General features: G+C 65.1%; 55 protein-coding genes and 3 pseudogenes (1 of these 58 only partly in view). 33 read left to right on the top strand and 25 right to left on the bottom strand.

Annotated elements, in window-relative coordinates; all coding sequences use genetic code 11:
* Both GQ56_RS0102965 and GQ56_RS0102955 read right to left on the bottom strand, forming a co-directional pair.
* Positions 1-813, bottom strand: partial view of a peptidylprolyl isomerase gene (locus GQ56_RS0102965; RefSeq protein WP_031397222.1) — the 5' portion only. Its footprint begins 12 nt before the window's first position; only the first 813 of its 825 coding nucleotides appear in the window; the start codon lies at positions 811-813; its stop codon lies off the left edge, out of view.
* A gap of 518 nt (positions 814-1,331) precedes the next feature.
* Positions 1,332-2,633: a dicarboxylate/amino acid:cation symporter gene (locus GQ56_RS0102955; RefSeq protein ID WP_031397221.1), complete on the bottom strand. Its 1,302-nt coding sequence runs from the start codon at positions 2,631-2,633 to the stop codon at positions 1,332-1,334.
* 529 nt (positions 2,634-3,162) lie between these two features.
* On the opposite strand from GQ56_RS0102955, the gene GQ56_RS0102950 reads away from it, so the two are divergent.
* The 3 genes from GQ56_RS0102950 to GQ56_RS0102940 are packed head-to-tail and all read left to right on the top strand — an operon-like array spanning position 3,163 to position 5,635.
* Positions 3,163-4,308, top strand: a complete 1,146-nt coding sequence (locus GQ56_RS0102950; RefSeq protein ID WP_031397220.1) for a glycosyltransferase — start codon at positions 3,163-3,165, stop codon at positions 4,306-4,308.
* A 5-nt stretch (positions 4,309-4,313) separates the two neighbouring features.
* A complete protein-coding gene (locus tag GQ56_RS0102945; RefSeq protein WP_031397219.1) occupies positions 4,314-4,877 on the top strand; it encodes a hypothetical protein in 564 nt (187 codons plus the stop codon).
* A 23-nt stretch (positions 4,878-4,900) separates the two neighbouring features.
* Entirely contained in the window at positions 4,901-5,635 is a 735-nt protein-coding gene (locus tag GQ56_RS0102940) for a polysaccharide deacetylase family protein (RefSeq protein ID WP_031397218.1), read from the top strand.
* A gap of 183 nt (positions 5,636-5,818) precedes the next feature.
* Here GQ56_RS0102940 and GQ56_RS0102935 read toward each other — a convergent pair whose 3' ends face one another.
* Positions 5,819-6,703, bottom strand: coding sequence for an alpha/beta fold hydrolase (locus GQ56_RS0102935; protein ID WP_031397217.1), 885 nt, complete (start codon positions 6,701-6,703; stop codon positions 5,819-5,821).
* Positions 6,704-6,735: 32 nt separating this feature from the next.
* Complete coding sequence (locus GQ56_RS0102930; protein WP_031397216.1) at positions 6,736-7,791, bottom strand: sugar phosphate isomerase/epimerase family protein; 1,056 nt, start codon at positions 7,789-7,791, stop codon at positions 6,736-6,738.
* Between the two features lie 110 nt (positions 7,792-7,901).
* Here GQ56_RS0102930 and GQ56_RS0102925 point away from each other — a divergent pair, with 110 nt between their 5' ends.
* On the top strand, positions 7,902-8,507 hold the full coding sequence (locus GQ56_RS0102925; RefSeq protein ID WP_031397215.1) for a TetR/AcrR family transcriptional regulator: 606 nt from the start codon (positions 7,902-7,904) through the stop codon (positions 8,505-8,507).
* Between the two features lie 151 nt (positions 8,508-8,658).
* On the opposite strand, the gene GQ56_RS0102920 is transcribed toward GQ56_RS0102925, so the two are convergent.
* Complete coding sequence (locus GQ56_RS0102920; RefSeq protein WP_031397214.1) at positions 8,659-9,114, bottom strand: Lrp/AsnC family transcriptional regulator; 456 nt, start codon at positions 9,112-9,114, stop codon at positions 8,659-8,661.
* Between the two features lie 121 nt (positions 9,115-9,235).
* Between GQ56_RS0102920 and GQ56_RS0102915 the strand changes: the two genes are divergently transcribed.
* Positions 9,236-9,781: an RBBP9/YdeN family alpha/beta hydrolase gene (locus GQ56_RS0102915; protein WP_031397213.1), complete on the top strand. Its 546-nt coding sequence runs from the start codon at positions 9,236-9,238 to the stop codon at positions 9,779-9,781.
* A gap of 230 nt (positions 9,782-10,011) precedes the next feature.
* Here the strand turns inward: GQ56_RS0102915 and GQ56_RS0102910 are convergent, their stop codons facing one another.
* The gene (locus tag GQ56_RS0102910; RefSeq protein ID WP_043301049.1) at positions 10,012-11,400 is read right to left on the bottom strand and encodes a DHA2 family efflux MFS transporter permease subunit; all 1,389 of its coding nucleotides are present in this window, start codon (positions 11,398-11,400) and stop codon (positions 10,012-10,014) included.
* Positions 11,401-11,522: 122 nt separating this feature from the next.
* Between GQ56_RS0102910 and GQ56_RS0102905 the strand changes: the two genes are divergently transcribed.
* Entirely contained in the window at positions 11,523-12,482 is a 960-nt protein-coding gene (locus GQ56_RS0102905; RefSeq protein WP_063962840.1) for a LysR family transcriptional regulator, read from the top strand.
* Between the two features lie 96 nt (positions 12,483-12,578).
* Here the strand turns inward: GQ56_RS0102905 and uvrB are convergent, their stop codons facing one another.
* A complete protein-coding gene (gene uvrB, locus GQ56_RS0102900) occupies positions 12,579-14,558 on the bottom strand; it encodes an excinuclease ABC subunit UvrB (protein WP_031397210.1) in 1,980 nt (659 codons plus the stop codon).
* Between the two features lie 226 nt (positions 14,559-14,784).
* Positions 14,785-14,946: a hypothetical protein gene (locus tag GQ56_RS45490; RefSeq protein ID WP_160257498.1), complete on the bottom strand. Its 162-nt coding sequence runs from the start codon at positions 14,944-14,946 to the stop codon at positions 14,785-14,787.
* A gap of 212 nt (positions 14,947-15,158) precedes the next feature.
* Between GQ56_RS45490 and GQ56_RS0102895 the strand changes: the two genes are divergently transcribed.
* Complete coding sequence (locus GQ56_RS0102895) at positions 15,159-16,097, top strand: LysR family transcriptional regulator (RefSeq protein ID WP_031397209.1); 939 nt, start codon at positions 15,159-15,161, stop codon at positions 16,095-16,097.
* On the opposite strand, the gene GQ56_RS43825 is transcribed toward GQ56_RS0102895, so the two are convergent.
* Entirely contained in the window at positions 16,071-16,379 is a 309-nt protein-coding gene (locus tag GQ56_RS43825; protein ID WP_152601616.1) for a hypothetical protein, read from the bottom strand. The genes GQ56_RS0102895 and GQ56_RS43825 overlap by 27 nt on opposite strands.
* A 379-nt stretch (positions 16,380-16,758) precedes the next feature.
* Here GQ56_RS43825 and GQ56_RS0102890 point away from each other — a divergent pair, with 379 nt between their 5' ends.
* From GQ56_RS0102890 to GQ56_RS43820, 11 genes are all read left to right on the top strand, one after another.
* Positions 16,759-17,514: a ZIP family metal transporter gene (locus GQ56_RS0102890; protein ID WP_031397208.1), complete on the top strand. Its 756-nt coding sequence runs from the start codon at positions 16,759-16,761 to the stop codon at positions 17,512-17,514.
* A complete protein-coding gene (gshA, locus tag GQ56_RS0102885; RefSeq protein WP_031397207.1) occupies positions 17,507-19,114 on the top strand; it encodes a glutamate--cysteine ligase in 1,608 nt (535 codons plus the stop codon). Before GQ56_RS0102890 ends, gshA begins: the two co-directional genes overlap by 8 nt.
* Before the next feature lie 332 nt (positions 19,115-19,446).
* Positions 19,447-19,722: a formaldehyde-responsive transcriptional repressor FrmR gene (gene frmR / locus GQ56_RS0102880; protein ID WP_031397206.1), complete on the top strand. Its 276-nt coding sequence runs from the start codon at positions 19,447-19,449 to the stop codon at positions 19,720-19,722.
* 57 nt (positions 19,723-19,779) lie between these two features.
* A complete protein-coding gene (locus tag GQ56_RS0102875; protein ID WP_031397205.1) occupies positions 19,780-20,889 on the top strand; it encodes an S-(hydroxymethyl)glutathione dehydrogenase/class III alcohol dehydrogenase in 1,110 nt (369 codons plus the stop codon).
* 60 nt (positions 20,890-20,949) lie between these two features.
* Positions 20,950-21,528, top strand: coding sequence for an S-(hydroxymethyl)glutathione synthase (gene gfa / locus GQ56_RS0102870; RefSeq protein ID WP_031397204.1), 579 nt, complete (start codon positions 20,950-20,952; stop codon positions 21,526-21,528).
* 32 nt (positions 21,529-21,560) lie between these two features.
* Positions 21,561-22,871 (top strand): DUF3422 family protein, encoded by a 1,311-nt coding sequence (locus GQ56_RS0102865; protein WP_031397203.1) that lies wholly within the window; start codon positions 21,561-21,563, stop codon positions 22,869-22,871.
* Between the two features lie 69 nt (positions 22,872-22,940).
* On the top strand, positions 22,941-23,771 hold the full coding sequence (gene fghA / locus GQ56_RS0102860; protein ID WP_031397202.1) for an S-formylglutathione hydrolase: 831 nt from the start codon (positions 22,941-22,943) through the stop codon (positions 23,769-23,771).
* A gap of 18 nt (positions 23,772-23,789) precedes the next feature.
* Entirely contained in the window at positions 23,790-25,109 is a 1,320-nt protein-coding gene (locus GQ56_RS0102855) for an NAD(P)/FAD-dependent oxidoreductase (protein ID WP_052001000.1), read from the top strand.
* Positions 25,110-25,173: 64 nt separating this feature from the next.
* Positions 25,174-26,487, top strand: a complete 1,314-nt coding sequence (locus GQ56_RS0102850) for a replication-associated recombination protein A (RefSeq protein WP_031397200.1) — start codon at positions 25,174-25,176, stop codon at positions 26,485-26,487.
* A 61-nt stretch (positions 26,488-26,548) separates the two neighbouring features.
* Positions 26,549-29,239, top strand: a complete 2,691-nt coding sequence (locus GQ56_RS0102845) for an excinuclease ABC subunit UvrA (RefSeq protein WP_043301048.1) — start codon at positions 26,549-26,551, stop codon at positions 29,237-29,239.
* Positions 29,240-29,420: 181 nt separating this feature from the next.
* Positions 29,421-29,894 carry a hypothetical protein gene (locus GQ56_RS43820; RefSeq protein ID WP_152601615.1) on the top strand — a complete coding sequence of 158 codons (474 nt, stop codon included), beginning with the start codon at positions 29,421-29,423 and terminating at the stop codon, positions 29,892-29,894.
* On the opposite strand, the gene GQ56_RS0102830 is transcribed toward GQ56_RS43820, so the two are convergent.
* Positions 29,881-30,267 carry a VOC family protein gene (locus GQ56_RS0102830; RefSeq protein ID WP_031397198.1) on the bottom strand — a complete coding sequence of 129 codons (387 nt, stop codon included), beginning with the start codon at positions 30,265-30,267 and terminating at the stop codon, positions 29,881-29,883. The two genes, GQ56_RS43820 and GQ56_RS0102830, sit on opposite strands and share 14 nt — an antisense overlap.
* Before the next feature lie 242 nt (positions 30,268-30,509).
* Between GQ56_RS0102830 and GQ56_RS0102825 the strand changes: the two genes are divergently transcribed.
* Entirely contained in the window at positions 30,510-31,574 is a 1,065-nt protein-coding gene (locus GQ56_RS0102825) for a GlxA family transcriptional regulator (RefSeq protein ID WP_081894806.1), read from the top strand.
* 106 nt (positions 31,575-31,680) lie between these two features.
* Here GQ56_RS0102825 and GQ56_RS0102820 read toward each other — a convergent pair whose 3' ends face one another.
* The gene (locus tag GQ56_RS0102820) at positions 31,681-31,875 is read right to left on the bottom strand and encodes a hypothetical protein (protein WP_034196985.1); all 195 of its coding nucleotides are present in this window, start codon (positions 31,873-31,875) and stop codon (positions 31,681-31,683) included.
* A gap of 481 nt (positions 31,876-32,356) precedes the next feature.
* Here GQ56_RS0102820 and GQ56_RS0102815 point away from each other — a divergent pair, with 481 nt between their 5' ends.
* Positions 32,357-33,478 carry a DUF2827 domain-containing protein gene (locus GQ56_RS0102815; RefSeq protein WP_031397195.1) on the top strand — a complete coding sequence of 374 codons (1,122 nt, stop codon included), beginning with the start codon at positions 32,357-32,359 and terminating at the stop codon, positions 33,476-33,478.
* Between the two features lie 95 nt (positions 33,479-33,573).
* Here the strand turns inward: GQ56_RS0102815 and GQ56_RS0102810 are convergent.
* A pseudogene (locus tag GQ56_RS0102810) lies at positions 33,574-33,795 on the bottom strand (transposase); the annotation flags it as partial.
* Positions 33,796-33,921: 126 nt separating this feature from the next.
* On the opposite strand from GQ56_RS0102810, the pseudogene GQ56_RS47165 reads away from it, so the two are divergent.
* Positions 33,922-34,027: pseudogene (locus tag GQ56_RS47165) on the top strand (IS3 family transposase); the annotation flags it as partial.
* 196 nt (positions 34,028-34,223) lie between these two features.
* Here GQ56_RS47165 and GQ56_RS0102795 read toward each other — a convergent pair.
* Both GQ56_RS0102795 and GQ56_RS0102790 read right to left on the bottom strand, forming a co-directional pair.
* A complete protein-coding gene (locus GQ56_RS0102795; RefSeq protein WP_031397192.1) occupies positions 34,224-34,889 on the bottom strand; it encodes a DJ-1/PfpI family protein in 666 nt (221 codons plus the stop codon).
* Positions 34,890-35,189: 300 nt separating this feature from the next.
* Positions 35,190-37,325: a multicopper oxidase family protein gene (locus GQ56_RS0102790; RefSeq protein ID WP_081894805.1), complete on the bottom strand. Its 2,136-nt coding sequence runs from the start codon at positions 37,323-37,325 to the stop codon at positions 35,190-35,192.
* 226 nt (positions 37,326-37,551) lie between these two features.
* Between GQ56_RS0102790 and GQ56_RS40560 the strand changes: the two are divergent.
* From GQ56_RS40560 to GQ56_RS0102780, 3 genes and pseudogenes are all read left to right on the top strand, one after another.
* Positions 37,552-37,755 (top strand): annotated as a pseudogene (locus GQ56_RS40560) (IS6 family transposase); the annotation flags it as partial.
* Positions 37,756-37,924: 169 nt separating this feature from the next.
* Positions 37,925-38,149, top strand: coding sequence for a hypothetical protein (locus GQ56_RS45485; protein ID WP_031397190.1), 225 nt, complete (start codon positions 37,925-37,927; stop codon positions 38,147-38,149).
* On the top strand, positions 38,146-39,051 hold the full coding sequence (locus GQ56_RS0102780) for a phosphotransferase family protein (protein WP_161788540.1): 906 nt from the start codon (positions 38,146-38,148) through the stop codon (positions 39,049-39,051). The genes GQ56_RS45485 and GQ56_RS0102780 overlap by 4 nt, the downstream gene beginning before the upstream one ends.
* On the opposite strand, the gene GQ56_RS47160 is transcribed toward GQ56_RS0102780, so the two are convergent.
* On the bottom strand, positions 39,008-39,280 hold the full coding sequence (locus GQ56_RS47160) for a TniQ family protein (protein ID WP_081894803.1): 273 nt from the start codon (positions 39,278-39,280) through the stop codon (positions 39,008-39,010). The two genes, GQ56_RS0102780 and GQ56_RS47160, sit on opposite strands and share 44 nt — an antisense overlap.
* Positions 39,281-39,838: 558 nt before the next feature.
* On the opposite strand from GQ56_RS47160, the gene GQ56_RS0102775 reads away from it, so the two are divergent.
* Both GQ56_RS0102775 and GQ56_RS0102770 read left to right on the top strand, forming a co-directional pair.
* Positions 39,839-40,456 carry a LysE family translocator gene (locus GQ56_RS0102775; RefSeq protein ID WP_031397188.1) on the top strand — a complete coding sequence of 206 codons (618 nt, stop codon included), beginning with the start codon at positions 39,839-39,841 and terminating at the stop codon, positions 40,454-40,456.
* Positions 40,457-40,566: 110 nt separating this feature from the next.
* Positions 40,567-40,815: a hypothetical protein gene (locus GQ56_RS0102770; RefSeq protein WP_031397187.1), complete on the top strand. Its 249-nt coding sequence runs from the start codon at positions 40,567-40,569 to the stop codon at positions 40,813-40,815.
* Between the two features lie 66 nt (positions 40,816-40,881).
* Here the strand turns inward: GQ56_RS0102770 and GQ56_RS0102765 are convergent, their stop codons facing one another.
* From GQ56_RS0102765 to pobA, 7 genes are all read right to left on the bottom strand, one after another.
* A complete protein-coding gene (locus tag GQ56_RS0102765; protein WP_031397186.1) occupies positions 40,882-42,240 on the bottom strand; it encodes an MFS transporter in 1,359 nt (452 codons plus the stop codon).
* A gap of 164 nt (positions 42,241-42,404) precedes the next feature.
* On the bottom strand, positions 42,405-42,791 hold the full coding sequence (gene pcaC, locus GQ56_RS0102760) for a 4-carboxymuconolactone decarboxylase (protein WP_031397185.1): 387 nt from the start codon (positions 42,789-42,791) through the stop codon (positions 42,405-42,407).
* Between the two features lie 10 nt (positions 42,792-42,801).
* Positions 42,802-43,587, bottom strand: coding sequence for a 3-oxoadipate enol-lactonase (pcaD, locus tag GQ56_RS0102755; protein ID WP_031397184.1), 786 nt, complete (start codon positions 43,585-43,587; stop codon positions 42,802-42,804).
* The gene (locus GQ56_RS0102750; protein WP_031397183.1) at positions 43,587-44,960 is read right to left on the bottom strand and encodes a 3-carboxy-cis,cis-muconate cycloisomerase; all 1,374 of its coding nucleotides are present in this window, start codon (positions 44,958-44,960) and stop codon (positions 43,587-43,589) included. The genes pcaD and GQ56_RS0102750 overlap by 1 nt, the downstream gene beginning before the upstream one ends.
* A gap of 80 nt (positions 44,961-45,040) precedes the next feature.
* Positions 45,041-45,697: a CoA transferase subunit B gene (locus GQ56_RS0102745; protein WP_031397182.1), complete on the bottom strand. Its 657-nt coding sequence runs from the start codon at positions 45,695-45,697 to the stop codon at positions 45,041-45,043.
* Between the two features lie 14 nt (positions 45,698-45,711).
* Positions 45,712-46,428 (bottom strand): 3-oxoacid CoA-transferase subunit A, encoded by a 717-nt coding sequence (locus GQ56_RS0102740; protein ID WP_031397181.1) that lies wholly within the window; start codon positions 46,426-46,428, stop codon positions 45,712-45,714.
* A 142-nt stretch (positions 46,429-46,570) separates the two neighbouring features.
* The gene (pobA, locus tag GQ56_RS0102735) at positions 46,571-47,803 is read right to left on the bottom strand and encodes a 4-hydroxybenzoate 3-monooxygenase (protein WP_031397180.1); all 1,233 of its coding nucleotides are present in this window, start codon (positions 47,801-47,803) and stop codon (positions 46,571-46,573) included.
* Positions 47,804-47,919: 116 nt separating this feature from the next.
* Between pobA and GQ56_RS0102730 the strand changes: the two genes are divergently transcribed.
* The 3 genes from GQ56_RS0102730 to GQ56_RS0102720 all read left to right on the top strand — a co-directional run bounded on the left by GQ56_RS0102730 (position 47,920) and on the right by GQ56_RS0102720 (position 50,371).
* On the top strand, positions 47,920-48,846 hold the full coding sequence (locus GQ56_RS0102730; protein ID WP_031397179.1) for a LysR family transcriptional regulator: 927 nt from the start codon (positions 47,920-47,922) through the stop codon (positions 48,844-48,846).
* A gap of 89 nt (positions 48,847-48,935) precedes the next feature.
* The gene (folE, locus tag GQ56_RS0102725; protein ID WP_031397178.1) at positions 48,936-49,568 is read left to right on the top strand and encodes a GTP cyclohydrolase I FolE; all 633 of its coding nucleotides are present in this window, start codon (positions 48,936-48,938) and stop codon (positions 49,566-49,568) included.
* Positions 49,568-50,371, top strand: a complete 804-nt coding sequence (locus GQ56_RS0102720; protein ID WP_031397177.1) for an SDR family oxidoreductase — start codon at positions 49,568-49,570, stop codon at positions 50,369-50,371. The genes folE and GQ56_RS0102720 overlap by 1 nt, the downstream gene beginning before the upstream one ends.
* A gap of 44 nt (positions 50,372-50,415) precedes the next feature.
* Here the strand turns inward: GQ56_RS0102720 and epsC are convergent, their stop codons facing one another.
* Both epsC and GQ56_RS0102710 read right to left on the bottom strand, forming a co-directional pair.
* Positions 50,416-51,336: a serine O-acetyltransferase EpsC gene (gene epsC, locus GQ56_RS0102715; RefSeq protein ID WP_031397176.1), complete on the bottom strand. Its 921-nt coding sequence runs from the start codon at positions 51,334-51,336 to the stop codon at positions 50,416-50,418.
* Positions 51,337-51,473: 137 nt separating this feature from the next.
* A complete protein-coding gene (locus tag GQ56_RS0102710) occupies positions 51,474-51,707 on the bottom strand; it encodes a hypothetical protein (RefSeq protein ID WP_031397175.1) in 234 nt (77 codons plus the stop codon).
* Positions 51,708-51,984: 277 nt separating this feature from the next.
* Here GQ56_RS0102710 and GQ56_RS0102705 point away from each other — a divergent pair, with 277 nt between their 5' ends.
* The 3 genes from GQ56_RS0102705 (at position 51,985) to fnr (ending at position 54,266) form a co-directional block, all read left to right on the top strand.
* Positions 51,985-52,395, top strand: coding sequence for a DUF3005 domain-containing protein (locus tag GQ56_RS0102705; protein WP_031397174.1), 411 nt, complete (start codon positions 51,985-51,987; stop codon positions 52,393-52,395).
* 553 nt (positions 52,396-52,948) lie between these two features.
* On the top strand, positions 52,949-53,416 hold the full coding sequence (locus tag GQ56_RS0102695; RefSeq protein ID WP_031397172.1) for a universal stress protein: 468 nt from the start codon (positions 52,949-52,951) through the stop codon (positions 53,414-53,416).
* A 103-nt stretch (positions 53,417-53,519) separates the two neighbouring features.
* Positions 53,520-54,266, top strand: coding sequence for a fumarate/nitrate reduction transcriptional regulator Fnr (gene fnr / locus GQ56_RS0102690; RefSeq protein ID WP_031397171.1), 747 nt, complete (start codon positions 53,520-53,522; stop codon positions 54,264-54,266).
* Between the two features lie 48 nt (positions 54,267-54,314).
* Here fnr and GQ56_RS0102685 read toward each other — a convergent pair whose 3' ends face one another.
* Positions 54,315-55,208 carry a LysR family transcriptional regulator ArgP gene (locus tag GQ56_RS0102685; RefSeq protein ID WP_031397170.1) on the bottom strand — a complete coding sequence of 298 codons (894 nt, stop codon included), beginning with the start codon at positions 55,206-55,208 and terminating at the stop codon, positions 54,315-54,317.
* A gap of 108 nt (positions 55,209-55,316) precedes the next feature.
* Here GQ56_RS0102685 and GQ56_RS0102680 point away from each other — a divergent pair, with 108 nt between their 5' ends.
* Entirely contained in the window at positions 55,317-55,937 is a 621-nt protein-coding gene (locus tag GQ56_RS0102680; protein WP_031397169.1) for a LysE/ArgO family amino acid transporter, read from the top strand.
* Positions 55,938-55,995: the final 58 nt, after the last annotated feature.

The raw sequence follows: 55,995 nt of genomic DNA, 5'->3' as shown, positions 1-55,995 counted from the left end.
CTTCGCGCCCTTCATCAGGTTGCCGATCATCTGCGCACTCGCCTTCTCGATCGCGGCCGCCTGCAGTTGCTGCTGAAGCGCAGGCTTCGCGGTCGCGAAGCCCGGCACCTGCGTCGGCCGCTTCGCATCCAGCTTCACGATGGCCCGCACGCCGTCGACCGGAATCGAATCCTTCGTCGTCGCGCCGACCGCCAGCTTCTCGAGCGCCTGCGCGACCGGCAGCGGCAAGCCGGACGTCTTGCCCTCCACCGCCGGCGTGTTGAAGCTCACCCACGGCAGTTCGCCGCCCGCATCGCGGCTCGGCGCCAGGCTGTACTGGCGCGCGAGCCCGTCGAACGATTTGCCCGCCTTCAGTTCGCTCAGCACCGTCGCGGCCGTCAACGGATCATTGACGACGATCACGCGCGGCTTGTACTCGCTCTTGCCGAGCGCCGCGACGATTTCGTCGTAGCGCGCCTTGACCTGCTCGTCGGTCACCGGCTCGGGCTTCACGTTCTCGCGCAGGTAAAGCTGCACCTCGGCATTGGTTTTCGCCTGCTGCACCGCCGCCTTGACCTCGGGCTTGTCGCCATAGTCCGCCTTCTCGGCGGCCTGCTGCACCAGCACGCGCGTGATCAGCTGATTCTTGATCGCCTGGCGGACCTGCGGCGAATCCGGCTGCCCGGACGCGCGCAGCAACGTATCGACGTCGGCCTGCGTGATCGGCGTGCCGTTGACCGTTGCAACGGTCGCCGCCGTCTCGGCAAGGACGGGACCGCTCAATGCGCCGGCCAGCGCGGCGATCAGCAACAGGCGTTTCGGTGTCTTGTTCATCTTCGTCGTTTCGTCACTTCGGACTTGAAAAGCGCGGCAGCGAGGTGCCGCGCGGGTTCGCCGGCGCTGCGACGCGGCGGTGCGACCGTTCGGTCGGTCCGGTTCGTCGTCAAGGGCTGCCGGCGGCGTCTGCGGACGCCGTCGTCATTCTGCCCGGAACCGCGTTTCCGCGTCGGGACGTCGGGACGTCGTCGCGCGGCCCCGAGCGGCGACACACGCCGACGGCGGATGCGACGGTGCGCAAGCGAAGGCAGCGAAGGCACCGAAGGCACCGATGCGCCTGACGGAGAAGGAGGCGTCAGGCTGGCGCCTGGCGAGCGAGGCAATCGCCGCCGGTCCGGCGACGCAGGATTGAAACGCCACGCGGCCGTTCCGGTGAATCCGGACAAGTGTGGCGGAGAGATGGCGAAATCGTTGCGCCAAACGAAGCGCCGGCCTGGATCCTCGTCGAATCCAGGCCGGCGACCGTCAATAACCGTGAAACGGGCCACGCGCGGCGAGCGCCGCGCTGCCGCGCATCATGCCGATGCGGATGTCTCCGGCGCCTTCACGGGCATCGCGCGTCCGCCGTCCGGATCGTCGTCGCGCGGCGCGTCGAGCTGACCCTCCCACTTCGCGACCACGGCGGCCGCGATCGAGTTGCCGACGGCGTTAGTGGCCGAGCGCCCCATGTCGAGGAACATGTCGACGCCCATGATCAGCAGCAACCCGGCTTCGGGCATGTTGAACTGGTTGAGCGTCGCCGCGATCACGACCAGCGATGCGCGCGGCACGCCCGCCATCCCCTTCGACGTCACCATCAGCATCAGCAGCATCGTGATCTGCGTGCCCAGCGGCAGATGAATGCCGTACACCTGCGCGATGAACAGCACCGCGAACGTGCAGTACATCATCGAGCCGTCGAGGTTGAACGAATACCCGATCGGCAGCACGAAGCTCGAGATCTTGCGGTTCACGCCGAAGCGGTCGAGCGCGTCCAGCAGCTTCGGATACGCGGCCTCGGAGCTCGCCGTCGCGAACGACAGCAGGAACGGCTCGCGGATCAGCTTGATCAGCGTGAACGCGCGCTTGCCGAGGAACGTCACGCCCGCGAGCGTCAGCACGCCCCACAGCAGCGCCAGCGCCAGATAGAAGCTCGCCATGAACTTCGCGAACGTGAGCAGGATGCCGAGCCCTTCCGTCGTGATCGTCGACGCCAGCGCGGCGAACACCGCGACGGGCGCGAACCACATCACCGCGCTCGTCACCTTCAGCATCACCTGCGCGAGATCGTCGATCACGCCGGTCAGGCGCTTGCCCGCCTCGCCGAGCGCGGACAGCGCCGTGCCGAAGAAGATCGAGAACACGACGATCTGCAGGATTTCGTTGTTCGCCATCGCTTCGGCGATCGACTTCGGCACCAGGTGGACCACAAAGTCCTTCAGCGTGAAGGCGCCCGTCTTCAGGTTGAGGGCCGCATCGGAGGCCGGCAACGGCAGGCTCAGGTGGCTGCCCGGCTGCAGGATCGTCGCGGTCAGCAGACCGAGCAGCAACGACGTGAACGACGCGATGAAGAACCAGCCGAACGCCTTGACGCCGACCCGGCCCACGGCACTGCCGTCGCCCATCTGCGCAATGCCGACGGTCAGGGTCGCGAATACCAGCGGCGCGATGATCATCTTGATCAGGCGCAGGAACACGTCGGACAGCAACGACACGTAGCCGGCGACTTCCTTCGCCATTTTCGGATCGGGAAACGCGCTATGACAGGCGTAACCCACGGCGATACCAAGCATCATCGCGACAACGATGTACTTGGTGATGTTGTGCTTCTTTTTCATTAGTAATCCAAATCACAAAGCTTATGTTGCTAACGGCTGGCACATCATTCGCGCCCGGCTCCGAAGCGGAACCCACGTCTCCCTGGGTGCGACAAGTCCGCCTTCGGCGATCGCCAGGGCGGACAGGGGGGGCATTCTAACGCAAATGGCACTTCGGCTTTCAAATCTGAAAGTCAGCCGGGTTGATCTGCGTCCGGTTACCGTCGAAAAGGCCGGTTTTGTCGCGATCCGGCCCAAGCCTGCCCGGCCGGCGCCGGCCGACTCCGCCCCTTCCGGCGGCGTTGCGAGACCTAACGACACCGCAAGCGATCGCGACACATTCTCACAAAGATGCGCAGACCTCGACACTACGATACGTAATGTGTCTGTAATATTCGGAAATAATTCGCGTTGCCGCCCTCCGCGGGCGTCGATGCACGATCCCGAACCGGAAACCCGGCTCCGGGCAGGAAGCACGGCTCTCGAAAGCTCGACTCATTTATCTTAAGCAGTCCTGTCAAACAGGCGACCGGACAAAGGCGGCACCGCGATGAACATTCTGTATACGAACTTCCACGGCGACTACGGCGGCGGCCAGGACACCTACGTCCGCGATCTCGCCGTGGCGATGAGCCGGCATCACCGCGTGACCGTCGCGTCGCCGCAGGGTAGCCGTCTGTCGCGACTGCTGGCGGACAGCCCCGGCGTGACCATCTTCGACATGGAATTCAAGCCGCGCTGGAACCGGCTGTGCGTGGAAATCGTCCGGCTGCGCCAGCTGATCGTCGCGGAGCGCTTCGACGTCATCCATGTCAACGGGTCCGCCGACCATCGGCAGGTGATGCTGGCGCTGCTCGGGTGCCGGCGTCGGCCCGCGGTCGTGCTCACCAAGCACAACACCTATCGCGCCGACAGCTTCGGCAACCTGCTGCGCGCACGGCTGGCAACCGACCACACCATCGCGGTCAGCGACTACGTGGCGGACATGCTCGCGTTCCGGTCGCCGTACGGCAACGTCACGGTCATCAAGCACGGCGTGCGCCAGCCGGCCGCGGAACGACTGGCGAGCGACGAGATTCGCCGCCGCAAGACGGCCCTGTTCGGGCCGTCCGGCGCGGATGCGATCGTCCTGGGCAGCAGCGCCGGCACCGCGCCGGAAAAAGGCTGGATGGACCTGATCGCGGCGCTGGGCCGCCTGCCCGACCACGAGCGCGAACGGTTTCGCGTGCTGCTGGTCGGCGCGGAACCGTCCGGCGAGCAGCGCGAACAGATCGCGCGGCACGGCATGACGTCGCGCATCGCCTGCACCGGCCGCCTCGACGACGTGCGGACGCCGTTCTCGATCGTCGACGTGTCGTTCGTGCTGTCGTATCACGAGAGCCTGTCGTACGCGTGCCGCGAGGCGATGTCGCTCGGCTGCCCCGCGATCGTGACCCGCGTGGGCGGGCTGCCCGAGAACGTCGAGCCGGGCGTGGACGGCTGGGTCGTCCCGCCGCACGAGCCGGAAGCGATCGAGCCGATCCTGCGCGCGATCGCACGCGAGCCCGGCTGCGTCCACGCGATGGGACGCAGCGCGCAACTGAAGGGCAAGCGCGAATTCTCGTTCGACCGGTTCGTCGAGGCGACGTTGTCCGTCTATCAGAACTCGATTCGACACAACGCGTATCGCCGCGTGACATCCATGAGGTCGGTGTGACGGCAATGAACGTCTGGAAGAAGTACTGGGATCTGCGCATCGGGGAGTGCCCGTGCGACGTGCACTTCGTCGAATGGCTGGAATCCGCTCGCCTCAACGGCATCCGCATCTATCACTTCGGCACCGGCGGCCACCACCATGTCGGCGTGGCATGCGCGCGACCGCACCTGAACAACACCGTGTTCGGCGTCACGGCGTCGCCGAAGGAATACAGGTCGTACGTCGATCTCGTCACGCGGCGGCCGGAGGTCGGCAAGACCTATCTGGCGTATTTCGGCGACATCTATACGAGCAATCCGGACCTGCTGCCGGCCTTCGACGTCGTCACGCTGTTCCATCTGTGCGAGTACCGCGACGAGACGAACAGCCGCTACGGCGCGAAGACCGACGCCGAAGTGCTCGACCTGTTCGCACGCCATATCGCGCCTGCAGGGCACCTCCTGTTCTACACGGGCTCGTCGGCCTACCGGAAGGCCGAACCGGTCATCGAGCGATGGGCGGCGAATGCCGATTTCGTCGAAACCGGCCACTTCAAGACCCTGCGGATTTTCCGCAAGGCCGCGTCGTAACCCTCCGTTCCCGCGATCGCCCCATGCTGCCGTCCGCCGCGCGCTATCCGATCCTGATGTACCACCAGATACGCACGCTGCCGCCGCCGCCCGACCGGCTGCGCAGCCTGAGCGTCGCACCCGGCGCGTTCCGCCGCCAGATGACGCTGTTCAGCCGGCTCGGCTACCGCGGCCTGAGCGTGCGCGAACTGCAGCCGTATCTGCGCGGCGAACGCAGCGGGAAAGTCTTCGGCATTTCGTTCGACGACGGCTTTCTCAACGTGCTGACGCATGCGATGCCCGTGCTGGACGAACTCGGGTTCACCGCGACCTGCTACTTCGTCGCCGGCCGCTTCGGCGGGAAGAACGACTGGGATGCGGAAGCCGATACCGCGCATTCGCCGCTGATGACTCGCGAGGACATGCTCGCCTGGCGCGATCACGGCCACGAGATCGGCTCGCATACGCTCGATCACGTCGCGCTGTCGCGCGTGCCGGCGCACGTGTCGGCAATCCAGATCGCCGAATCCAGGCGGCAGCTCGAAGCGCTGGGCGGCCAGCGCGTCGAATCGTTCTGCTACCCGTACGGCGATCTCGACCCGCGTGTGCGCGACCAGGTCGCGGATGCCGGTTACGGCAACGCGACGACCACCCGGCGCGGTTGCGCCGACGCGTCCGACGATCCGTTCCTGTTGCCGCGGATTCCGGTGGCGGGCGGCGTCGGCGCGGTGCGGCTGTGGTTCAAGTGCCTGCGCGGGCGGGTTCAGGCGCGCAGGTAGGGTAGGGCCGCGCCCGCCGCGAGCCCATGCCCGACAGGCCGGTTCCCCGGCAACGGGGCCGCCCTGGAAGGCGCGATGCCGTTGCATGGGGGCTGAAACGAACTGCGCGCGCCCGGCGACGCAGGCAATTCGCCCCGGCCAATCGTTCCGGCGGCGCGGCGAGGCCCGCGTCGGCCGGCAGGTTCAGCGGGTCCGCATCAGGAACGGCAGCAGGTGGCCGATGAACGCATCCGGCGCTTCTTCCATGATGAAGTGGCCGCAATCGGGAACGATCGCGCCCTGCAGATCCGTCGCGTTGTCGCGCAGGGTGACCAGCGGCGCGTCGCCCGTGGCATGTTCGGCACCGATGGCGAGCACCGGCATCGCCAGCTTCCGCTGCGCCCGCTCCCGGTTCTGGCGGATCGTCTCCGGAATGGCGCGGTAATAGGAAAAGCCGCCGCGCAAGCCGCCCGGCGCCGCATACGCGTCGATATAGACGTCGACCGCCACGCGGTCGCGCCGGAACGACCAGCGGTCGAACATGAACGTCAGATACGCGCGTTCACGCCCGGCGATCAGCGTCTCGGGCAAGTCGGCCAGCTGATTGAACATGAAATGCCACAGGAAGATGTTCTCCTCCGGCGGCGCGAAGATCGACGGCGCCGGCGCCAGCCCCGGAATCACGGCCTCCGTGAGCGCCAGCGCCTTCACCGCCTCGGGGCGGTCGCTCGCCAGCGCATAGGCCACCCACATGCCGACGTCGTGACCGGCCACCTGGTAGACGTCGAAGCCGAGCTGCGCCATCGCGCGATGCAGCGCGGCCGCCGTGTGCCCCGTGTCGTAGCCTGCCAGCGGCCGGTCGGAATGGCCGGTGCCCGGCGGATCGACCGCGACAGCCGTGAAGCCGTGCCCGGCGAGCGCCTGCATGACGTGGCGCCACGCATACCAGGTTTGCGGCCACCCCGGAATCAGCAGGACGGGCGTACCCGCGCCGGCCGTCACGCAATGGATGCGCTGGCCGTCGATGCGGACGTATTGATGTGTGAAGCCATTGGCGTCGGCCGGCGGCGACGCGAGTTGAGCGGACATGTCGATGGTTCCTGGCAGTGGGAGAAAGCGGCTCATTCGAGGCCGAGCATCGTGTGGATTTGCCGTTGATCGACCGCGGCGCCGGCGAAATCGTCGAAAACGCGCTCCGTCACGCGGATGATGTGGTCGTTGATGAACGCGACACCTTCGCGCGCGCCGTCCTCCGGATCCTTGAGGCAGCATTCCCACTCGAGGGCGGCCCATCCTTCATAGTTGTACTGAGCAAATTTAGAAAAAATCGCCTTGAAGTCGACCTGGCCGTCGCCCAGCGAGCGGAAGCGGCCGGCGCGCTCCAGCCACGAACTGTAGCCGCCGTAGATGCCCTGGCGCCCCGATGGCAGGAACTCGGCATCCTTCACATGGAACATGCGGATGTGCTCGCGGTAAATATCGAGGTACGCCAGATAGTCCAGTTGCTGCAGCACGAAATGACTGGGGTCGAACAGAATCCGGCAGCGTGCGTGCCCGCCGACCAGCGCATGGAAGCGCTCGAAACTGACGCCGTCGTGCAGGTCTTCGCTCGGGTGAATCTCGTAGCAGAGGTTGACGCCGTTTTCATCGCAGACGTCGAGAATCGGCCGCCAGCGGCGCGCCAGTTCGTCGAAGGCCGTCTCGATGAGGCCGGCGGGCCGTTGCGGGAACGGAAACAGGTAAGGCCACGCGAACGAGCCCGAGAAGGTGCCCATGTCGGTGAGCCCCAGGCGGCGTGAAGCGCGCGCCGACAGCTCGAGCCGCTCCAGCGCCCATGCGGTGCGCGCGGCCGGATTGCCGCGCACGGCCTCGGGCGCGAAGTTGTCGCACATGGCGTCGTACGCCGGATGCACGGCGACCAGTTGCCCGAAGATATGCGTGGTCAGTTCGCTGATCTCCAGCCCGTGTTCGACCAGCATGCCCTTCACGTCGTCGCAGTAGTCCTGGCTCTCCGCGGCGGTCGCCACGTCGAACAGACGCGTATCCCACGCGGGAATCTGCAATGCCTTGAAGCCGAGGCCGGCGGCCCATTGCGCGATGTCGGGCAGGTTGTCGAAAGGCGCGGTATCGCCGACGAACTGCGCCAGATGAAGACTGGGGCCCTTGAGGGTACGCATGACCGACTCCTATTGTTTGTTGATCGACAAAGAATAGGACGAGGAAACGGCCCGTGTCAACACGGTGCGCGATAAAATCGCTCCACGATGTGACCACGGACGACAGGGAAATGGCGGGACGACCGAGAGAATTCGATCGCGACATGGCGCTGAAGCGCGCCATGCTCGCTTTCTGGCGACGCGGCTACGAAGGCACGTCGATGTCCGACCTGGTCGAAGCGATGGGCATTGCGTCCGCGCGCATTTACGCGGCGTTCGGCAGCAAGGAGGCGCTGTTCCATGAAGCCGTGGCGCTCTACGAGCAAGGCGACGGCGGCTTCGCCGATCGCGCGCTCGCCGGGGAGGCCGATGTCCGCACGGCCGTCGAGCGGATGCTGCGCGATGCCGTCGCCGCCTATACGAGGCGCGGCCATCCGCACGGCTGCATGGTGGTCTCCGCCGCCACCAACTATTCCGCCGAAAACGAAAGCGTCATGGAATGGCTCGCCGGACATCGGCGTGCACGCACGCAATCGATCGCCGAGCGCCTGCAGCTTGCGGCCGAGCAGGGACAGCTCGCGCGCGGCGCCGACGTCAAGGCCCTGGCCGATTTCTATGCGACCCAGTTGCACGGCATTTCCGTCCAGGCCCGCGACGGAGTCTCGAAAGAGCGCCTGCTGGCGTCCATCGCGCCGGCCATGATGCCGCTTGCGATGGCCGTGCGTGACGGCGCATAACGCGGCTCGCCTGCCCGGACACGGCGTTCATGCGCACCGGCCGCGGTTGCCGTTCGTCAACCGGCCTGTCGGGTTCGGGAGACGTCGGGCAACGAGAGGATTCGAGTGAAACGCGAGACGGCCGGGCCGCCATCGGCCCGTTGTCCATGCCTCACGTGATCTCGCCCATCGCCTTGGGCGGATAGCTCGCGAGGATGATCGAGGTGGTCACCGGCCCGAACCTGGCCAGCGCGTCGATGGCTTTCTCCAGCTCGCACATTCTTTGAACCACCACGCGGACGATGAAGCAGTCATCGCCCGTGATGCGATGCGCCTCGACGATCTCGGGCATCGTTGCGAAGGCCTTCAGGCATCTTGCGATCTGCGCGTGAGTCGTCTGTATCCGGACGAGTGCGGAGATATCGCGCCCCAGGAGCCCGGCGTTGACCCTCGCCGAGTAACCCTCGATCACACCGTGCTCTTCCAGTCGCCTGATGCGGGCGCTGACCGCCGGCTGCGACAGTCCGATCCGTTTGCCCAGCTCGGTGTTGGTCACACGCGCATGAACCTGCAGCGCCTCGATAATGCGCCAGTCAAGCCGGTCCAGTTCCACTCGCTTGGGTTTCATTCGCAACCGCCTCCAAATTCCTTGAATACCGATCTATGCGACGATGATTTCATTGGTTTGGCCATTCTGGCAGAAGCGTTCGGCTCCTACACTGGGAACTCAATTCTGGAGGAAACCGCACATGAATCGACGCGTTCTGATCGTGCCTGGCCACGGCAATTCGGGAGCAGCGCACTGGCAAAGCATCTGGGAAACCTCGAAGCCGGGGGAATGGCGCCGCATGCAAGTCGAAGATTGGGATCACGCCGTCTGCGACGAGTGGGTGGCGGCAATTGCACGCGAGGCGGAGGCGCTCGGCCCCGATACGATCGTCGTTGCTCATAGTCTCGGCTGCCTCGCGGTCGTGCATTGGGCCGCGCGAAACACGGTCGCGATAGCCGGGGCATTGCTCGTGGCTGTTCCCGATCCGACGGCGCCGGCCTTTCCTCGCGCCGACAGCATCGGATTTTCACCCGTACCGTCGGTCGGGCTGCCATTTCCGAGCATCGTGGTCGCCAGCAACGACGATCCCTACGCAGCAATCGGTCATGCGCGGGCCTGTGCGAACGCCTGGGGCAGCGAGTTCCTCGATGTCGGCGCACGGGGGCATCTGAACGCCGCCAGTCGCCTGGACGACTGGGCGGACGGATACCGGCTCCTCCAGCGGTTCGACACGAACCGTCTTTAGCACGCGTGCCGGAGGCCTGAGCGATCGGCGATCAGCGTCTCGCCGCATGCCGATACCGATTCGAGCAGCCGTATCGAACTGAAGCCGCTTGCCCGCGCCCGCAGCCGTCGCCGTGGAATTGAGCGGCGTTCAGCCGGAAACGGCCGGCATCGATCCCCTGCATCCGCCCGGCCTCGCAACGCGCGGCAGGGAAAAACAGGCCCTCCCGGCAGCGCGCGAATGCCGCCGTGTCATACCGCCGACCCGGACACGCGCCGGGCGCGCCGCGCAAGCGTCAGTATCGACAGCATCACGATGCACGCGCCCGCCAGCATCAGCATGACCGCGTGGTAGCCCGAGACAAACGCGCCCCCGCGCGCGGCCGAGAACCGGTACAACGCGGTTGCGGCGGCCAGGCCCACCGATCCGCCGATGTTGTGCACCGTCGTCGCCAGGCCGAGCGCCGTGCCCGCCAGCGCTTCCGGTACGGCCGCCAGCGCCGCGGCCATGGACGGCCCCAGAATGCAGCCCCAGCCGAACCCCATGCAGGCGAACGCGGCGAGCACCCGCCACCAGGCCGTCGACGCACCGAACGCCGACTGCATCACCGCCGACACCAGCAGCGCGGCGAATCCGAGCGCCATGACCGGTCCGGCGCCGAAGCGGTCGCATCCACGGCCCGCCAGCGGCGAAACCATCGCCATGACGGCGGTCGTGGGCAGCAGCAGCCAGCCCGTCGCCGCGCTGTCCTGCCCGCGCAGTTCGCCGAGATACAACGGCATCAGCAGGAATGCCGCGCAGTAGAAGAAGGCCAGCACGGCCGTCGCACAAACGGCCAGCACGAACGATCGCTGCCGGAACGCCGCAAGCCGCAGCAACGGAGCCGGTGTGCGCCTTTCGACCCGGGCCAGCGCCGCACCCGCGAACAAGGCAACGCACGCCAGCCCCAGCGTGGCCGGCGACGTCCAGCCCCGCTCCGCTCCGCGAACCACGGCGCCGAGGCCGCTGGGCAGGATCAGCAGCAGCAGGACGACACCGGTCCAGTCGACGCGCGCCTGTGCCGCCGCGATCGCATCCTGCGTCAGCCGGCCGGCGCACAGCGCGACACTCGCGGCGATCAACGGTACGTTGACGAGGAAGATCCAGCGCCAGCCCAGCGCGTCGACGAGCAGCCCGCCGGCGACCGGGCCGAGCGCGAGCCCCAGCCCGTTGACGCTGAACAGCAACCCGAGCGCCCTGCCGCGCTCCTGCTCGGGAAACATCGCCGCGACCAGCGCGGCCGACGCGGTATAGAGCCCGGCGCACGCCAGCCCCTGCACGGCTCGCCAGATCACCAGCGCGACCAGCCCCGGCGCCAGCCCGGCCCCCAGCGACGCGACGCCGAACCCCGCCATGCTCGCGAGCATCACCCGGCGCCGGCCGTGGCGATCGGCGAGCCGGCCCACCGGAATGGTGCAACTCGACAGCGCGATGACGAAAGCCGTGACGACCCATTGCACCTGGTCGATATCGGCATGGAAGGACGACCGGATTTCAGGAATGGCGGTATTGACGATCGTGAAGTCGATACAGCCGAGGAAGCTGGCGATGGCGACCCCGGCCAATGCCAGCCGGCGCGCGCGGCGCGGCGAACGATGCACGGTACGGCACTCCTTTCGTGAGCGCGGCCATCCGGGCCGCGATGAAGGAGAAAATCATATTCAAGACTTCCAGGGCGCAATTGATAGAATCTTTATCAAGATAAGAGACAGGGACGATCAAATTGCCAATCCCGCCGACCGACCGCTTCCGCGGCATCCTCGCGTTCGTGCAGGCCGTGGAGTGCGGAAGTTTCAGCGTGGCCTCGCGCCGGATGGGGCAATCGCCGTCCAGCGTGGGCAAGGCCGTGGCCCGACTGGAGGAACGCCTCGGCGTGCGGCTGTTCAAGCGCACGACGCGGCGCATGACGCTGACCGACGAGGGCGAGGCCTATCACGAGACCTGCTTGCGCACGCTGGCCGAACTGGATCGGGCCGAATCCACGCTGGCCGAGCGGCGTCAGACGCCAACCGGCCGGGTACGCATCGCGCTGCCGGTGCTCTACGGACGCATTCGCGTGTTGCCCGTGTTGAACGCGCTTGCCGAGCGTCACCCGGCACTCGATCTGGACGTCCTGTTTTCCGGCAACACGGCCGATCTGGTCGAGCAGAACATCGACCTCGCGGTGCGCATCGGCCGGCTGGAGGACAGCGCGTCGCATGTCGCGCGCCCGTTGAGCGAACAGGCGTTACGGCTGTGCGCCGCGCCCGGGTATCTCGATCGGCATGGCACGCCATCGTCGCGGGAAGCGCTCGACCATCACCGCCGCATCGCGCTCCTGCGCGGCGACGCCGAGGTCGCGTGGCAGTTCTCCGGCGACGCGGGCCGAAGCGCGCGCCAGTCGCGGCACGCACGCCTGCGCCTGAGCGACGTCGCGGCCGTGAAGGACGCGGCGCTGGCGGGGCTCGGGCTCGCGCAACTGCCCGGCTGGTTTGTCGAAGACGATATCCGCGCGGGGCGGCTCCTCGCCGTCCTGCCCGACGCGCAACCCGCGCCGCTGCCCATCCACGTGCTCTGGTCGAAGACCACGCGCATGACCGCGCGGCTGCGCGTCACGATCGATGCGCTGGTCGAACACCTGTCGCACCGACACGATGCGCCCGACGCCGGTCCTGAAGGCGCACGGGCCGGCGATCGCGGCTGATCCCGCTACCGCGGCGCGATATCGCGTGGCGATCGAGAATGCCGGCGTATCCGGAGCGCCGGCGTCCGCCATCCGCGCCGCGCCGGATCGTCGCACTCACATGTAGATGAACTGCCGATACAGCCCGTCCAGTTGATGGCGAATCTCCTCCACGCGTTGTTCGTCTCCGGCGGCGGCGAACTCCAGCAGTTGCTCCTCCCTGGCGGTAATTCGATGGCAAAGCACCGATAAATTCTCGCAAAAGGCCGCCGAATGAATCGAAGGACCGACGATCTCGGCGTCTTGCCCGGACGCCAGCTTTCTGACGGACGAAACGGGCACCACGCCGTTCTCCCGGTTGAACGCCATCTGCTTCTCGCGTCGCGCTCTCGTCGCATCGATTGCCTCCGTCATCGCCGGAGTCACGACATCCGCGTACAGGATCGCCTTTCCGGCCGTATTGCGCGCGACCCGGCCGATCATTTGAATCAGCGCATGGGCTGAACGCAAGAAGCCCGCATGATCGGCATCCAGCACCGCCACCAGCGATGCCTCCGGAATATCCAGCCCCTCGCGCAAGAGACTCACGCCGATCAACACGTCGAATTCGCCGGCGCGCAGGCCATCGATGATCTCGAGCCGCTCCTGCGTCTTGATGTCCGAATGCATGTAACGAGAACGAATGCCGCGTTCCGACATGAACTCGTGGAGCGCTTCGGCCGCCTTCTTCGTCAATGCGGTTACCAGCACGCGATTGCGCGCCCCGACACACCGCCCGATTTCTTCGAGCAGATCCGGCACGCTGTCTTTCGACGGCCGCACCTCCACCTCGGGGTCGAGCAATCCCGTCGGCCGGATGATCTGATTGGCGACCCTGTCTTTCGAGACCTCCAGCTCGTAATTCCCGGGCGTGGCGGACACGAAGATCGTCTGCGGCTTGATTGCCTCGAACTCCTCGAAGTTCAGCGGACGATTGCTCTTTGCCGAAGGCAGCCGGAATCCGTAGTCGATCAATGTCTCCTTGCGGCTCTGATCCCCCCGGGACATTGCCGAGATCTGCGGGATCATCACGTGGGATTCGTCGACAAACAGGAGCCCGTCGGCGGGCAGGTAGTCGAGCAACGTGGTCGGCGGCTGGCCGGCCTCGCGGTCGTTCAGGTAGCACGCGTAATTTTCGATGCCGGAACAGTAGCCGAGTTGCCGCATCATCTCGACGTCGCCCGTGATCCTCTCGAACAGGCGATCCGCCTCGACCAGCCGGTTGTCGCGATTGAATGCGTCGACCCGCTCCTCCATTTCGGCAAGTATCTTGTCGGCCACCGACTCTATCTTGTTGCGAGGCGTCGCAAAAAGCGTCTTCGGCGAAACCAGATAGTTTCTCAAGTCACCCAGCCGCTTCCCGGTAGCGGGGTCGGTCCAGCAAAGCGACTTGACGACATCGTCCGGCAGTTCGACCCTCACCGCCCTGAACTCCGAATCGGCGGGAAAAATATCGATCATGTCGCCGCGCACGCGGTACGTCCCGCGTTTGAGCGCGCGCTCCGAGCGCGTGTACTGCAGCAGGTCCAGACGGCGCAGCAGCTCGTCCCGTCGCAGTTGCGCCCCGTCCGACAGCGGAATCTGCAGCGCGCGATATCCATCCGGATCGCCCAGGCCGTAGATGGACGACACCGACGCCACGACAATCACGTCCCGACGCTCGATCAACGACTTTGTCGTCGAGAGCCTCAATCTCTCGAGATGCTGATTGATCGCCGAGTCTTTTTGAATGAACCTGTCGCTGCCGGGAATATAAACTTCCGGCTGAAAATAGTCGTAATAGGAAACGAAGTATTCAACGGCGTTTTCAGGGAAGAACTGCTTCATTTCCCCGTAAAGCTGTGCAGCCAGCGTTTTATTCGGCGCCAGGATCAGGGTTGGCCGATTCAAGCGGTGAATGATGTTGGCGATCGTAAAAGTTTTTCCCGATCCCGTGATTCCCATCAGCGTCTGATGGGTCGCCCCTTCGTCGATTCCGGATATCAGACGCGCGATCGCTTCGGGTTGATCCCCACCCGGGGTGTAGTTCGAGTGAAGGATAAAGACACCGGTTGACATTGCCAGTCCTCCTGGTTAGCCCACGCCATGCAAGCGTGTACGGCCTATTGAAAAACACGACGAATCCTGACGGTTCGATGCGGAACGCACGGCGTCCCGGCTCGCCTTCGCGATCGGAACCCGTCTGGACGACTCGCTTCATCACACACTGCCGAATTACTATGCAATCCTTTCAAATTGGTTGATCTGAAGTCGATTGCAAGCATGCTTTCCGCGCCGCCCCGCTTCAGGCCGGTGGCGCTTCAGCGCGTTTGCCGGGCCGAACATCGATCGCCGATGGCCGCGCGAGCGCGGCATTGCCCGCCGCCGTCCCGGCGGCTGGAGCAAAACCGGACGTGCCGCCGGCGAATTGCCGCCGACATCCGATCGCCACGATGCGCAACGGCATCCCGCCCTCCGGCACGACACCAGGATGCGACCTTCCGGCAGGCCACCGCGGAAGCGACGTCATTCCACATACCGTTGCTCCGCACGCAGATGACAGGCAAGCTCCGGCTCGCGCTCGCATGCTCACATGCGGAATCCCATGAGGTGCGCCCGGCTTCGGCGTGCGCTATGTTTGCCGAACCGGGTTCGACCGAATCATCAGAAGAGGAACACATGATCGTCAGAAACTTCGAATACCTCATTGCCCTGAACCGGGAAGGTCACTACGGTAGAGCCGCCCAAAGCTGCAACGTCTCTCAGCCCACCCTCTCCGCCGGCATCAAGCAGCTGGAGAAGGACCTCGACACCCAGATCGTGCATCACGGCAAGCGCTACGACGGACTCACCAAGGAAGGGACGCTGGTACTGGCATGGGCTCAACAGATGCATGAGGACTGCAAGGGGCTGCGGCGCGAGCTGTCGGCGCTGCACCGTGGAATCGAAGGGCCGTTCCGCCTCGGCGTACTCCCCGGCATGTCCGCGGTCGCGCCGATTCTGAGCGTCGCCCTCGCCGAAAAGATCCCGCTGCTCGAACAATCCATCACGACCGCCGATTCCATCACCTTGTCCACCTGTTTGAGGGAAGGCGCCCTCGACATTGCCTTCGCCTATCTGGAGGATTTCGTCGATGAAAATTTCGATACGCACCTGCTGTATCGCGAACGCATCTTCGCCTTCCAATCCAGCATCGAGCCGCAACCGAGAAACGTAACGTGGAATCACGTCGCGCAACTTCCGCTGTGCCTGCTCGACTCCGCCATTCCACGGAGCGCGCAAACTCAGCTCGCCCAATGCGCGAGAGCGATATGCACGGACTCGCTGGAAGTGCTCGTGGCCCACGTCACGTCGGGCAAATACGCCACGGTGCTGCCGCAATCCCTCGCGGCCCGGCTCAGGCAGATCCCCCATCTTCAGGCGCTTGCCGTGAGCGGAGCCGGCGCGCAGGCCAGTGTCGGATTCGTTGCCACCCGACGCGGGCTCGAATCGACGACATCGAACGCGCTACTGGAGATGGTTCATACCGAAGAAGTTGCCGCACCGATACAGGCGCTTCTCGCTGCCCATCGCAGCTTGCGCCCAAAGCTATCAGATCCGGCCAATTCCGACAAATAACGAAAGTCTTTCAAAGAAAAAATCTATCTCTTCATAGAATTTTCCAGTTTGACCGGCTGCGCACAAGCTGCGATTTTTATCGAAAGCGTGCGCTTTACGCCATCCACTCGATGCCGTCTGAAAAACCGGCTGAGTGAATTCCGTATTTGTCGCACTAATGCCCCCCTGATCTCGTCGGACAATTTCTGAAAACGCATCGTCGCTTCTCCGCCTCCGGAACGGAACCTCGCGCAACACCCGTCCGGCGATCGTCGTAATACGTCCGGTTGCTTTGCAAGACATCGATCTCCTTGCCACGTTCACGGGCCGAGAGGCTTCCATGGCTCATGACACCTGCCGCGATGCCGCGTTGCCCGCGAAGATCATCCGCTCCATGCGGCCCGCAGCCGGACGCCCCGCGTTTCCCGCCGGATGCGTTCGACATGCAACCGGCCGCGCGGAGCCCCACGAGGCGCCCGGCAACTGCACCACGCCGGGATCGACAGCGAACAGAATTTGCGCAAGGCCATTCCAATTATCTATACTCCACTATAGTATACGAATGACGATGCGCCGATCGCCCGGCCGTTCCGATGGCAATCGCCTCGCGCGTCGTGCGTCCGGGCGACGGCCCGTCCGTACCGTCCTTCGATCCCGTTTCTTCTCACCTTGCCCGAGCGTTATGCCGTTAATGATCATCATCGTCGCCACGTTAGGGGCGGGAGTCGGTAGCGTCTGGGTGGCGGACCTGTTGACGGTGCGCACCCGGTCGGCCGGTCATGACGACAGCGACGCGCAACAGCGTCTGCTCAGCCTGGCGACGGGCACGCTCCTGGCGACGGCGTTCACGCACCTGCTGCCCGAAGCGTTCGAGAGCAAGGTCGATGTTCAAGCGCTGTTCCTGACCCTGCTCGTCGGCCTCGTCTTCTTCTTTCTGCTGAGCAAGGTCGCACTGCGGCATCGCGAGCCTCACCCTGTCGACCACCGTCACCGTGGCGCCGGATGGCCGCTGCTGATCGGCGACGGCGTCCACGGCTTTGGCGACGGGGTGCTCATTGCGTCCGCGCTGGTCGCCGACGTTCGGGCTGGCATCGTCGCGGCCATCTCGGTCCTGGTGCATGAAGTCCCGCATCACATGGGCGACCTCGTGGTGCTGCGCGAAGGCGGCCGTCGTGGCCCGGCGCGACTGAAGGTTTCGATGGCCGGGTCGATCACGGCGCTCGGCGGCGTCGCCGGCTATTTCCTGGCGAGCCGGCTGCAGACGTGGCAGCCGTTCCTGGTGACCCTGGCCGGCAGCAGCTTCATCTACGTCGCACTCTCCAACCTGATCCCGCGGTTGCAACAACGTCAGACAAGCCGGGAAACCTCGGCCCAGATGGTCTGGTTGCTCCTCGGCATCGCACTGGTCGCGCTGGTCGGCGGGATCGCTCATGAGTAACGAAACGCTTACCCGTCGCCTGCGCATTCTCGGCGAACAGTTGCCGCTGCTCGGCCAGGGTCTTCGCGGCATCGAGCGGGAAAGCCTGCGCGTCACGAGCGCGGGCCATCTGGCCCGCACCCCGCACCCGCAAGCACTTGGCGCCGCGCTCACGCACAAGCAGATCACCACCGACTATTCGGAATCCCTGCTGGAGTTCGTGACGCCGGCATCGGCCGACCCGGCTCGCGCCCTCGAGAGACTTGATGCGCTACATCGTTTCGCCTATACCACCCTAGGCGACGAATTCTTATGGAGCGCATCGATGCCTTGCACGCTGCCGTCCGAGGAAGAGATTCCCATTGCCGAATATGGGACGTCGAACACCGGCAGGCTCAAGCACGTCTATCGCAAGGGCCTCGCCCTCCGCTACGGACGGGCGATGCAGTGCATCGCCGGCATCCATTACAACTTTTCCTTGCCCGAGGCCGCGTGGCCTGTGTTGCTGGAAGCAGCGGATACCGGCGAGCGCAGCCACGACGCGCAATCGTCAGGGTATATGGCGTTGATTCGCAATTTCCGTCGATACGGCTGGCTGCTGCTGTATCTGTTCGGCGCCTCGCCGGCGGTCGGCACACGCTTCCTTCGCGACGCGGCGCGCCGCCTCGACCGGTTCGACGCCGAGACCGTGTATCTCCCCGACGCGACCAGCCTGCGCATGAGCGATCTCGGCTATCAAAGCAACGCGCAGGCCGGCATTGCACCCTGCTACAACAGCCTGGCGAGCCATCTCGACAGCCTCCGGCTGGCCGCGAGCACGCGCTACCCGGAATACGAAACGATCGGCACTCACCTCGACGACGAATGGGTGCAACTCAACACGAACATTCTTCAGCTCGAGAACGAGCACTACGCGAGCATCCGGCCCAAGCGCATCGCACGCGCCGGCGAGCGGCCCATTCAGGCCCTGGCGGCCCGCGGCGTCCAGTACGTCGAGGTGCGCAACCTGGACGTCGACCCGTTCCTGCCGCTGGGCATCGATTTGCCCCAGGCGCGTTTCCTCGACGCGTTCCTGTTCTACTGCGCGATGAGCGAGAGCCCTTCGATGGGCGCCGGCGATCACGCCGAGAGCACGGCCAACGCTCATGCGGTGGCGACCGAGGGGCGCCGTTGGGATTTGAAACTTCAGCGCCGCGGCCGATCGATCTCACTGCGGGAATGGGCGAACGAATTGCTTGTGGAGATCGCGCCGGTTGCCGATCTGCTGGATCGCACTCGCACGAACGAAGGCGCGACGTATCGGCAGGCGCTGCTTGCGCAGCACGCCAAGGTCGAGGACCCGTTTCTGACGCCGTCGGCTCGGGTGCTGACCGCGATGAGCGAAGGCGCCATGAGTTTCGACCGCCTTGCGATGGAGCAAAGCCGGCTGCACGCCGGGTACTTCCGGGCTCGGGCGCTGCCCGACGAGGCCCGACAGGAATTCGAAGCGCTGGCGCACGAATCGATAGCGGAACAGTTGCGCCTGGAGGCGAAGGAAACAGACGATTTCGACCAGTTCGTGAACATGCATCAGGCCGCCATGCTGGCGCTTGAACAGCAAACGGCCGAGGCATGGATATGACCCGGTGAACGCTTGGCCGATGGAGCCCGCCGTGAATTCAAACGCCGTCACCGGCCTGTCCTGAATTCACCCGGGTTTCCCCGGCAGGCGGATGCCGAAGAGGCGTCACGACGCGCCGCCAAGGGCTGACCGAAGACGATCCTCGCGAGGATCGCCCCCCGGTCCGGACGGCGGCCGGCGGCCGGATGGACTACCCCGGAGAAGGGATACTCCGGGGCAGTTCTTGTACACTCTCGGGGTGCGCATGCTGCAGGTGTAAATTCCACCCAATCACGCACTTCCATACTATGCGGGAGTATAGTATATTTCCATCTACCGACAGGAAAGAGACCATGCCTTACAGTCCCAAAGAAAAGAAGCAAGCGCTTACCCGGGTTCGCCGTATTCGCGGGCAAGCGATCGCTCTTGAGCAGGCGCTCGAAGAAAACGCAGAATGCGCTGCGATTCTTCAGCAGCTTGCGGCCGTCCGGGGTGCGGTCAACGGTTTGATGGCGGCCGTCCTGGAAAGCTATCTGCGAGAAGAGTTCCCGGAGAGTGAAGCCGCTACCGACTCGCAGAAGAAGTCCATCGAGGAAACCATCTCTATCGTTCGGTCCTATCTCCGTTAGCCGACGCCAGGGTGGCGTCAGGTTTCGGAGACCTAACTTAGTCAAGGAAGCGAAATCATGAAATCACGTGCAGCTGTTGCCTTCGGGCCCGGCAAGCCGCTGGAAATCGTCGAGATCGACGTCGAACCGCCGCGCAAGGGCGAAGTTCTCGTCAAGATCACGCATACCGGTGTGTGTCATACCGATGCCTTCACGCTGTCGGGCGACGATCCGGAAGGCGTGTTCCCCGCCGTTCTCGGCCACGAGGGTGCCGGCGTCGTCGTTGAAGTCGGCGAAGGCGTCACCAGCGTGAAACCCGGCGATCACGTCATTCCGCTCTACACGGCGGAATGCGGCGAATGTCTGTTCTGCAAGTCCGGCAAGACCAACCTGTGCGTGGCGGTCCGCGCGACCCAGGGCAAGGGGCTCATGCCGGATGGAACGACTCGCTTCTCGTACAACGGGCAGCCGCTGTTCCACTACATGGGGTGTTCGACGTTCAGCGAATACACCGTGGTCGCGGAAGTTTCGCTCGCCAAGATCAATCCGCAGGCCAATCACGAGCACGTCTGCCTGCTCGGTTGCGGCGTCACCACCGGCATCGGCGCGGTTCACAACACCGCGAAGGTTCAGCCGGGCGACTCGGTCGCCATCTTCGGTCTCGGCGGTATCGGTCTTGCGGCCATCCAGGGTGCGCGGCAAGCCAAGGCGGGGCGCATCATCGCCATCGACACGAACCCGGAGAAGTTCACGCTGGCACGCGTGTTCGGTGCAACCGACTGCCTGAACCCGCGCGACTACGAGAAGCCGATCCAGGAAGTCCTCGTCGAGATGACCGGCTGGGGTGTCGACCACACGTTCGAGTGTATCGGCAACGTCAACGTGATGCGTGCCGCGCTCGAATCGGCACACCGCGGCTGGGGCCAGTCGATCGTGATCGGCGTGGCCGGTGCGGGCAAGGAAATCTCCACCCGTCCGTTCCAGCTGGTGACCGGCCGGGTCTGGAAAGGCTCCGCATTCGGCGGCGTCAAGGGGCGTACGCAACTGCCGGGCATGGTGGAAGACGCGATGAAAGGCGAGATCGATCTCGCCCCCTTCGTCACGCACACCATGGGTCTCGACAAGATCAACGACGCGTTTGACCTGATGCACGAAGGCAAGTCGATTCGTACGGTCATTCACTACTGATGTCGGCCCGACTGCGCGGCATCGCGCCGCGCAGTCTTTCCCTCCCCAAGGAGAGCCATCGTGAGTGCCATTTCCATCCATCCGTCCGTTGACGACGGGCGCCGTCCCGAACACCCCGGCTTTGCCGGCGGCGTACTCCGGTGCCACTGTCCGAGCGACACGGTCGAAGTTGCAGTCGCCGCACAGACGTTGCACAACCACGCGTGCGGTTGTACCAAATGCTGGAAACCCGCCGGTGCAACCTTCGCCCTGGTCGCGGTCGTGCCGCGCGACAAGGTGAGTGTGATCGCGCATCCGGAAAAGCTTCAGGTCGTCGACGAGCATGCGGCGATTCAACGCCATGCTTGCCGGGAATGCGGCGTCCATATGTTCGGTCGCATCGAAAACCCGCAGCACGCGTTCTACGGCCTCGATTTCGTTCACACCGAACTCTCCCCCGAGGAGGGCTGGTCGGAACCCCGCTTCGCCGCGTTCGTTTCGTCGGTCATCGAAAGCGGCACCCCGCCTTCGAAGATGGCGGAGATTCGCGGCAGGCTGCACGAACTCCAGCTCGAGCCGTACGACTGTCTTTCTCCTGGCCTGATGGATGCCCTGGCCATTCACGCGGCGAAACAGAAAGGCACCTACCGCGAAGCCTGATCCCTTTCGAACCATGTAGACACGAGGTCATGATGAATGAGCCCATCCCAGCCAATACGGCCCAACACCCCTCCCCGACCGTATATGGCATGCCGGCTCACGAAGATCGGGCGGCTGCCGTAGGCGAGGTACACGCCCGCCCGCATCTCCTCATTCAGGCACCTCGTACGCTGGTCCAGTTCGCGTTCCTGACCGAAGGGGACATGAGCCGGGACAGTGCCGCCCTGACCGCCCTGTCGGATCGCCTGGGAATCGCTCCGCAGACGCTGGGCGCACCGCTTCATGCCCTTGCATGGAACGAGGGCGATCTCCATTGCGAAAAGCACACGGAGTTCTCCACGTATCTCTGGAGCGCTCCGCTCTCTCTCGAAACGATGACGCCCGCGGGCGAGGATCCGTTCAGGCACGGCTTCACGCCGCCCGGCCCGGTCATCTGCGGCATCCGTCTCGACCTGCTGCCGTGGACACCCGACGCGGAGAAGGAAGTCGGGCGCTTCGACCCCGTCGGCCTGTGCTATTCGCTCGTCGAGGACGGCGCGGCCGCGATCGTGACGGATTTCCGGCAGGATGAAAACGGCCTGACGCGCATCCTCGTCCTGGATCGCGGATTGACGCAGGCAAGCGCCGGTGCGCTCGCGCAGCGGCTGATCGAAATCGAGAACTACCGGACGCTGGCGCTGCTCGCGCTCCCGCTGACCCGATCCCTTACGTCGGAGCTTCGGCGTATCGAGGGCCGTCTCGCCGACATAACGGACCTGATGCGTTCCAGCGCACGCCGGAATAATGAAGTTCTCCTATCCGATCTGACGGATCTGGCAGCGGAACTCGAGGCCGGCGCGGCGGCGAACCTCTACCGGTTCGGCGCGAGCCGCGCGTACTACGACATCGTCGAAGAGCGGCTTGCGTCGCTTGCCGAAGCAGCCGTTCCGGGCTTCTACACCTGGCATGACTTTCTCCATCGGCGCATCGCCCCCGCGATGCGCACCTGCCGGTCGGTGAAGGAGCGCCAGGCCAAGCTGTCCGACAAATTGACACGATCGATCGCGCTGCTCCGCTCCTGGATCGATGTCGAACTCGAGCGACAGAACCGGGATCTGCTGGCTTCGATGAACAACCGGGCCAAGCTGCAGTTACGCCTGCAACAGACCGTGGAAGGGTTGTCGGTCGCGGCGATCTCGTACTACGTCGTGAGTCTGATTGCCGATCTTCTGAAAGGCGTACCCGGCATTCACGACATCGTGGCCCCGGAACTCGCCATTGCCGTTCTTGTACCCGTCGTCGTCCTCGCGATCTGGTGGACCGTCCGTCGCATCAAGCATTCGCACAGCGACACGAAACACTGAAGCGCACTCGACCGACTGTCGCCGGGATGCATCACGGCCACACCCTCTGCCCACATTAGGAGAAAACGCATGGAACGCGTTGAACATCACGCCAGCTTCGACGGCTGGCAGGAAGTCTATCAACACCGCGCCGTCACGCTCGGCTGCACGATGCGCTTCGGCGTGTACCTGCCCCCGCAGGCGGCAAGCCAACCGCTGCCGGTCCTTTACTGGCTGTCCGGTCTCACCTGCACCGAACAGAATTTCATTACCAAGGCCGCAGTGCAACGCTACGCGGCCGAGCACGGCATCGTCGTCGTTGCCCCCGATACGAGCCCGCGCGGCGAAGGCGTCGCCGACGACGCCGCGTACGACCTCGGCCAGGGGGCGGGCTTCTACGTCAATGCGACGCGGTCTCCGTGGGCCGCCCACTATCGGATGTACGACTACGTCGTCCACGAACTGCCCGCGCTGATCGAAGCCCACTTCCCCGTCACGGATGCGAGAAGCATCAGCGGCCATTCGATGGGCGGGCACGGGGCGCTGGTCGCCGCGCTGCGCAACCCGGGCCGCTATCGAAGCGTATCGGCGTTCTCGCCGATCGTCGCGCCGTCCCGGGTTCCCTGGGGGCAGAAGGCTTTGCTGGCCTATCTCGGAGACGACCAGGCGGCGTGGAAGCAGTACGACACCGTCGAACTCGTCCGTACCGCGCAGGAACGCCTGCCGCTGCTGGTCGATCAGGGCCTCGACGACGAGTTCCGCGAAAAGCAGCTGCGGCCGGAGCTGCTGCGCGAAGCATGCGAGGCCGTCGGTCACCCGCTCCAGCTCAACCTGCGTCCGGGCCACGACCACAGCTACTACTTCATCGCCAGCTTCATCGGCGAGCACATTGCACACCACGCGTCCGCGCTGAAGCGCTGAGCGAGAGGAGAGCGAATCATGTTCAAGGCCTCAGGCAAACGACATCACGTCGTGATCGTCGGTGCGGGCTTCGGTGGACTCGACGTCGTCAACGGCCTGGCCCATTCCGACGTCGACATCACCATTGTCGACCGCCACAACCATCACCTGTTCCAGCCCCTGCTCTATCAGGTGGCGGGCGCATCGCTGTCGACCTCGGAAATCGCGTGGCCGATCCGTTACCTCTTTCGCAAGCGCCCGGAAGTCCAGACGCTCATGGCGGAAGTGGAAGGCGTCGACCGCGACGCGCGGGAAGTGATACTCGACAACGGGTCGCGGCTCTCGTACGACACGCTCGTCCTCGCGACGGGCGCCCGGCATGCGTATTTCGGACATGACGAGTGGGAGGCGTTCGCCCCCGGTCTGAAGACGCTGGAAGACGCCACCACCATTCGCGGTCGCATCCTCGTCGCGTTCGAAGAAGCCGAGCGCGAAAGCGACCCGGCGAAGCGCGCCGCCCTCCAGACGTTCGTGATCATCGGCGGCGGCCCGACGGGCGTCGAACTGTCGGGCACCATCGCCGAACTGGCCCGCGACACCCTCGCGCGCGATTTTCGCCATATCGATCCTCGCGCCACGCGTGTCGTGCTGATTGAAGCGGGCCCCCGGCTGTTGCCCGTGTTCCCCGAGGATCTTTCCGAATATACGCGTCGCGCACTCGGCAAGCTCGGCGTCGACGTCGAACTCGGTGCGCCCGTCACCGAGTGCTCCGCGGAAGGCGTGATCTACGGCGGGAAATCGCTGCCGGCCAGGACGATCGTCTGGGCGGCCGGCGTACAGGCGTCGCCCGCGGCTCGCTGGTTGGGCGCGGACGCCGATCGCGCCGGCAGGGTTCTGGTCCGCCCGGACCTGACCGTGCCCGATCGTCCGGAAATCTTCGTGATCGGGGACACGGCGGCCGTGCCGATGCCCGACGGGAAGTTCGTGCCCGGCATCGCGCCGGCAGCCAAGCAGCAAGGCGCGTACGTCGCGGACCTGATCAAGCGCCGACTGTCGGGCGACGCGCTTCCCAAGCCGTTCAGGTATCGGCACCAGGGCAACCTGGCGACGATCGGGCGCAGCCTTGCCGTCATCGACATGGGGCGGATCAAGTTGCGCGGCGCGATCGCGTGGTGGGTCTGGAAGCTGGCGCACATCTATTTCCTGATCGGCGTGCAGAATCGCCTCAGCGTCGCGATCAGCTGGGTGTGGAACCACAGCATCGGCTATCGCGGCTCCCGTCTCATCATGCGCCGCGGCAAGGAAGCCGAAGGCGTGCCGCCGAAGCTGGAATTCGGCCGGTCCAGCCCCCGGGATTGAAGCAGCGCCGCTGCGTTCGCCCGCCCCCCAATCTGCCAGAGATGTCGACGTTCGCGAGGTAATCTTGGTCGATCTGTTCACCACCCGGCCGACGCCCCCTCTGGCAGAGCTTGTGCGTCCCGCGACGCTCGACGATTTCGTCGGGCAGCAGCATTTGCTCGGGCCGGGAAGGCCCCTGCGCCTCGCGTCCGACGCCGGGAAGCTGCACTCGTTCATCCTGTGGGGCCCGCCGGGCGTCGGCAAAACCACCCTGGGGCGGCTGGCCGCGAACGTCACCCGCAGCCGGTTCATCGCCGTTTCCGCGGTGCTCGCGGGGGTCAAGGACATCCGGCAGGCCATCGACGACGCCCAGGCCGCGCTGGACAGCCACGGGCAGCCGACGGTCCTGTTCATCGACGAGATCCATCGGTTCAACAAGGCCCAGCAGGATGCGTTGCTGCCCCATGTCGAATCCGGCCTGCTGACGCTCGTCGGCGGGACCACCGAACATCCGGGGCTGGCGATCAACTCCGCGCTGCTCTCGCGGGCACAGGTGTATACGCTCGAGCCGCTGGCCGACGACGCGCTACAGCAACTCTACGAACGCGCGCGCCCCCATCTCCAGGGCGTCGAACTGGATTCCGATGCGCTCGACTTGCTCACGGGTTTCGCGGACGGCGACGGCAGAAGGTTCCTGAACCTGCTCGAACACGTCGCGCTCGCGGCATCGGCGGCCGGCCGGACAGCCGTCGACGGCGCATTCGCGGGACTGTCCGCCAGCCCGTCACTGCGACGGTTCGACAAGGGGGGCGACGAGTTCCATTGGCAGCTCTCGGCCTTCCACAAGTCCCTGCGCGGCTCGCAGCCGGATGCCGCGCTCTACTGGCTGGCCCGCATCCTCGACGGCGGCGGCGATGTGAGCCAGGTCACCCGCCGCATGATGGTGATGGCGAGCGAGGACATCGGCAACGCCGATCCCCGCGCGCTGGAGCTGGCGCTCGGCGCGGCGCAAGCGTACGACCGGCTCGGTTCCCCGGAAGGAGAACTGGCGCTTGCGCAGGCCGTGACCTACCTCGCCGTCGCCCCCAAGTCGAACGCCTCGTGCATCGCGTGGGAGCGCGCCAAGGCATTCGTCAGGGGCGATGGGTCGCGGCCCGTTCCCCTGCACCTGCGCAACGCGCCGGTCCGGCTCATGCAAACGATGGGGTATGGCGCGGGTTATCGATATGCTCATCACGAACGCTACGCCTATTCGGCCGGCCAGACCTATTTCCCGGACGGCGTCGCGCGACAGGCCTGGTATCAGCCGGCCGATCAAGGGGCCGAAATCAGGATCGGGGAAAAGCTCGCCTGGTTGCGCTCGCTCGATGCCGCGGCAGACGGCAACGGGAAGTCCTGATCGGCCTTTCATCGAATTCGCGCCGCTTCGGCGCCGACACGAACGGTAGGAAAAGAACATCATGCCCAACGATTTTTCCGGCAAGCCGGCCGGTCACGCCATGAGCGGCTTCGTGGAGGTGCGCGGCGCACGCGAACACAACCTGAAGGATGTGGACGTGTCCATTCCGCGCAACGCGCTCGTGGTGTTCTCGGGTGTTTCCGGCTCGGGCAAGTCCTCTCTGGCGTTCGGTACGATCTATGCCGAGGCGCAGCGGCGCTACTTCGAATCCGTCGCGCCGTATGCGCGGCGCCTGATCGACCAGGTGGGCGTCCCGGATGTGGATGCCATCGACGGCCTGCCGCCGGCGGTGGCGCTTCAGCAGCAACGCGGCGCCAGCAACGCGCGCTCCTCGGTAGGCAGCGTGACGACCCTGTCCAGCCTGGTGCGCATGATGTATTCGCGCGCCGGTGCGTACCCGGCCGGCCAGCCGATGCTGTATGCCGAAGACTTCTCGCCGAACACGCCGCAAGGGGCATGTCCGAGCTGCCACGGCCTCGGCCGCATCTACGAGGTGACCGAAGCGACGATGGTGCCGGACCCGTCGTTGAGCATCCGCGAGCGGGCGATCGCCGCATGGCCGCCGGCCTGGCACGGGCAGAACCTGCGCGACATCCTGGTGACCCTCGGCTACGACGTCGATCGGCCGTGGCGGGATCTTCCGAAGAAGGACCGCGACTGGATCCTGTTCACCGAGGAGACGCCCACGGCGCCGGTATACGCAGGCCTGACGCCGGCTGAAACCCGGGCGGCCCTCAAGCGCAAACTCGAGCCGAGTTACATGGGAACCTTCACCGGGGCGCGGCGCTACGTGCTGCATACGTTCGCCAACACGCAGAGCGCGCTGATGAGAAAGCGCGTATCGCGCTTCATGGAAGGCAAGCCGTGCCCCGTTTGCCACGGCAAGCGACTGAAGGCCGAGGCGCTTTCGGTGACCTTCGCCGGCGTGGACATCGGCGAATTCATGCAGATGCCGCTGGACCGCCTGGCGTCCCTGCTCGAGCCGATCGCCCAGGGCGATTTCCGCGCGCACGCGGCCGGCGCCGGCACGGACCGGGAAGCGACCCGGCGCGACCGCAACGCGCGTGCCGCATCGGGTCGCGCAACGCACACGGTCACGCCGGACGTGCGTCGCACCTCCGCGCTGTCGGAGGAAAAACGCCTCGCCGCGCAACGTCTGGCCCAAGGGGTCGTTGCACGCTTGCGCCAATTGCGGGAACTGGGCCTCGGCTACCTCACGCTCGACCGCGCGACGCCGACGCTCTCGGCCGGCGAACTGCAGCGGCTGCGGCTGGCCACCCAGCTCAGCTCGATGCTGTTCGGCGTCGTGTATGTCCTCGACGAACCCTCGGCGGGCCTGCATCCTTCCGACAGCCAGGCCCTGTACGACGCGCTCGACAGACTGCGCGACGCCGGCAATTCGGTGCTCGTCGTCGAGCACGATCTCGACCTGATGCGCCGCGCGCAATGGCTCGTGGACGTCGGACCGGATGCCGGAGAGCGCGGCGGCCGGGTGCTCTACAGCGGCACGCCGGACGGCCTGCGCGCGATCGACGAATCCCGCACCGCGCGCTACCTGTTCGACGAGATTCCCGCTTCGCCGAGCCGCGGCCGCGAGCCCGCCGGATGGCTCGAGATGCGCGGCATTCATCGCCACAACCTGCATGGCGTAGACGCGCGCATTCCGTTGGGCGTTCTCACGGCGGTCACGGGCATCTCGGGGTCCGGCAAATCCAGTCTGGTCGCCCAGGCACTCCCCGAACTCGTGCTTCTGCATCTGGGCCACGAACCCGAAGACGACGCGGCCGACAGCACCAGCGAGGGCCCTGCGGTGATCGAGGTCACCGCCGGCCATCTGGCGGGCGATCTCGACGCGGTGCAACGGCTGGTGCAAGTGGACCAGAAGCCGATCGGGCGCACGCCGCGCTCGAATCTGGCGACTTACACCGGGCTGTTCGACCATGTGCGCAAGCTGTTCGCCGCCACGCCCGACGCGCGTCGCCGCCGCTTCGACGCCGGGCGGTTTTCCTTCAACGTGCCCAAGGGGCGCTGCGAAACCTGTGAAGGCGAAGGATTCGTCAGCGTGGAGCTGCTGTTCATGCCCAGCGTGTATGCGCCTTGCCCGACCTGCCACGGCGCACGCTACAACGAGGCGACGCTCAAGGTCCTCTGGAACGGCCGCAACATTGCCGAGGTGCTACAGATGACGGTGGACGAGGCTCGGGATTTCTTCGCTCACGAAGACGCGGTGGCCCGGCCGCTGCAGTTGCTGCACGAAATCGGGCTCGGCTATCTGCGCCTGGGGCAGCCCGCCACCGAACTCTCCGGCGGCGAAGCGCAGCGCATCAAGCTCGCGACGGAATTGCAGCGCAGCCAGCGCGGACGCAATCTCTACGTGCTCGACGAGCCGACCACGGGACTGCATGCATCGGACGCCGACCGGCTGCTGGTGCAACTGCAACGCCTCGTCGATGCGGGCAATTCGGTTGTCGTGATCGAACACGATATGCGTGCGGTTGCGCAGGCCGATTGGGTGATCGATGTCGGTCCGGGCGCGGGCGAAGAAGGCGGGCGCGTCGTGGCAACCGGAACGCCCCGGCAATTGGCCCAGGCGCCTGGCAGTCGCACCGCGCATTTTCTTGCGCAGGAACTGGCGAGAGCCGGCTCGGGCGTTCCCGAACGTCGCCGCAAGCAGCAACGCTCGCCGGCCTAGTTAGTTGAATTGCGCGGCGAGGCACCGTTCGGTCGGCAAACGCCGGCCGTCGGCCGAGGCCGCGACATGGCGACCGTGGTTGCAGCGCGTGACATGCACTTCACGTCATGTGGCCTGCGGTTCCGGCATCGCGCTTTAACCGACGACGATGACTGACAAGCGCACAGCCCGAAAAAACGACATGGAAACATCGACGATCGAATTCATGAATTCGAAATGCATCGGCCAGGAATTCCTCAATCTTTTGCATGACGCAAAGATCACGGCACTCCCGAATATACGACTGGATTTAACCGCTCAATTGACCGAATTCATCATGAAAATCGATTCCGGGAATTTCGTTTTCATTTCCCGATTCGCGGCAGCGGATTTCATCGAATTCGGCGGCCTGTCACCGGAGAAAAACATGCATGACCCGACCGGTAATGACTTACACCCTGCTACGCAGGCTGGCCCGAAGACGCTTGTCTTCGGGCCAGACCGTTACGCAGTCGGCACCAGCTCATCCGGGCGCCCGTGCCACGACGATCGGCATTCGCGGATTTCCCTCATCCGGAAGCCGCTCATCCACGCACATCGTCACTCGCAGGCACCCGTGCCACGCAAGCGCATACGCTCCGGAGTCGCTGGCACGCGCGGCGTTACGCCGGCGTGAAGGTGTAAACAGCCAGCTTGTTGCCGTCCGGATCGCGCGTGTAAGCGGCGAAGGCGTGCGGCGCCCAGCCACGCGGGCCCACTGCGCCTTCGTCGGGTCGACCCAGGGACAGTGCGGCATCGTGGAATGCCTGGACTGCCGCGCGATCCGACGCTTCGAAGCTCACCGTGACGCCGTTGCCGACCGTCGCGGGTTGGCCGTTGGCCGGCTTCAGAACGAAGAACGACGGCTTGCCTGCGCCCCAGATCGAGCCGACATCGCCGGGAAGGTCGGCGATACGCGACCAGCCGAGCGTAGCCAGAACCTTGTCGTAAAACGCGCGTGCTTCCGGCAGATTGTTGGTGCCAACCGTGATATGCGTGAACGTGGTCACAATACTACTCCTCAACGAAAATGAAAAAACAAGCGATCCTACCGATCTCGGTGATGCGCCTGCAGGCGACACGAGCCGTGACTGAAATCCCGAGCCACTCGCTCTTGGAATTAGTGAAAATCGAACACGCTTGTCGACGCGTCCGGCTTGCACCAACTCACATCCAGCAAGATCGATTCTATTGAGACGTTCCGGATGATTCTGGCCAAGATCCCTCCTTCAAATTACGCGGAGTCTGAAAAATGTTCCCCTTTTGGCAGGACGAGCACGCCAAGGTCCAATTTCCTTCCGAGGATTCGCAACGAGCGGCCGGGCCGGCGTCGACCCACCCCGTGCATCTCGTGATCTATCCGGGATTCAAGCTGATGGAGGCCGTCGGCCCGGTAAGCGTCCTGAGCTACGCCAACCGGCATCTCGCCGCGCAGGGCGATACGAGGCGGTACAGAATCGACCTCGTGGCCCCGACGCCCGGCGCCATTCCGTCGGACACGCTGATTTCGCTGGACGTGAGCGCGGGCTTGCCCGAGCGTGACGCACTCTCCACGGTACTGATCGCGGGCGCGCTGGATATCGAATCGGCCGTCGCACGCGAAACCGCCCTCGTCGACTGGGTGCGCAGGCGGTCGTCCGCCGCCCGCCGCTTCGCGGCGCTGTGTTCCGGGAGTTTCTTCCTGGCCACGGCCGGCGTGTTGAGCGGCCGACGCGCCGCGACGCACTGGAGCGTCGCCACGTTGCTGCAGCAGCGGTTTCCGTCCGTGGAGGTCGACGCCGATGCGATCTTCATTCAGGAGGACAACATCTGGACGTCCGCCGGCGTCACGGCGGCGATAGACCTCACCCTGGCCTTCGTCGAACAGGATTTCGGACGCAACCTCGCGCTGGCGGTCGCGCGCGATCTGGTCATCTACCTCAAGCGGCCCGGCGGCCAGTCGCAGTTCAGCGACCTGTTGAACAGCCAGATGACCGCGGCCCCGGAGATCCGGGACGTTCAGACCTGGGTCAGCTCGAATCTGGGCAAACCGTTACAGCTGGAAGATATGGCCGAGAAGGCGGGAATGAGCGTGCGCAACTTCACGCGGCTGTTCAAGGAAGAGGTCGGCATGCCGCCGACCCACTACCTGGTTCGGACCCGCTGCGAGCGGGCGGCGACACTTTTGCTGGACAGCGATTTGCCGCTGAAGACCATCGCTTCCCGCGTGGGGTTTCCGACGGAGGAACAAATGCGCAAGGTATTCGTCCGGCATTTCTCCCTGACGCCGCGCGCCTATCGCGCGCGCTTCTCCACGACCAGCCTGAAGACATCGTGAAGCCGGGCCGGCGATTCCGGCGACGTGAAGCGAGAGAGGCGCGATCTTGCCCGGCGCTGCGTCGACCGGACACAGGCCGGTGCGCCGCGCTTTCCTTTCGCGGCGATCAGCTTTCCGCGCCGCACCGATGGCAACACAAGAGCGAACGCGAGCACGACACCATCGCCTGCGCGCCGCGCGCGGCGACGATCAACCCGACTTGACTCAGATTGAAGTCCCGCTCGACCATCAGTTCCGTCAACGCGGCGATAGGAAGCACCACCGACGGATGAAGCAAATGCGCTTTGATCAGGGCTTTCATCATCGACTCCATCACGTAAGGGCGAATCCTGCGACTGCCACGCATGCGCGTTGACCGCTGATGGATTCAACCGCATGCAGGATGAAGACGATTCTATCGACCGCCGGCGGACGATTTTGGACAGGATTGCAGACGGACAGCGAACCGGTGAAGCGAGAAGATTTCCAGACCGCGACCGACAATCGTCGCCCGGCGTCGCAAGCGTGCTCCCGCCCTGTCGCCACGGTCACGCCCCCGGGCGATACGGGATCTCAATCTTCTGCGGAAAACAGCCTTTCGGATGCCACCGGCGGGAGAACACCGAAAACGTGCCGGATCCAGGGAGCCGTATCGGCCGATGCGGGTTCCGGTTCACTCGGGAATATGAGTCTCCACAAATCCGGGGCGGATCGAGTTCAATATTTTGACAGTTCTTAACAGCCCGTAAAGTAAGGGACGCTATGATCTCAGTCGCTGTTTGATACGCACACTGGAGCCCCCCATGAGTTCGGCACGATCGCTCAACATCGGCATTACAATCGGCCTTCATCACGCGACGGAGAGTCTCTGGGTCAATGGCATCAAACAGAATGCCTTGTATCTGATGAAGCTCTTCCAACACTCGCCGCTCGGCCATCGGGTGACGCTCGTCAATACCACGAGCGTCAAGATCACGCCGGATCTTCCGTGGGATATCACGCAGTTTCCAGTCCGCTCCTTCGACGACGCAAAAGACTCGCTCGATGTTCTGATCGAGCTCGGGGGGCAAATCGATCTGCAGCAGACCGAGTATCTGCAGGCACGCGGCACAAAGGTCGTGAGCTATTGCTGCGGCCCGGAATACGTGCACATGATGCAGGCCATGATTTTCGGCAGACGGCATGCGGAAACGGTATTCATCAACCCACGCTACGATCAGGTATGGATCATCCCGCAAGTGGTCGACACCAGCGCAAGCTTCTTCAGCGTATTGCGACGCCAGCCCGTTCGCGAGGTGCCGTTCGTCTGGGATCCGATATGCGTTGAGGAACGATCGGCTGCGCTCCCGCATCGCGGGGAGTATCGTCCGACCGGACAACCCAAGCGGTTGTCGATCATGGAAGCGAATATCGACGTCACCAAGTTCTGCCTCTATCCGCTGTTGATCGCGGAGTTAGGCTATCGGAAACTGGGCGAAAAGATTTCCTACGTACATGCGACGAATACCGAGCATCTCGCCAGGAACAGCCCCGAATTCGTCGGCATCGCGCATCACCTGGATCTCGTTCGGGATTCGAAAATCAGCTTCGTGGGCTATTACAACACCCCTCAGTTCCTTTCGGAATACACCGATATCGTCATATCGCATCAGCTGGGGTTGGCCCTGAATTATTTCTATTTCGATGTTTGCTGGAACGGTTACGCGCTGGTTCACAATGCCTACCTCTGCCGCGAGCTGGGCTACTTCTATGAGAAAAACGACGCGGAAGAAGGTTGCCGGCAACTCGAACGCGCAATCGAATCTCACGACGAAAACTGGCAGGATTATCGTAACCGGCAACGTGAAATAATCGGGCAGTTCTTGTCGACCAACCCGAAGCAAATCGAGGCGTATGACAAGCTGCTGGGCGGTCTTTTCGAGTGAATTGCGTCGTGATGATGCTGGTCGGGATGCCGTCTTGATCCGCTTCGTGATCGAACCTGTCCGTATTTTTGTGGGCGAGGCGGTTGAACAACGCGTTATCCACGCGCCTGGGTGAATCGTTCACCAAACAGAATAGCAAACTGGTTCATTGCTGATTTCCAGTCGAACGCAGCCCGCACGGCCTTGGCCAGCACGTTGCGCAGCGCCAGCCAGAGCAGCTTGATGGCCGCCTCGTCACTCGGGAAGTGACCACGTGTCTTGACGATCTTGCGCAACTGCATGGTCAAACTTTCTATGGCATTCGTGGTGTACACGACTGTGGGCTCTCAGAAGAGATGTCTTTGGCACCCTCGATAAATCAAGGACTTGGACATCTTTTCTGAGACTACTGCATGGCGCCCGTCTCAGAAAAAGTGTCCTTGGGAAGATTGCCCATCTGCGTCGGGGTAACCGACCGGATGATCGCCATTGCGAGCACAAAAGCGCCGCTACGGCTATCGCCGTGTTCACGTGCTGTTGCAGCGTGAGGGTTGGCTCGCGAATCACAAATGCATCTGGTGCCAGATAAGTGCGGACCGAAGCACTAGTGATACCTCGATCGCGTCCATGAGAAGAGCCAGCTCCTCAGGTGAAGTCTTGATCCAGAAATCGCGATCGACGTAGTCGATCGACAGCCGTCGTACCAGCGACGCGACAGAGGTAAAGTCCGTGCCACGAAGGTCAACAAGGCGCGTCGCCATCGGCATCACGGATCGAGCGGGCAGTGCGTGGCAGGAACGATGGTTTGCTGGAAAGGCGGTTGCGGGAAATATTGCGTGGTCATCTGGACCTCCTTGGCGACATCCGATCCTGCGACACACTCTACGATGGCCAACGCCTCGTCCAGTCCCGACGAAATGCCACCGCCGGTGATCCGGTTGCCATCGATGACATAGCGGGGGAAGCCTTCGGCTACCTTGATCGCGGGGAATTGGCCGAGGCAAGGGATAAACGCCCAATGCGTGGTCGCCCAATAGTTATCGAGCAGACCTGCGGCGGCGAGCAGCATGGCACCCTCGCATACGGACGAGACATAGTCCGCGCCAGCGCTCTGCACCTTCAGGAAGTCCAGATACGGGCCACCTTGCATCAACTGCTGCAGGGCACTCGGATTCCCGCCTGGTACCCATAGCAAGTGGGTTTGGGATTCAGGCTCAGCGTAGTCGGCAAATCGGCGCTGTGGCGTGAGGGTCAGGCCATCGCGAGTTTTGAGCGGAGACAGGTGCTCCGCAGCCAGGGTGATCGTCGTCGCCCGCGTGGTCCAGATTTCGGCCATCCAACTGAACAACTCGACCGGCGCGGCCACGTCCAGCAGGTCAACACCGGGATAGATCGGGATCGTGATGTGGAACGGCGGATGCTCTTGCGTCATGGCGTACCTCCAGGTCACTCCGGGAAGGGCTCACTGCGGCGCCTGTCGCAAAGACGCGCCGGGTCCGTTAGTCCGTCTCCAGCGGGATATTTACCTCGATGGCGGGGTTGCCCATCAACTTATACGGGAAGCGGTCCATACCGGGTGGGAGTGGCGACGACTGAAGCTGCCAGGCTGGATACCATGTATATCTCCTTGGGGTATTTCGACGAAAGAAAAATCAAGGTGCAGGCCAATCAGCACCGCACGCATGAGCGGTGGTGTCGCCAAGCCACGGTGTGTGGAAGCCCCGACGCGGGCTTAGGGGAAGTCGCCGGTCGGATGGTTGTGGTTCGCGTGATTCATGCCAACCATGCCGATGCCGCCGCCGGGGGCCGTTGCATCCGGAACAATGCGGATGTTGGTCATCATCCCGCCGTCTTCGTGATCGAGGATATGGCAGTGGATAACGAACTCGCCGATGTAACGGTCGTAGCGTGTGCGCACAAGCACCTGGTAGTCGTTCTGCACGAAGACGGTGTCCTTGAAGACGTGCCACATCCCGCAATACTGGTTTTGCAGACCGTTTTCGTTGGGTGGAACCAGGCACTCTCCGTTCGCACCGAAGATGCTCTTGGGCTGCGCACCTCGCGGCGCGTGGCGGACATCCATCACCTCGAACGGGTTGACATGAATATGGAAGATGTGCGGTTCGCCCTGCGAGGTGAGCACCCAGTCGTCCGTGGTGCCCACTTGGCGCGTGAAGTCGACGCGGTCCGGATCGTACGCCTTGTCGTTGATGTAGAAACCGAACGGGCCAGTCCAGGGCTCACCCGGCTTGGCGGGTGGCGTGACACGCGGCGCTGGCGGGGAGGGCGGATAGCCGATGAAGAAATCGACCTTCTGCATAGCGGAGTTGACAGCCACATTCTTGAGGTCGTCCATGGCACGCCAGGGTGTCAAGTCACCAGCCAGCAGTCCATTCAAGGCCGCGGGTGGAAGCGATTTGTCGGCCTTGTTCCCGTCGTAGAGAGCCTGCTGGACATAGGTCTTGAGATCGCCAGTCGCCACCGGCTTGCCGCCCGACACGACCACCGTTGCAAGCAGCTGCGTCTCGGTTGGGCCTTGGCCGCCATGGGAACCAGCGTTGGCGCGCTCCGCGGGCGTTGCAGCCTGGTTCAGGATGCAATAGGTACCTGGCCGCGGAAACGCGATCAACACGTCGCTGCGATAGCCCGGCTGCAGGAAATTGCTGCCGATGCCGCCGCTCACGCTTTTCTTGTCCACGCCGATCGCGCGTATGGCCTTACGGGTCAGGCCATCTGATGCGATTTCAAACTGTGGCACCAGATCGACAGGCTTGCTCGTGTCCGGCACAAGCACCGGGCAAAGTGCCGCGATCGCGGCCAGCTGCTCCTTGCGCGAACCCGCCAGTACGCCCGCGAGTGCCGCCCGGGACTCGGGCGTATTGGTGGCCATAGGCACGATCTGCAAGTTGATCGTGTCGTGGATGCCTGCATGGATGAAGCGCCAGCGCTGAATTTCCCCGGCGGCTACGTTACGTAGCGTCGGCTGGACAACGCCGTTGATGCTTGTGAACCGGCCGCTGTCGTCCCATACGGTTGACGAAGAGAGTTGCTTGTTGAAGTCTTCAACGACACCGACCTTTCCAGCCGGACAAAACCATTGGCCTTTCGCCTGGATGATTTCGCCTTTGTCGTCGAAGCAGGCGTACGGAATCTGTTGGAAGAGGAAGATTTGCTCGGGGATCGGCCGTCCCGAGGCGTCGTGCAGGATTGTATCGATGTCTCCCGGTGCTGCACCGACGTAGCGCCGATTGCCGCGCACGATCAGCGGCCCTGCCGCTCCGCTCGCGACTTGTAGCGCAGTTGAGCCGTGGCGGTGCGCGTGGTACCAGAAGGTGCCCGATGGATGATCGGACGGGATGTTGATCTCGTATTCGAATTTTGTTTGCGGGCCGATGTTGAGCAGGACATTGTCGCTGTTTCCGGCAGGCGATACATGCAGTCCGTGGAAATGCATGTTGATCGTGTTGAAGCAGCCTGGCTTCCCGCCCGCCGGATCGTGCCCGCCAGGACAGCTCGGGTCATTCTTGTCCAGCCGGTTGTCAAGATTCACCCGCAGCGTGTTGCCGGGTTTCAGTTCAAGCAGCGGGCCGGAAAGGCAGCCGCCATACGACCGCAGCCTGACGCGATCCTCCGCTCCGTTGGGATTGCCGGGGTTGTAGATCCTGTTTTCTCGCTTCTCGACGCGCAGGTTCAGCGTGACGGTCTGACCGTCACGAGTGATATCGCCCGAAGGATTGCACGTCGTCGCAGAGGATTGCTTCTCGATTGTCGCCGGCGCTTCCAGCGGCCCCTTCTCTGCCAGCTTTGGCGGCGGAAGAAAAGGCTGCGCGGCCAATTGCGCCAGCGCGGGTTCGTTGGCCACAAGCATCAACACTGCCCATCGAGCGATGCAAGCCGCTTTCATTGTGCGCCCCCGTGAAATGCCGAAAAAAGCGGCATCTTCAAGCCTTGTATTAAGACTGATTCTAGAAATCGCTCACGAATACTTCAACCTAATTTGCATGAAAATAAATTGTTATCTGCAATATAACGCGCCATTCGCTTATTTTTGCAGCATCAAGTTTGAGGCAGCGATAGGGCGGGAAAATGAAACAATAAAGAGGACAAAATCGCTTTATCATGGCCACCGCTTCCCGGCTATCGTCATTAGCTGTGCGATTCGCTGGCATTTCCGGTTCAACCTGAACCTGCGGGACATCGGGGAGTTGCTGCTCGAGCGTGGTGTCGTGGTCACATGCGAAACGATCCGTTGCTGGTGCAACAAGTTTGGCGCGGCGCCCCCTTGCCGGCTGAACGCCTTGCTTGCAGCACAGGTTTCAGTATCAATTCCGGCCAGGTAGCACTGCGCACTTAATTCGCTTCAGCAGCCTGAGCCGGCGTCTCAACGTTGGGCCGCGAGTGCATGGGATTGCCTACCTCCGCGCCTCCATTCTTGGGTGCGCGTGGGCGCACGTTGCCGCACCGAAGATGCTCGACACGAAATACACAGGCTTGATCGCTGAACACGTCGGTGCGTACTACTGCCTCGAAGAAATGAAATGGGGAAGCGGTTGGCACGAGCATGACACCGGTCTGACGGGGCGATGGGAAAAGCAGCCGAGCGAAACCGTGCTCGGTCGGCTCGACAGCGGTGGCAAACTCGAAAAGTTGCTGGCGGATACGGGAAAGAGGAAATTATGGATATTCGCTTGAGCGATGGTTCGTCGTGGTCGCTAGCCGCTATCAACGCCTTGCTTGTTCGCCGGTGCGAAGGCGGGTTTCATGATCTGCAGCTTTTGTCGAACGGACAATCGACAGTGCTGAGTGGGACACAGCGCTTGTCCGGTCTGCCGGTGGTCGTGAAGCTTACGATTGCGCCGGGCACTGCAAAGTCGGAGGCCTACTTCCTGGATTCCTGGCGAGCCAGCGGCGTTCCGGTCCCCAATGTCTTGCTGGTTGACGACGCAACCCACGACCATGAGCCCGACATTCTGGTCATGGAGAGAGTGAATGGCTCGCCGCTCGCCAGGTCCGGCCATGTGTCAACCGACATGGTGAAGCGAATCGCCAAGCTTCAAAGTCTGATGCATCGTGCCGCCGGACAAGGATACGGTCGTCCCGACAGGGAACAACCGTGGCGAGGTGTGGCCGACACCTTCTCCGACGAAATGGAGATCGAGTGGGAACGACGTCTTGCTCAGATAGTGCAGCACGACATGTTTCAAGGGCGACTGCGCTCGCAATTTCTCGCCGCAACATGCTGCATCGAATCGGATTGCGAACGCGAAAGAACCGGTGGTACCTTGACCCATTCGGATCTTTCCATGGACAACGTCCTGCTGAATACGGCCGGAGAAATCGTGATCATCGATCCGAATTGCCGCCTCACGCATCCGGCCATGTGCGCGGCGTATACGTTTCTGCGACTCAGCCTCGGTGGTCAGGCAGACGCCGCGCAAATCTACAGGTTCTCGTATTTATCCGATAGCGGGATCCGCGAACAGGTATTCGGTGCAGCGCTTCAACTGCGGACGATACTTTCGATTTCCACTTGGCTAAAGAAGGGTAAATTCAGCGAAGCGGCCGACGCCGCACGCATTGCCGGGCTTTCCTGATGCAATCCAACACCGCGAAATTCCTCGTCGCCATCGAGGGCTCCGATGGTTCAGGGAAAACGTCAAGTAACTGAACTGCGTGTACAGGACATGCCGTTATCCAGGTAAGACGATGGGCGGCAAGCATGATCCCATCGTCGATCAGGCACAGCGGACAAATTCGCTCCCGCTCGCGAACAAGGAGGTGCCTGGCCTCAATCATATGAGGACCAATCGCATAAGCGCTCATTGGAGGCCGTTGTTCAGGCCCAATCGCTCGTCGTCAGTCGAGTCATGTGAGACTGCGGTTCCGAGGCAACCTGCACCATGGCAAAGGCCAGGGACGGCATCCCTCTTCATTTTCAACTTGTTCGCGAGGCCCTACATCGCAGTCACCGTTCACGCCTCCTCACTCTTCCGTGGACCGTTAGAGAATGACTTTCCAGGCGCGTTCGCGCGGATGAGCCTCAACCGTGAACGGGCGGTAAGCGCCTCCAACGTGGCAACAACGATGCAGCGAGCTTGATCAAACATTGCGCCAGAAGCCCATGCCGACAAATATTCGCTATCACTTTCTGCGAGTCGAGGCTGGTTGCAGCTTTTACGCACGGGATGGCAGTCAATTATTCAAAGACAACTTATTGAGACTGCGGACATCTTTTCCGAGAGACAACACGCCCCGTCGAATCAACAGTAGTGACGCCCCCCATCGTACCGGCCACCATCCATCCAACTGTACCGGTACTGTACCGATCACTGTCGCTAAACTGACCTCCATCCCAGCCTAGAACCGAATGGAGAATCCGCGATGGAATTCCTCACCCTGAGTGCGCTGCCCGCCGGCATGCTGTTTGCCCTCGTCACGACGATCACGCCTGGCCCGAACAACACGATGCTGCTCGCGTCGGGCGTGAATTTCGGATTCCGACGTACGGTGCCGCACCTGTTCGGCATCAGCATCGGCGTCGCGATCCTGATGCTGTGCGTCGGCTTCGGTCTCGGCGAAGCGTTCAAGCGCGCGCCGCTGCTGTATACGATCCTCGAAGCCGCCAGCGTCGCGTACCTGCTGTACCTCGCCTGGCGCATCGGCACGTCCGGCGAAGTGAAGGCGCACGGCGCCAAGTCGCGGCCGATGACGTTCATCGAAGCCGCCGCGTTCCAGTGGGTCAATCCGAAGGCCTGGATGATGGTGCTGACCGCCGCGACGACGGTCCGCCTGTCCGCCGACTACGGGATGAACGCCGCGTGGATGGCCGTCGTGTTCATCCTGGTCGGCTTTCCGTGCATCAGCCTGTGGGCCGCGTTCGGCCTCGGCCTGCGGCGCTTCCTGTCGAATCCGCGCGCACTGCGCCTCTTCAACGTGACGATGGCCGTCCTGCTGGTCCTGTCCCTGTATCCGCTGGTCGCACACCTGCTGCAACAGTGAGTCAGCGCTCACCGCGCGCCCGTTGAGATTCGTGCGACGCAGGCGTACGCTTTCAGTCCGGGCGCGCGCGGCCGCTTCCGCGGTTGCGCCGCTGCTGTCGGAGAAAGCCGATGAAGCCACTGCTGAGGACGGGCGAACACATCGAGGGGATGCACTGGATCGCCGAGTATCACCCGCTCACGCACGACATCCGCGTGCTGCGCGAGAACATCGAAATCGGCACTTACTGCGCGCCGCCGACACTGTTCGGCGACGAGGAGGAGATGGGCGCCGCGAACCTCGCCGATCATCGCGGCCGGGAAGCCGCGCTGCGCGCGTATCTGCGCAATTTCGTCAAGGAACACGACGCCGAGGAGTAGCGGCGCGACGCCGCCGCATCGGCAGGCCGCACCAGCGGCCCGCCGCACATTCGCGCATCGGGCGGCTCAATGCCCGAGCGATTCGATCTTGCCGACCGGCTGCGCAACACCGTGCGGCCGCGCCGTCTGCTTGATCAGCAGTGCGACGCACGCGAGCACGCCCGCAACGGCGATCGTCGCGAACACGCCCGCGAACGAGAAGTGCCGGCGCGTCAGCTCGGCAACGAGAAACGACCCCGCGATCCCGCCGAAGCGGCCGACGCCGAGCATCCACGCCACCCCCGTGCCGCGCCCCTCGGTCGGATAGAACGCGGCGGCAAGCGCGGGCATCGACGATTGCGCGGTGTTCATCAGCACGCCGGCCACGAACACGATCAGCACGAGCAGCCCGACGTTGCCGGCCGCCTGCCCGATCGCATACACGCTGACGGCCGTCAGCGCGTAGCACACGGCGATCACGCGGTTCGCGTTGAAGCGATCCATCAGCACGCCGCACAGCACGGCGCCCACGCCGCCGAGCGGGAACAGGGCGGAGATCAGCGTCGCGCTCTTCGGCGTCAGGCCGGCATCCTTCAGCAGGATCGGCATCCAGTTGATCGATGCGTAGAAAATCACGAGGCCCATGAAGTACGCGAGCCACAGCATCACGGAGCCGACGATGTACGAGCGCGACAGCACGACGCCGAGGCCCTTGCTGCCGGTCTGCGGCGCGGCTTCGGTCATCGCGAACGAGCCGGCGTCGAGCGCATCGCGCGAGATGCGCGCGAGCGTCGCGCGGATCTTGTCGACGGACTGGCCGGTCGCAACCATGAAGCGCACCGATTCCGGCATCTTCAGCAGCAACAGCACGCCGAGCAGCAGCGGCGTCACGCCGCCGAGCACCAGCACGCTGCGCCAGCCGAAATGCGGAATCATCCACGCGGCCAGGAAGCCGCCAAACGCCGCGCCGAGCGGAAAGCCGCAGAACATCAGGTTGATCACGGTCGCGCGGCGCTTGTCCGGGCAGAATTCGCCCATCATCGTGACCGCGTTCGGCATCGCCGCGCCCAGCCCGACCCCGGTGACGAAACGCAGGATCGTCAGATGCCCGATGGTCGTCGAGAACGCGGAACAGAGGCACGCGACGCCGAACAGGAACACCGAGCCCAGCAGCAGCACGCGGCGCCCGAGCCGGTCGGACAACGGGCCCGACACGAGCGCGCCGCACGCAAGGCCGAACAGCGCGGCGCTCAGCACGGGCGCGAGATCGGGCTTGGTCAGGTTCCACTCGCCGAGCAGCGACGGCGCGATGAAGCCGATCGCGGCCGTATCGAAGCCGTCGAGCAGCACGATCACGAAACACATGAGGAACACGAGCCATTGAAAGCCGCCGAACGGCTGCTCGTTGATGAAGGTCTGGACGTCGACCACGGGTGCGCGATTCATCGCGAGTCTCCTGTCTGTATTGATTCGAAACGCGGCCCCCGGGGCCGCGCCTTTCCGCTGTTCACGCGCCGATACTCTGCCGGCGCGTTCTGTCATCGTCGGCGGCCCGCCTGCGTCGGCGGGGCCGCCCGGCCGGGTCGCCTCAGGCGCCCGGCCTGCCGCGCCTAGGCGGCGTCATCCTGTTCCTTGAAGATCCTGTCCGCGAGATGGAACGCGGAATTCGCGGCCGGCACGCCGCAATAGATCGCGGTCTGCAGCAGCACTTCCTTGATCTCGTCGCGCGTCACGCCGTTGTTGCGCGCGGCGCGCAGGTGCAGCGCAAGCTCCTCGCCGCGATTGAGCGCAACCATCATCGCGATGGTCAGCAGGCTGCGCGTATGGCGCGGCAGGCCGTCGCGCGTCCAGATCTCGCCCCATGCATAACGCGTGATCAGGTTCTGGAATTCGTCGGTCACCTCGGTGCGGTTCGCGATCGAACGGTCGACATGCGCATCGCCGAGCACCGCGCGACGCACCTGCATCCCGGCTTCGTAACGTTCTTGCTCATCCATCGCCATCGCCTCACGCGGTCAGGAAGTCGAGCAGCGCACGGTTGAAACCGTCGGTGCATTCGATGTTCGAGATGTGCGCGGCGTCGAATTCGACGTGCCGTGCGCCGGGAATCGCGGCGGCGAGCGCGCGGCCCTGGTCGGGCGGCGTCGACATGTCCTTCGCGCCGGTCACGACGAGCACCGGCAGCGCGATGCCCTTCACCTCCTCGCGCAGGTCGGCCGCGTTCAGCGCGTCGCAGTTCGCCGCGTAGCCGTCCTTGTCGGTATGCACGAACGTATCGCGGATCGCGTCGACGAGGCGCGGCTCGCGCTCGACGAACGCATCCGTGAACCAGCGCGGCAGCACGGCGTCGGCCAGCGCGGCCATCCCTTCGGCCCGCGCCTTCTGCGCACGCGGCGTCCACACTTCGGGCGTGCCGATCTTCGCGGCGGTGTTCGACAGCACCGCGCGCACGATGCGCGACGGGTGGCGTGCGGCGAGCGCCGCGCCCGTCAGGCCGCCCATCGAGATTCCGCAGAAATGCGCGCGTGCGATCCCGACGTGGTCGAGCAGGCCGATCACGTCGCCGGCGAGCTGCTCGATCGTGTACGAGCCGGCCGGCGCATCGGATTGGCCGTGGCCGCGCGTGTCGTAGCGCAGGATGTTGAAGTGCTGCGTGAGCGGGCGGATCTGCGGCGCCCACATCTGCAGGTCGGCGCCGAGCGAATTCGAGAAAACGAGCCACGGCGCGTCGTCGCGCGCGGCACGGTCGATCCGGTAGTGCAGTTTCACGCCGTTGACAGTGGCGAAGGGCATCAGTGTTCTCCTGGTGATTGCGCGCCCGCGTGCAGCGCGAGCACGGCGTCGACGCAGGCGTGCGCCTCGCCGACGTAATGAGCGGGATCGAGCAGCCGCGCGAGCGCGTCGCGCGACAGGTGGGCCGACACGGTCGCATCGGCGGCGAGCACGTCGAACAGCGTCGCACCCGTGCGCACCGCCTCCTTCGACGCGTGCTCGACGACGTGATGCGCATCGAGGCGGCCGATCTTGTCGCCGAGCGCGAGCATCACCGCTTCGCCGAGAATCAGCCCGCGCGTCAGGTCGAGGTTCGCGGCCAGGCGCTCCGTGTTGACGTCGAGGCCCGCGACGATCTGCGCGATCTGCGCGAGCGCGCCGCCCGTCAGGCGCGCGAGGTCGGGCAGCGCGTCCCATTCGGCCTGCCAGCCGCCGAGCGCGCGCTCGTGCTCCTGCACCATCCCCGCGAACACCGTCGCGACGAGGTTCGGGGCGCGCACCGCGGCGGTGAGCACCGCCGCGCAGCCGACCGGATTGCGCTTGTGCGGCATCGTCGACGAGCCGCCCTTGCCGGCGGCGGCCGGTTCGCCCAGCTCGCCGACTTCGGTCTGCATCTGCAGCGCCACGTCGCGCGCGATCTTGCCGAGCGTGCCCGTCAGCATGCCGAAGCAGGACGCGGCTTCCGCGATGCGGTCGCGCTGCGTATGCCACGGCACGGCCGGCGCCGCGAGCCGCAGGTCGAGGGCCAGCGCGGCCGTCACGCCGCTCGCGTGCTCGCGCAGGCTGGCCAGCGTACCCGCCGCGCCGCCGAACTGCAGCACCAGCGCGCGCGTGCGCAACTCGGCGAAGCGCGCGCGATGGCGCAGCAGCGCGTCGAGCCATTGCGCGAATTTCAGGCCGAGCGTGATCGGCAGCGCCTGCTGCAGCCACGTGCGGCCGATCATCGGCGTCGCGCGATGCGTGCGCGCGAGCGCCGCGAGCGACGCACAGGTCGCGTCGAGCATCGGCTCGAGCACGTCGAGCGTATCGCGCAACTGCAGCACGGTGGCGGTATCGATGATGTCCTGGCTCGTCGCGCCCCAGTGCACGAACTTCGCGGCCTCGGGGTCGTCGGCCTTCACCTGCGCGGTGAGCTGCCTGACGAGCGGAATCGCGAGATTGCCGCCGAGGGCCGCATCGCGCGCGAGCGCGTCGGCGTCCAGCCGGCCGGCGTCGCACGCGCGCTCGATCGGCGCCACCGCGGCAGCGGGAATCACCTGCTGCGCGGCGAGCGCGCGCGCGAGCGCGGCCTCGACGTCGAGCATCCGCTGGATCGTCGCGCGAGGCGACCAGATCCGGTTGAGCGGCTCGGTGCCGCAAATGAGGGAGGTCAGGCGGGCGCTGTCTTCAAGCATGGCATCGGATGGGGGAAACGGCGTGCGCCTATTGTCCACCCGGGCGCGCCGGCGTGCGCACGAGCCGGCACGCCCGCGGTTCAGGCGGCGGCCTTTTGCGTCGCGTCGATCAGCGGCACGCCAGTCAGCTTCTGCAGCTCGTCGAACGACAGGTCGGTGAAGATCTCGCTCACGGCCAGCCCTTGGGCCGTCACGTCGAGCACCGCGAGATCCGTGTAGATGCGGCTCACGCACTGCACGCCGGTGACCGGATACGAGCACTGCGCGACGATCTTGCTCTCGCCCTGCTTGGTCAGGTGCTCCATCATCACGAACACCTGCTTCGCGCCGATCGCGAGATCCATCGCGCCGCCGACGGCCGGAATCGCGTCGGGCGCGCCGGTATGCCAGTTCGCGAGATCGCCGGTCGCCGACACCTGGAACGCGCCGAGCACGCAGTAGTCGAGGTGGCCGCCGCGCATCATCGCGAACGAATCCGCATGATGGAAATACGCGCCGCCGGTCAGCAGCGTCACGTGCTGCTTGCCGGCGTTGATCAGTTCGTCGTCTTCCTCGCCGGGCGCGGGCGCAGGGCCCATGCCGAGCAGCCCGTTCTCGCTGTGCAGGAAGATTTCCTTGCTCGGGTCGAGATGGTTCGCCACCAGCGTCGGCACGCCGATGCCGAGGTTCACGTATGCGCCTTCGGGGATGTCCTGCGCTACGCGCTTGGCCATTTCGTCGCGGGTCAGTCGTTTCATGTCGGTATCCTCGGTCAGGCGGCTTGCGGTGCGGCGTGTTCGGCGGCCAGCTCGGCCGAGTGTGCGGGCTGGGGCACCTCGACGACGCGCTGCACGAAAATGCCCGGCGTCACGATGTGCTCGGGATTCAGCCCGCCGAGCGGCACGACTTCCGACACCTGCACGATCGCGACCTTCGCGGCGCTGGCCATGATCGGCCCGAAGTTGCGGGCCGTCTTGCGATATACGAGATTGCCCCAGCGATCGCCCTTGTACGCCTTCACGAGCGCGAAATCGGCGTGGATCGGCGTCTCGAACACGTACGGCTTGCCGTCGATCACGCGCGTTTCCTTACCTTCCGCGAGCCGGGTGCCATAGCCCGTCGGCGTGAAGAAGCCGCCGATGCCGGCGCCCGCCGCGCGGATGCGCTCCGCGAGATTGCCCTGCGGCACCAGCTCCAGCTCGATCTCGCCCGCGCGGTACAGCCCGTCGAACACCTGCGAATCGCTCTGGCGCGGGAACGAGCAGATGATCTTGCGCACCTGCTTCGCCTTGAGCAGCGCCGCGAGGCCCGTCTCGCCGTTGCCCGCGTTGTTGTTGACGATCGTCAGGTCGCGCGCGCCCTGCGCGATCAGCGCGTCGATCAGCTCCGACGGCATGCCGGCCGTGCCGAAGCCGCCGATCATGATGGTCGCGCCATCGTGGATGTCGGCCACCGCCGACTGAAGCGATTCGAAAATCTTGTTGACCATGTCTCTTCCTGATACGAACCCGCGGCACGATGCGCGGCCTGTCGAGGGGACACGCGCGTGCCGCGTGCCGCGCCGGGGCCGATATCGACTCCGGTATTTGTTCGCTATTCGAACCCAGATTCGATTAGCGAACGATGGCCGATCATAGGGTCGTGCACAGCGCGTTGTCAAGGCGGGTTGCCTCGGAGGCCGCGGCGTCGTCGAACGGCAGCCCGACGTAGTTTTCGGCGAGCGACTGCGCGGCGGCCCGCGAGCGCGTCACGTACTTCAGCTCGGCAACCTTCAGGCGATTGACGAATGGCGAATCCTCCGGGGACGCATGCAGCATGTTCGTCATGAAGTACGAGAAGTGCTCGGCGCGCCACACGCGTTCGAGGCAGGTCGCCGAATACGTGTCGAGCGGCGTCGCGTCGCCGTTGCGGTAGCGTGCGCCGAGCGCGCGGGACAGCGCGCGGACGTCGGCCACCGCGAGGTTCATCCCCTTCGCGCCGGTCGGCGGCACGATGTGCGCGGCGTCGCCGGCAAGGAACAGGCGGCCGTGCTGCATCGTCTCGGATACGAAGCTGCGCATCGGCGTCACGCTTTTCTGCGTGATCCGGCCCTCGGCCGGCGTCCAGCCCGTGTCGTTCGAAAAACGCGTGTGCAGTTCGTCCCAGATCCGCGCGTCGGACCATTCGGCGAGATCCTCGTCGGGCTTGCACTGCAGGTACAGGCGCGTGACCGTCGGCGAGCGCATCGAGAACAGCGCGAAACCGTTGTCGTGATGCGCGTAAACGAGTTCGTCGAGCGACGGCGCCGCATCGGCGAGGATGCCGAGCCAGGCGAACGGGTAGACGCGCTCGAACGTGTTCAGCTTGTCGGCCGGGATCGTCTGGCGGGCGATGCCGTGGAAGCCGTCGCAGCCGGCGATGTAGTCGCAGTCGATGCGGTCGGCGCGGCCGTCGGCATGCGTGAACGTAACGAACGGGTGCTCGCCCTCGACGTCGTGCAGCGCAACGTCGCCGACTTCGAAATGCATCGGATGGCCATGCTCGACGCCGGCCGCGATCAGGTCGCGCACGACCTCGTGCTGGCTGTAGACGGTAATTGCGCGCCCGCCGGTGAGCGCGGACAGGTCGATGCGGTGGCGCCGGCCGTCGAACAGCAGCTCGATGCCGTGATGCTCGAGCCCCTCGCGGCGCATCCGGTCGCCGAGGCCGGCTTCGTTCAGCGTGTCGACCGTCCCCTGCTCCAGCACGCCGGCGCGGATGCGGTTCTCGCAGTACTCGCGCGAACGCGCTTCGACGAGGATGGAATCGATGCCCTGCAGGCGCAGCAGATGGGACAGCAGAAGGCCGGACGGACCGGCGCCGATGATCGCGACTTGGGTGCGCATTGTTCGTCTCCTGAACATTGGTTCGAATAATGGAACACATTTGAGCGCTTTCCCGACTATGCGGCAACGCGATTCAGGAGATATGTTGTATACGTTTTGAAGATACTGGCCCGGCGATGGATACGCTCGATCTGAACCTGATTCCCTATCTCGTCGCGCTCGACGACACGCGCAACGTGAGCCGCGCCGGCGACCTGCTCGGCGTGAGCCAGCCGCGCGTGAGCACGGCGCTCGGCCGCCTGCGCGACTACTTCGGCGATCCGCTGTTCGTGCGCACGTCGCGCGGGATGGAGCCGACGCCGCGCGCGCTCGCGCTGCTGCCGGCCGCACGCGACGCGCTCGCGCAGATCGAGCGCGGCCTCGTCGCGCCGCACGACTTCGACCCGGCCGCGAGCACGCATACGTTCTCGATCGCGCTGTCGGACGTCGGCGAGATCGTGTTCCTGCCGAAGCTGCTGCAGGCGTTCGCGACGCGCGCGCCGCACGCGAACCTGCGTTCGGTCTCGCTGGCGCACGACGAAGTCGGGCGCGGCCTCGAAGCCGGGTCGATCGATCTCGCGGTCGGCTACTTCCCCGATCTCGACGGCAACAACTTCTTCCAGCAGCGTCTGTTCACGCACCGGTTCGTCTGCCTGATGCGGCGCGGCCATCCGCTCGAGCGGACGCCGCCGTTCACGGTCGGGCAGTTCCTCGCGTGCGGGCATGCGGTGGTGCGCGCCGAAGGCCGCAGCCAGGAGGTGCTCGAGAAATATCTCGCGAAGCAGCGCATGCAGCGCCGCGCGGTGCTCGAGACGCCGCACTTCATGAGCCTGCCGTTCATCCTGAGCCGCACCGACCTGATCGCGACGGTGCCGCATGCGATCGGCTATGCGTATGCGGCCGAGCACGCGTTCATCGTGCCCGTCGAGCCGCCGCTCGCGTTGCCGCGCTTCGACCTGAAGCAGCACTGGCATCGCAAGTACCACAACGATCCGCGCACCGCGTGGCTGCGCGGGGTCGTCGCGTCGCTGTTCAACGACGAACAGGACGAATGGCCGAAGTGAGCGCCGGGCCCCACACACGCGCCCCGAAAGCATGAAACAATGCCCGGATCACGCGCCGCCCCGGCGGCCGCATTCAACGGAGCAGATAGATGGGTAAAAAGAAGTCCGCACGGCCTGAACCGGCCGCCACCCGGCCGAGCCGCGAAGAAGCCGAAGACGCGGTCCGCGTGCTGTTGCGCTGGGCCGGCGATGATCCCGCGCGCGAAGGCCTGATCGACACGCCCGCACGCGTCGTGCGCGCGTACGAGCAGTTCTTCGCCGGCTATGCGCTGGAGCCGCGCGACATCCTCGCGCGCACGTTCAGCGAAGTCGACGGCTACGACGAAATGATCGTGCTGAAGGACATCCGCTTCGAGAGCTACTGCGAGCACCACATGGTGCCGATCATCGGCCGCGCGCACGTCGCGTATCTGCCGAACCATCGCGTGGTCGGCATCTCGAAGCTCGCGCGCCTCGTCGACGCGTTCGCGAAGCGCCTGCAGATCCAGGAAAAGATGACCGTGCAGATCGCCGACACGCTGTTCGACGTGCTGCAGCCGAAGGGCGTGGGCGTGATCCTCGAGGCCGCGCACCAGTGCATCTCGACGCGCGGCGTGCACAAGCCGGGCGTCGAGATGGTCACGTCGCGCATGCTGGGTACGTTCCGTACCGATCCGTCGACGCGGCGCGAATTCCTGTCGATCGTCGCCAACCCGTCCTCAGTCAACCTGACGAACACGTAATGGAGCCGACGAAGCAAGCGGCGCCCGCGCCCGTCGTGCTCGTGACCGGCGCCGCGCGCCGGGCCGGGCGCGCGTTCGCCGAGTATTTCGCCGCGCACGGCTATCGCACCGCGGTGCATTACGACCGTTCGGCCGATGCCGCGCAGGCCACGGCCCGCGCGATCGCCGAACGCGGGCAGGATTCGGCGGCGCTGCAGGCCGACCTGTCGGACGCCGAGCAGATCACCGCGCTGATCGACCAGGTCTATGCGCGCTTCGGGCGCCTCGACGTGCTCGTCAACAACGCGTCGGTGTTCTGGCAGGACCACTTCCCGCGCTTCGACCTCGCGGCATTCGACCAGGCGTGGGCCGTGAACTGCCGCGCGCCGATCCTGCTCACCCGCGCGTTCTACGAACGGGCCCGCGCGGCCGGCGCGCAAGGGGTGGTCGTGAACGTGGTCGACCAGAAGATCAAGGAAAACTTTCACCGCGACCATTTCAGCTACACGGTCGCGAAGGCCGCGCTCGGCAACCTCACGCAGATGCTCGCGCTGTCGTCCGCCCCCGTGCTGCGGGTGAACGCGGTGTTCCCGGGGCTGATGCTGCCGAGCGACGACCAGACGCAGGCCGATTTCGAGCACGCGAGCCGCGCGTCGACGCCGCTCGCGCGCATCGCCGGCCCCGACGACGTCGCGAGCGCGATCCTGCTGCTCACGGGCAACGCCTACAACGGCGTGGATTTCGTCGTCGACGCGGGGCAGAACCTGATCCGCGTCGACCAGGACGTGCTGTACAAGCACCGCTCGCCCGCCGGCAAGCACTGACCGCACGCGGGGCGGCGGCCCTCGGCCGCACGCCGCGCGCCGCGTTACGGCTTCTCGGCGCTCCCGCCTTCGCGCACCTTGCCCTGCGCGACGCTCGTGCCGGGCGGCACGCTGTGCGTGAGCCACACGTTGCCGCCGATCACCGAGCCGCGCCCGATCGTCACGCGGCCGAGGATCGTCGCGCCCGCATAGATCACCACGTCGTCCTCGACGATCGGATGCCGGGCGTTGCCCTTGACCAGCGCGCCCTCGCCGTCGGCCGGGAAGCTCTTCGCGCCGAGCGTGACGGCCTGGTACACGCGCACGCGCTCGCCGATGATCGCCGTCTCGCCGATCACGACGCCCGTGCCGTGGTCGATGAAGAAGCTCGGGCCGATCCGTGCGCCCGGGTGGATGTCGATGCCGGTGGCCGAGTGCGCGATTTCGTTGATGAACCGCGCGAGCAGCGGCACGCCGAGCCGGTGCAGCGCGTGCGCGAGCCGGTGGTGCATCATCGCCAGCACGCCGGGATAGCACAGCAGGATCTCGGTGACGTGCTGCGCGGCCGGATCGCCCGCATACGCGGCCTGGATGTCGCTGACAAGCAGCGCGCGAATCTCCGGCAACTGCCGGCCGAATTCGCGCGCGATCTCGAACGCGCGTTCGTCCAGCTCGGCGAACGGCGTATCCGCGTGTTCGGGCAGGAACGGCAACGCGCGGCGGATCTGCTCGGACAGAATGCGCAACGTGCTTTCGAGCGTGTGGCCGACGTAGAAATCGACGCTTTCGTCGGTCAGGTCCGGCGCGCCGTAGTGCGTCGGAAACATCGACGCGCGCAGGCCGGTCACAATCTTGCAGATCGCATCGCGCGACGGCAGTTCGCGGATGCCGCGCGGATGACGCGTGCGGTGGAGTTCCTCGCGCGACTCGCGCAAGCCGGCGACGATGGCTTCAAGGCCCCATTGACGGGCGGGTGATGTCGACATATGTCAATGCAGGCGGCTGCGCTCGGTCGCACGGCCGCTAATAAAGTGACGGGTTCCGCAAGATTACCGCGTTTTTCGTGCGGAAGCGGCGCACCGGGGATCGGCCGAACGGCCGAGGGCGCCGGATCGCGGCGGCGTCATATCGAGATGGTGCTCGCGTCGATCCATCGCACGGCCCAGTCGCGCGCGTGCGCGATCGCGGCGTCTTCGTCGTTGAACTGGAGTTCGATCGGGAAGAAACGGTTCGCGACGAGTTCCCCGTCGCTCGATCGGGAGATCACGACGTAGGGCTTGAACGAACCGTCACTGGCGCGCGCGGGCGCGCAGTTCAACAGATAACCGCGGTGCGTGAAGGCAGTAGTCGCTTGCATGAATCCGCCACCTCTAGTCCCTTGCCTTGTTGTTCACTACCCGTCTTGAGGGTGCTGCGGCGCCCCCGGCGCGGGCAGAGGCGGCACGACCGAATCCCTGTCGCCGCGTCGCAGGAAAAGAATCATACTCTGTAGAAAATGGGTCTTCTAGCTGAAATAAATCACGACAAATCAGTGCGCGTCACGCGACCGCGGCGATCGCCCGCGCGCCCTTTCCCGTCATGCCCGGAACGGGATTTGCTTCGATCCGGAGTGCTTCGCCGCGAGGAGAGCCGCGATGGAATCATCCGGTCAAACCGGTCGTTCGCAACCGCGCAGCATCGAGCTCGACAACGACGACACGCACGACAGCACGGTCGACACCGACGGCAAGAACCGCGAGGCGTCGCGCCTCGCCGGCGGCGGGCCGATCTCGCCCGACCAGATCACGCGCAGCAACGCGTCGCTCGTCAATGCGATGCCGGAAGCCGGTGACGGCTTCGCCGGCTTCGACAGCCGCCCGGGCGGCAATCATCCGGCGTTCGCGCTGCGGGCCGGCTACATGGTGATCGAGAAAGGCTTCGACACGCCGCCGCCCGCCGGCGACGCGCCGTTCGGCCCCGTCCACCGGATGTACGGCAGCGCCTACTGGCCCGGCCACCAGCCGCGGCCGGAACGCGTCTTCGAACTGACGGTCGTGCCGAGGTAGCCGGCGCGGCGTTTGAATCGGTCGTTCGTTTGCATGCCGGCACGGGTCGCTGCCCGATGGCCGCGGATCGGTGCGCCCGCACCGCGCGCCGGCGCACGCACGCCGTCCAGGCGAACGATTCCGCGCGGCGGCATCGGCGGTTTCATGCGGGCGCGGATCGCGTGGATGCACCTGCATTGATCGAAGTCATGGCGAGACGGCGCGGCTGCGATTGAATGGCGGCTGGCGATGCGTGCGATGCGCGTGACGCGTGCGATACATGCAAGACATGCGATGCGTGCGTCCGTGACGATCGCGCCATGGCGATGCGATCGGCGTGCGGCGCGATCGGCGTGCCCGCCTACCCGCGCGATGCGCGCCTTCGATGGCCGCGCATGCGTTCTCGCAGGCGACGCGCGCAACGACCGTGCTCGAATCGTGCGGCGCGTGCAGTTCAGCGCCGCGCGGCGCCTCGCTGCAAAGTCCCCGCCGTTGGTTTACTCTGCCTCGCAGCATTGCCCGACCCGATCGGCCATCCGGCCGGCTTCGTTTCAACCCGCCACTCGGAGACACTATGTACAAGCGTATTCTGGTTGCCGTCGACGGCAGCGACACGTCCCGCCATGCGTTCGATGCCGCACTGGCGCTCGCGAAAGCGCACGGCGCCGAGCTGCAGCCGTTCTACGTCGTCGAGAACGCCGCGATCTACTACAACGTGCCCGGCTACGATCCGTCCGTGCTGCGCGATCAGCTCGTCGCGCAAGGCAACGAACTCGCGAAGGAATTCACGAAACAGATGCAGGCCGCGGGCGTGCAGGGCGAAACGCGGCTGAACGAGGCGACGTCGCTCAACGACGTGTCGTCGCTGATCCTCGAAGGCGCGAAGGCGTTCGGCGCCGATCTGCTCGTGCTCGGCACGCACGGCCGCCGCGGCTTCCGCCGCCTCGTGCTCGGCAGCATCGCGGAACAATGCGTGCGGCATGCGACGCTGCCCGTGCTGCTGATTCCGGCGGCCGCCAACGACCACGCACCGGCCGCCTGAGCGGTGTGCGGCATGCGCGGCCCGTCGCGACGTTTTGTCACCCGACAGCGGCAACTTGCGGTGGGACAATGATTCAGTCGATTCAACGCCGGAGTAAACGATCATGCTGACGCCCGTCGCTACACGTCCCGCCGCCTCGCCTCACGCCGGCAGCTGGGCTCCTCGCCAGGCCGCGCACTGCTCGACATGCGCAATGCGGCACCTGTGCATGCCGCAGGGCCTGGCGCCCGAAGCGCTCAGTCGCCTCGAGTCGGTCATCTGCGCGGCGCGCCCCGTGAAGCGCGGCGAAGCGCTGTTCCGCGAAGGCGACGCATTCGACAACCTGTACGCGGTGCGCTCGGGTTCGCTGAAAACCGTCGCCACGCGCCATGACGGCCGCGAGCAGGTCACCGGGCTGCATCTCGCGGGCGAGGCGCTCGGCCTCGACGGCATCTGCGACGACACGCATCCGCGCACCGCGGTCGCGCTGGAAGACAGCTCCGTCTGCGTGATTCCGTACAGCGCGCTGAAGGCGTTGTGCTCGGAAGCCGGTTCGATGCAGTTGCGCATGCACAAGCTGATGAGCGAACAGATCGTGCGCGAAACGTCGCAAACGATGCTGCTCGGTTCGCTGAATGCCGAAGAGCGGGTCGCCGCCTTCCTGCTCGACGTATCGTCGCGCTACCTGAAGCGCGGTTACTCGCCGTCGGAATTCAACCTGCGGATGACGCGCGAAGACATCGGCAGCTACCTCGGCATGACGCTCGAAACGGTCAGCCGCACGCTGTCCAAATTCCAGAAGCGCGGCCTGATCGGCATGCAGGGCCGCCACGTGCAGATCATCGATTTCGACGGCCTGCAGCACGTCTGACGCCGCCCGGCGCGCGCCTCTCGCGCGCCGCCCCCGTCGCGCCGCCGATCAATCGAGAAACAGCGCGGCGCGCGCCTTCAGCGCCGCGCTGAAATCGTCGAGCCAGCCGATCGACAGGCGCCAGCTCTGCCAGTACAGGTCGATGTCGACGGTGCGCCCGCGCGACATGTCGACCAGTTCGCCCGCGTCCAGCTGGCGATCGACCATCCGGTCCGGACACATTCCCCATCCCAGCCCCGTTTCGCACGCGCGCAGGTAGCCCGCGACGTGCGGGATCCAGTGCTGCGGCGGATCGAGATCCGCGCGCGTCACGCGCCGGATGAAACGCGCCTGCAGCCCGTCCTTCGGATTGAACATCACGCACGGCGCGCGGCGCAGCGCATCGCGCGTGATGCCCGCGCCGAAGTAGCGTTCGTAAAACGCCGGCGAGCACACCGCGCGATAGCGGATGCGCCCGAGCCGCTCCGAACGGCACCCCTGGATCGGCTCGGCCTGCGCGGTCACGGCGCCCTGCACGCTTCCGTCGCGAATGCGCGAGGCCGTGTAGTCCTGGTCGTCGATCACGAGGTCGAGCAACGTCTCGCGCTCCGTGCAGAACGGCCCGACCGCGTCGATGAACCACGTCGCGACGCTGTCGTCGTTGACGGCCACGCGCAGCGTCGGCCACGCGCTCGCGATCTGGCCCGGCAGTGCCGGCATCCGGCCGCCCAGCTCGGCCTCCAGCAATTGCACGCGCTCGGTGTGCCGACACAGCAGCGCGCCCGAGGTCGTCGCGACGCACGGCTGCCCGCGCCTGACGAGCACGCTGCCGACCCGCTCCTCCAGCAGTTTCACGCGCTGCGACACGGCCGACGGCGTGACGTTCAGCTCCTTGGCCGCACGCTCGAACGAGCCGTGGCGGATGACGGCCGCGAGGGCATCGAGCAACGCGTAGTCGAGCATTAGATTTCCTTAATCTGCATTAGGTGATTTAGCTTCTCTTATTCTCATGCCGACCGCAGACTAGCGCTACCCGATTCACCCGTCTACTGCTGCTACCGCTTCCCCACCATGAACTGGCTCGCTTTTTCCCACGGCCTCGCGCTGTGTGCATCGCTCATCGTCACCATCGGCGCGCAGAACGCGTTCGTGCTCCGGCAAGGCATCATGCGCTCGCACGTCGGCAAGATCGTCCTGCTGTGCGCGCTGTCCGACATGATCCTGATCGGCGCGGGCGTCGGCGGCGCTTCGGTGCTCGTCGAACGCTATCCGACCTTCGTCCATGCGGTGCTGTACGTCGGCCTCGCGTATCTCGCGTGGTTCGGCATCAACGCGCTGCGCCGCGCGTTCAAGCCGGGCCACGCCACGCTCGACGTGCGCGGCGACGCGGTCGCGCCGCCGCCGCAAAGCGCGATGGCGGTCGTGCTGATGACGCTCGCGTTCACGTGGCTCAACCCGCACGTGTACCTCGACACGTTCCTGCTGATCGGCACGGCCGGCGCACGCGAACCGGAAGGAGCGCGGTTCGCGTTCGCGATCGGCGCGATGACCGTCAGCGTCGTGTGGTTCCTCGGGCTCGGCTATGGTGCGCGACTGCTCGCGCCGTGGTTCCGCAAGGCGCTTGCGTGGCGCGTGCTGGACGGCGCGATCGGCAGCATGGTGCTGTTTCTCGCGGCCGTGCAGTTGCGCTGACCGGCTCGCCGTTGCACGGGCGGCCGCGGGCCGCCCGCCCCCGGCGCCCCGGCAGGTC

The organism is Burkholderia paludis, assembly GCF_000732615.1.
GTDB lineage: Bacteria > Pseudomonadota > Gammaproteobacteria > Burkholderiales > Burkholderiaceae > Burkholderia > Burkholderia paludis.
Note: the sequence above shows the minus strand (reverse complement) of the source record. Positions and strands in the feature narration are given on the sequence as shown.

Coding starts and splice junctions, on each gene's coding strand:
- GQ56_RS0102720 (WP_031397177.1), top strand. CDS start 49,568: ATGGAGCCGACGAAGCAAGCGGCGCCCGCGCCCGTCGTGCTCGTGACC.
- GQ56_RS0102695 (WP_031397172.1), top strand. CDS start 52,949: ATGTACAAGCGTATTCTGGTTGCCGTCGACGGCAGCGACACGTCCCGC.
- GQ56_RS0102815 (WP_031397195.1), top strand. CDS start 32,357: ATGAGTTCGGCACGATCGCTCAACATCGGCATTACAATCGGCCTTCAT.
- epsC (WP_031397176.1), bottom strand. CDS start 51,336: ATGTCGACATCACCCGCCCGTCAATGGGGCCTTGAAGCCATCGTCGCC.
- folE (WP_031397178.1), top strand. CDS start 48,936: ATGGGTAAAAAGAAGTCCGCACGGCCTGAACCGGCCGCCACCCGGCCG.
- GQ56_RS0102950 (WP_031397220.1), top strand. CDS start 3,163: ATGAACATTCTGTATACGAACTTCCACGGCGACTACGGCGGCGGCCAG.
- GQ56_RS0102930 (WP_031397216.1), bottom strand. CDS start 7,791: ATGCGTACCCTCAAGGGCCCCAGTCTTCATCTGGCGCAGTTCGTCGGC.
- GQ56_RS0102680 (WP_031397169.1), top strand. CDS start 55,317: ATGAACTGGCTCGCTTTTTCCCACGGCCTCGCGCTGTGTGCATCGCTC.
- fghA (WP_031397202.1), top strand. CDS start 22,941: ATGGAACGCGTTGAACATCACGCCAGCTTCGACGGCTGGCAGGAAGTC.
- GQ56_RS0102920 (WP_031397214.1), bottom strand. CDS start 9,114: ATGAAACCCAAGCGAGTGGAACTGGACCGGCTTGACTGGCGCATTATC.
- GQ56_RS0102865 (WP_031397203.1), top strand. CDS start 21,561: ATGAATGAGCCCATCCCAGCCAATACGGCCCAACACCCCTCCCCGACC.
- GQ56_RS0102685 (WP_031397170.1), bottom strand. CDS start 55,208: ATGCTCGACTACGCGTTGCTCGATGCCCTCGCGGCCGTCATCCGCCAC.
- frmR (WP_031397206.1), top strand. CDS start 19,447: ATGCCTTACAGTCCCAAAGAAAAGAAGCAAGCGCTTACCCGGGTTCGC.
- GQ56_RS0102855 (WP_052001000.1), top strand. CDS start 23,790: ATGTTCAAGGCCTCAGGCAAACGACATCACGTCGTGATCGTCGGTGCG.
- GQ56_RS0102705 (WP_031397174.1), top strand. CDS start 51,985: ATGGAATCATCCGGTCAAACCGGTCGTTCGCAACCGCGCAGCATCGAG.
- GQ56_RS0102890 (WP_031397208.1), top strand. CDS start 16,759: ATGCCGTTAATGATCATCATCGTCGCCACGTTAGGGGCGGGAGTCGGT.
- GQ56_RS0102845 (WP_043301048.1), top strand. CDS start 26,549: ATGCCCAACGATTTTTCCGGCAAGCCGGCCGGTCACGCCATGAGCGGC.
- GQ56_RS0102895 (WP_031397209.1), top strand. CDS start 15,159: ATGATCGTCAGAAACTTCGAATACCTCATTGCCCTGAACCGGGAAGGT.
- fnr (WP_031397171.1), top strand. CDS start 53,520: ATGCTGACGCCCGTCGCTACACGTCCCGCCGCCTCGCCTCACGCCGGC.
- GQ56_RS0102940 (WP_031397218.1), top strand. CDS start 4,901: ATGCTGCCGTCCGCCGCGCGCTATCCGATCCTGATGTACCACCAGATA.
- GQ56_RS0102945 (WP_031397219.1), top strand. CDS start 4,314: ATGAACGTCTGGAAGAAGTACTGGGATCTGCGCATCGGGGAGTGCCCG.
- GQ56_RS0102955 (WP_031397221.1), bottom strand. CDS start 2,633: ATGAAAAAGAAGCACAACATCACCAAGTACATCGTTGTCGCGATGATG.
- GQ56_RS0102750 (WP_031397183.1), bottom strand. CDS start 44,960: ATGCTTGAAGACAGCGCCCGCCTGACCTCCCTCATTTGCGGCACCGAG.
- GQ56_RS0102790 (WP_081894805.1), bottom strand. CDS start 37,325: ATGCTTGTGGCCAACGAACCCGCGCTGGCGCAATTGGCCGCGCAGCCT.
- GQ56_RS0102730 (WP_031397179.1), top strand. CDS start 47,920: ATGGATACGCTCGATCTGAACCTGATTCCCTATCTCGTCGCGCTCGAC.
- GQ56_RS0102765 (WP_031397186.1), bottom strand. CDS start 42,240: ATGAATCGCGCACCCGTGGTCGACGTCCAGACCTTCATCAACGAGCAG.
- GQ56_RS0102740 (WP_031397181.1), bottom strand. CDS start 46,428: ATGGTCAACAAGATTTTCGAATCGCTTCAGTCGGCGGTGGCCGACATC.
- GQ56_RS0102825 (WP_081894806.1), top strand. CDS start 30,510: ATGTTCCCCTTTTGGCAGGACGAGCACGCCAAGGTCCAATTTCCTTCC.
- GQ56_RS45490 (WP_160257498.1), bottom strand. CDS start 14,946: ATGCCGTTGCGCATCGTGGCGATCGGATGTCGGCGGCAATTCGCCGGC.
- GQ56_RS0102745 (WP_031397182.1), bottom strand. CDS start 45,697: ATGAAACGACTGACCCGCGACGAAATGGCCAAGCGCGTAGCGCAGGAC.
- GQ56_RS0102925 (WP_031397215.1), top strand. CDS start 7,902: ATGGCGGGACGACCGAGAGAATTCGATCGCGACATGGCGCTGAAGCGC.
- GQ56_RS45485 (WP_031397190.1), top strand. CDS start 37,925: ATGCTCGACACGAAATACACAGGCTTGATCGCTGAACACGTCGGTGCG.
- GQ56_RS0102820 (WP_034196985.1), bottom strand. CDS start 31,875: ATGAAAGCCCTGATCAAAGCGCATTTGCTTCATCCGTCGGTGGTGCTT.
- pcaC (WP_031397185.1), bottom strand. CDS start 42,791: ATGGATGAGCAAGAACGTTACGAAGCCGGGATGCAGGTGCGTCGCGCG.
- GQ56_RS43820 (WP_152601615.1), top strand. CDS start 29,421: ATGGAAACATCGACGATCGAATTCATGAATTCGAAATGCATCGGCCAG.
- GQ56_RS0102875 (WP_031397205.1), top strand. CDS start 19,780: ATGAAATCACGTGCAGCTGTTGCCTTCGGGCCCGGCAAGCCGCTGGAA.
- pobA (WP_031397180.1), bottom strand. CDS start 47,803: ATGCGCACCCAAGTCGCGATCATCGGCGCCGGTCCGTCCGGCCTTCTG.
- uvrB (WP_031397210.1), bottom strand. CDS start 14,558: ATGTCAACCGGTGTCTTTATCCTTCACTCGAACTACACCCCGGGTGGG.
- GQ56_RS0102935 (WP_031397217.1), bottom strand. CDS start 6,703: ATGTCCGCTCAACTCGCGTCGCCGCCGGCCGACGCCAATGGCTTCACA.
- GQ56_RS0102710 (WP_031397175.1), bottom strand. CDS start 51,707: ATGCAAGCGACTACTGCCTTCACGCACCGCGGTTATCTGTTGAACTGC.
- gshA (WP_031397207.1), top strand. CDS start 17,507: ATGAGTAACGAAACGCTTACCCGTCGCCTGCGCATTCTCGGCGAACAG.
- GQ56_RS47160 (WP_081894803.1), bottom strand. CDS start 39,280: ATGAGCGCTTATGCGATTGGTCCTCATATGATTGAGGCCAGGCACCTC.
- GQ56_RS0102795 (WP_031397192.1), bottom strand. CDS start 34,889: ATGACGCAAGAGCATCCGCCGTTCCACATCACGATCCCGATCTATCCC.
- GQ56_RS43825 (WP_152601616.1), bottom strand. CDS start 16,379: ATGTCTTGCAAAGCAACCGGACGTATTACGACGATCGCCGGACGGGTG.
- pcaD (WP_031397184.1), bottom strand. CDS start 43,587: ATGCCCTTCGCCACTGTCAACGGCGTGAAACTGCACTACCGGATCGAC.
- GQ56_RS0102775 (WP_031397188.1), top strand. CDS start 39,839: ATGGAATTCCTCACCCTGAGTGCGCTGCCCGCCGGCATGCTGTTTGCC.
- GQ56_RS0102770 (WP_031397187.1), top strand. CDS start 40,567: ATGAAGCCACTGCTGAGGACGGGCGAACACATCGAGGGGATGCACTGG.
- GQ56_RS0102915 (WP_031397213.1), top strand. CDS start 9,236: ATGAATCGACGCGTTCTGATCGTGCCTGGCCACGGCAATTCGGGAGCA.